This is a genomic window from Streptomyces sp. NPDC007157 (assembly GCF_040634235.1).
In the GTDB taxonomy this organism is placed as follows: Bacteria; Actinomycetota; Actinomycetes; order Streptomycetales; family Streptomycetaceae; genus Streptomyces.
Genome location: NZ_JBEYFE010000044.1, coordinates 1 through 53,281, shown reverse-complemented (window position 1 = coordinate 53,281; position 53,281 = coordinate 1). Strand labels below are relative to the sequence as shown.

Here is a 53,281-nt window from a genome sequence, read left to right as displayed (position 1 = left end):
GGGCCGCGTCCTGGAGTTGCACGGCTGAGCCAGCTGGCGTCGTCTTCGGGCCTGCTGGTGAGCCAGCCTGCCTGTTCGAGTTGACGGAGTCGGTCGCGGCAACGGCGGCAACCACACATGGCTGTGGCCCGCACCGCGAAAGCACGGGACGGGCCACAGCCGGGTGAAGCGGCACGGAGGACGCCATGGGCACACCACCTTCCGGACGTCCTCCGCACGCGGAGCGTACGCCGCTCACGGGGGCCGGCCCCGGCTGGTCACGGATCGGCGCGCCAGTGTGTGTCGTGGTCCATGCCGTTGGAATGCTCGGATTCGGGTGTGCGTGGTTGTGGGAGTCTCGCGGATGCAGACGGCGGACAACTGGAGAGTGAGGGCTGGAATGCGGGACGCGTATCACGCGGAACTGGACTCGATCGGCGAGGGCCTGGTCGGCATCGCGAACCTGGTCGGTTCTGCCATGGCACGGGCCACCAGTGCTCTGCTGGACGCGGATCTCGACCTCGCGGAGAGTGTGCTCGGTGCTCACGGCCGTGTCGAGGACCTGCAACGAAACCTGGAGGACCGGGCCATCGCCGTCCTGGCACGCCAGCAGCCGGTCGCGACCGATCTGCGGTTGGTGGTCACCTCGCTGCGCATGAGCGCGGACCTGGAACGCTGTTCGGTCCTGGCCCAGCATGTCGCCAAGGTGGCCCGGCGGCGGTATCCCGAACAGGCCGTGCCACAGGATCTGCGCCGCACCATTTTGGAGATGAGCCAGATCGCCCAGCGCCTGATGGCACAGGCCGCCGACGTCCTCGTCACCCGCGATGTGGAAGCGGCAGCACAGATGGAGCAGGACGACGACCGTATAGACGAGCTGCACCGCGGGATCTTCCAGCACCTGATGGACGACCGCTGGAGCCACGGAGTGGAGACCGCGGTCGACGTCACACTGCTCGGCCGCTACTACGAACGCTTCGCCGACCACGCCGTCTCCATCGCCCGCCGCGTGGTCTACCTCGTCACCGGCGAACACGCCGACACCGAGGCCGCCCCGCCCGCAACCCCGTGAAGGCGCCCGGCTGCCCGGGCACCGACGGGGTATGAGACGTGCCGCCCGTCAGGGGGCGCGTACATCCGTCAGGGCCTGTTCCAGCGCTTTGTGAAGGGCATCGGGCAGTGGCCCGCCGCCCGGCCAGTTCACGATCAGCCCGGCGACTTTCCGGAGCTTGGTATTGGTGCGCTGGGAGACCGTCCGCAGCACCTCGAACCCCTGCTCGGGAGAGAATTTGCCCAGCGAGATGACCACACCGATGGCCTGGTCGACGACGGCGTGCGAGACAACCGCTTCCTGCAGCTGGCCGATCTCCTGCTTCAGCTGAGCCAACTGCCGGACAAGGTCCGCCTGCCGGACCAGACCCGGCACGTCACCGGGCACGCGACGCCCGTTCCCCGAGTACTCCATCGTGATCACAACTCCGAGGGTTCTCCCCTGCCCGGCAGCCGACACCGCCAGGCAAATACATGCAGGACGACAACCAATTACCCCACAACCCCCAGGTCATCAAGCCGCGCCCGGCCGCACATAGTGACCCTCGCCACTGCACCGACGGGCCGCGTCACGCCCCGCGCAGGCCGCGCAGCAGCCAGCAAGCCGCGCGGCGGATCGCGATGCGGCAGGCGAGGCCGGGTGCGGCGTAGGCGGGACGGCCAGCACGGCCCTCGCGGCGAACGTGGCAAGGGGGTCTGGCCCTGGGTACGGCTACGCGCTGCGGCCGGGTTTGCGGGCAGCGGCCTTCCTGGCTGTCGCCTTCTTCGCGGCCGTCTTCTTCGTCGCCGTGGTCTTCTTCGCAGTCGTCTTTTTCGCCGAGGCCTTCGCGGTCTTCTTCTTCGCGGGCATCTCATAGACCTCGGCTTCGGTGCCGGTGTCCCCGCCGCGCGTGGCCTTCGCCTTGTCCACGGACTCCTGCAAAGCGGCCATCAGGTCGAGGACCTTGCCCGCCGACTTCTCCGGATCCGGCGCCTGGGGCAGCTCACGGTCCTCCCGCTTCGCCTCAATCACCTTCTCCAGCGCCTCCGTGTAGTGGTCCACGAAATCGGGGCCCTCCAGGCGGTCGGTGCTCATCCGCTCGATCAGCATGACGGCCTCCTCGATCTCCGCGTCGGAGACGTCCGCCATCGGCGGATTCACCCCGGCCGGGTCCCGGACCTCATCGGGCCACCGCATCGCGTGCAGCACGATCACGTCATCCCGCACCCGCAGCAGCCCCAGCCGCTCCCGGCCGCTCCACGCAAACTTCGTCACCGCGACCCGCGCAGACCGCTCAAGCGCCTGCCGCAGCAGCTCGTACGGCCTCACGGCCACCGGACCATCGGGCTGGAGGTAGTAGCCCTCCCCGATACGCAAAGCGTCGATGGACTCCCACGGCACGAACCCGTGGATCTCCAGCGCCTTCGCCGTCGGCAGCGGCAGGTTGCGCAGGTCCTCGTCCGTGATCGGGATGACCTGGGTCTTCGTCAGTTCGTAGCCCTTGGCGATCTCGTCGGAGCGGACCTCCCGGTCCTCAACCTCGCAGTACTTGCGCACCCGCACCCGGGCCATGTCCTCCACGTGGTACTGGTGGAAACGCACCGAGTGGTCCTCGGTCGCGCTGGCCACGTGGACCGGCACCGTGACCAGGCCGAAGCTGATCGCACCCGACCAGATACTCCGCGGCATCACAGACCTCCATCACAGGCCCCGAGCCCCCTCAGCCTACGGCCCTTCCCCACGACCCGGCATACCCGTCACAGGCCGAGCGCATCCTCCAGCGTCGGCCGGACGTCCAGGACGGTGTCCGCTCCGGTCAGCTCCAGGACCCGCGCGAGCGCCGACGCGGGCCTGGCGACCCGCAGCACGGTCATCCGGCTGAAACGCAGCAGCAGGTTCAGGACGGTCGAATCCGCGAAAGTGAGGCCGACGGCATCCACAACCACCCGGGCGTGCGTCACGGCTCCGGTCTCCAGCGCCGCCTCCAGGACGGGCGCCGAGTTCAGATCGAAGGCGCCGACGACGCTCACCACCCACGCGTCGCCCTCCTCACGCTGCATGACGTGCGGCAGCGAGCCCGCATGCGGCGTGGTCGGATCCGGCGGCCTGTCCTCGCCGCCACCCACGGAAGTCATGCCGGTGAGTATGTCGTGAAGATCGCGCCCGCGCGAGACCGACGCATGGCCGACACCGCGCACACCGGGCGGGCAGGTTGTTCCGTGTCATCGAACCTTGATCATGTGCCATCGAAGTTTGATCAACTGGACTCGACACCATGACCTTCCCGTGCCTTGATCGTTCGGCAGGGCATGATCAATTTGAAGAAGCTCGCGACACTCCTCATGGCCTGTGCCCTGCCCCTGCTCGCCGCCACACCCGCGAACGCCGGCGTGAGCTCGCACTGCGGCAAGTACATCTGTGTGATGACTGCCCACCACAACCGGTTCGTCCAGGACATCACCGTCAACACGAGGGACGGTCTTCCTGGCACGCTTCGGGCCTACTGGGGGAACTACCACTCCCCGAAGGTCAACGCCCCGAGCCATAGGTGGACGGTGGGCTACGAGCAGGCGGGCTCGAAGCTCGTGTGCGGGGGGCTGGAGCGCGACGGCCGATCAATCGAAGACGGGATCTGCGTCACGATCTGATCCACGGTCAGGGCTTCGTAGTCGCAGGCCAGACGGCATGAATGCATCAGCCACGCGAACGTGCGCTCCCCCATCCACCTGCGGGGGCAGCACCACGTCCGCGAGCTAGCCGCCTCGCTCCCAGGATCCATCCACACCGGCCTTCGCCGACCGGCTGCCTAGTTTTGGTGTGCGGCTGTGACAGCCACCGTGCCCGGTCACTTGGCGGCGGGGTCGGTTTGACGTTGGGCTGCATACCAGCCCAGGGCCCGGACGAGGGCTTTGTGCTGACTGGGCGGGAGAAGGCCGTTGAGGGGCTTCCACGCCTCGTCGACGAGTGTCCGGCCGTCGTCCAGGCAAGCGTGCAAGGCGCCGCTGCGGGTGAGGAGTTCGGCGGCGCGGGCGGCGCCGTCGGGACTTTGTTGGCAGAGGCTGTCGCGCAGACGGTGACGGTCGTCGTGATCGAGGAGGCCGGTGGCGTGTGCGACGGGGTAGGTGATGCGGCCGTTGAGGAGGTCCTCGGCGGGTGTCTTGGAAGATCGACCCTGCTTTCGGTCTTCCGCGCTGGTGACACCATCGAGGTCTGCGACGTCGTCGCTGATCTGGTAGGCGGTGCCGACGGCTTCGAAGTACCGGCCCAGCGCCGTGATCTGTTCCTCGCTGGCACCGGCCAGTACCGCGGCGGCTTCGGCCATGCATCGAACAGGGACGCCGGTCTTGAGCCGGTGGGCGGTGTGGACCTGGGAGAGGAGCTGGTGGTGGCTGCCGGTGGCCACAGCGTCTTCGAAGGCGCTGTGGGGCCCGGTCAGATCCAGGGCCTGCCCTGTGTGTCCGGTGCGCAGGGCCTGGAGGCAGAGGCGGTGAACGCGCAGCATCGTGGCCCCATCGTGCTGAGGGATGCGCTCCAGGATGGGGTCGAAGGTGAGGTAGGCGAGTGTGCCGGCATTGATGGCGGTGGGGATGCCGAAGCGGTGGTGGACGGCGGGCCGCCCGCGGCGCAGCAGGGAGGCGTCTTCGATGTCGTCGATGACGGCGGAGGCGGTGTGGAGGAGTTCGGACACGGCGGTCAGTGGTCGGTAGGGCTCTGGGTCGACGCCCAGGAGGCAGAAGACGGCGCCGGTGATGTAGGGGCGCCAGGAGCGTCCCGGGTTGTCCAGGAGATGGCGCAGCGGGGCGATGAGGGACTGGTGGATGCGGTCGAGGGTGTCATCGTCCAGCGAGGGGCTGGTGTCGGCGCCGGTGAGCGCGTGCAGAGAAGCGACGTCGGGGCTCGCCGGATAGACGGCGGCGGCCTCGGAGATGGAGATTTGGGAGATCCGGCGCATGTAGCCTTCCACGTCGCCGACCGTGCCGGAGGGCAGCGTTTCCATGAAAGCGTTTCCAGAGACGCGCGTGCCGTTCATGGTGCCGCTGACGGTGGCGGGGGACTCGCAGAAGGCGCGGCCGGTCAGAACGGTGCGGGTCTCATGACCGGCAGCAGGGCCCGCGACCACAACGTCCAGGCCGAGGCCGGGAATGCTGAGCACGGCGGTGGTGGGGTAACTCTCCAGGCTGGCCAGGGAAGTCCAGTGCTGGGTGGCCTGCCAGGTGAGGTCGTGGTGATAGCTGACCGAGCCGTCGGGGGCGACGGCGGTCGCCCTGGTGAACAACGACGTGCTTTCTGCGGTGACGGGATCGGTGTGCTGGGCTCGGATGACGGCGATGTCCCAGCCGTTGTCGAACTGCATACCACTCCACAGCCAGGCGCGGTCGGCAATACCCTGCGCCCGACTGGAGCGGCGGACCCTACCGCCCCAGTCGTTTTCCAACCAGGAGCGCCCCTCCACGCATTTCCAGGCGCTGCCTTGGGCGCGCACACGACCGCTGGTACGTAGGCGGGGGATGAAGAACGAAGTCGTCGCATCGCTCCCGTCGGGGCGAGGCCCGGGGTAGTGGCCATGGACGTCGAACTGCGGGACGGCCGACTTCTGTGGCGTCAGACGCAGTTCCAGTTCCACCTCGCCCCGGACGGTGAAGAGGAAACTGCCGTCGTCCTCGGCACGCAGCGCGGCCTGTTCGCCCAGCACAAGATCCAGCCGTTCGGCGCAGTCGGCGACCTCACCCTCGAGCAGGCGGTCGGGCAGGGGAACTCCCTCGGCCAGAACGTCCGTCAGGGCACTGCGAACCCGCGGATCCATCGCCTCGTCCCCGCGGACCGAGGCGCGGATGGTTTCCACAAGATCAGGACTCAACCAGCTGCCGCACACCGATCCCTCCGGGCCGCTGCACATGAAGAGCAGCCCATAACCAGGGCCGGTGCCCGACCCGCAGCCGTGGCCCTCCCGGAAGAGGGCGGCTGCCCAACGGTAAGCACCGCCGCTCTCACTGTGAAGATCACCGCTGAGACACCATGCCTCCATGTCGGCCTCAGGGTGCGGCGTGCCGAACGGTGCGGTGGCAGCTTCGGCGCGAGGTGCGGGCAGCGGCGCCGCAGGCGCGGGAGCGGAGCGGGTGTCGTGGGTCACGGACAAAAACTAGGGCGCTCGTGATCAGCGGCTGGCCTACAACCAGGGTTCTCACCGGTACGGATGGTTCATGGGCCGGCCTGCCGCATCACCCGTGACCCCGCCGCCGCCGCGGCGTTGAGCCCTCGGCCGGCAACAGCGAAAACTTGGGAGGGGGGCCCGGTGGAGGTCAGCGGAGTGCACCACGCCTACCGCCGTCGGCGCGAGGTCCTGCGCGGGGTGGACCTGCGGCTGCGCGGCGGGGTACTGGCCGGGATCGTCGGGGAGAACGGGGCAGGCAAGACCACGCTGCTGAAGATCCTCTCCGGTGAACTGCGCGCGGACCGCGGCACGGTCCGCCACGAGGGCAGGTTCGGCTACTGTCCGCAGGCAGCCGTCCTCAACGACGCACTCACCGTCCGTCAGCACTTGGAGTTCTTCAGGGCCGCCTACGCACTCCCCGACCTGCACCGCGCCGAAGAAGTGATGGACCGGCTGCACTTTCGCAACTACGACCAGCAGCAGGCCAAAACGCTCAGCGGCGGCACCCGCCAGAAACTCAACCTCACCCTCGCTCTGATGCACGACCCGCAAGTGCTGCTGCTGGACGAGCCCTACCAGGGCTTCGACTGGGAGACCTACCAACGCTTCTGGGACCTGGCCGCGCTGCTGCGCCAGGAAGGCCGCTCCGTCCTGGTCGTCTCCCACCTGGCCTACGACACCGCCCGCCTGGACGAGCTGTGGCGCTTGGAAGACGGCCTTCTGCAGCCTGTACAGGAGGCATTGGTCTCATGAGAGGTCACGGCCACGCTGGGCTGTTTGTCACCGCGACCCGGTACGCGCTGGCCGAACATCTACGCAACCGCTTCGCGATGGTTCTCATCGCCGGCTTCATCCCGCTGTGGACCACCCTCGCCTACCTTTCGATCCCCAGCACCCGGACCAGATTCCAGCTCAGCGCCACCAAGGACATCCTGACCCCGGCCGGCAACCAGCTCACCGAAATCACCGGTGCCCTGAACGCCGTCACCCTGATCATCGGCTTCATGATGTTCGCCTCCGCCTTCGCCGGCGGCAACTTCGACCGACGCCTCGCACTGGCCGGCTACCCCCGCGCCCATCTCCTCCTCGCCAAAATCACCTCCCTCGCCCTCGCCTCCGGTGCCGTCGCCGCCTACGCCACCGCCCTCACCTACCTGCTCTGGACCCCCGAGCAGCCCCTCTACCTCGCCGCCGCCCTGTTCAGCGCCGCCATGACCTACGGCGCCATCGGGGTCGCCCTGGGCTCGCTTCTGAGGAAGGAAGTCGAGGGCATGTTCACCATCGTCATGATCAGCGTCATCGACCTCGCCCTGCAGAACCCGATCGCCAACTCAGGCTCCGACAGTCCCGTCGTACGCCTATTGCCCTCCTACGGGGCCATGCAGGCCAGCACCGCCGCCGGCTTCTCCACCACCGCCCTACCCAGCTACCTCGGCATCCAGCTGCTCTGGTTCACCGCCGCCGCACTCATCAGCCTCGCCGCCTTCCACCGCCGCACCCGCAACACCCTCCCGGCGCGCACCCGCAACACCCTCCCGGCGCGCACCCGCATCCCCCACAGCCAACACCCCAAGTTCAGCGCAGCCGACTCCGAACGCGCCGGATCAGCCACCACCGCTTCGGGCCGGGAAGCCAGCGTCACCGAACGCCGCCCTGTCAGCCTGCCAACCAGCCGGAAGCCCGCTCTACTCCATCGTCGGCGTACGCAGAATGTGGCCGGTCGGGGTGAGGATCTGCCTTAGACGTCCCTGAGAGCTCGTAACACGATCTTGTTGAAGTGCCCTGGTCGGGCGTGACCGATCTGATGATTCGGCCGTTCGTGAGGGTGTGAGCACTCGGCCGTGGATTGTGGACGACGACCTGTGGGCGCTGATCGAGCCACTCTTGCCGCCCTGGCCGGAGCGGGCGCCGGGACCGAGGCCGGTGCCGGACCGGCTGTGTCTACAGGGCATTCTGTACGTCCTCCACAACGACATAGCCTGGCAACTGCTGCCCCTGGAGCTGGGGTTCGGCTCCGGACAGACCTGCTGGCGGCGCCTGGAGCGGTGGCAACGGGTGGGCGTCTTCGACCAGTCGCACTGCATCCTGCTCGCCGAACTGAACGCCGCTGGCGAACTCGACTGGTCGCGAGCGTGCGTGGACGGCTCCCACATCCGCGCGAAAAAGGGGGCACCGACACCGGTCCGTCGTCGGTCGACCGGCGGAAGACGGGCAGCAAACATCACTTGATCTGCGACGGACGTGGCACCCCGCTCAAGGTCCTCACCACCGCCGCCAACATCAACGACGTCACCCAGACCCTCGCTCTTGTCGACGGCATCCCGCCCGTCGCAGGCCGACCCGGCCGGCCACGTCGCCGACCCGAGGCACTACTCGGCGACAAGGGTTACGACTCCAACTCCCACCGGCGTGAGCTGCGCAAACGGCGGATCCTGCCGGTCATCTCCCGCAAAGGCGCCCCGAACATCAAGGGCCTGGGCAAGCTCCGCTACGTCGTCGAGCAGACCTTCGCCCTGCTCCACCAGTTCAAACGCCTGGCCGTCCGCTGGGAGCGACGTGTTGAACCGCACGACGCCTTCGTTTCGCTGGCCTGCAGCCTTATCTGCTGGAGGCGGCTCAAGAGACAGGTAGCGTGATCACCCGAGGGCTTCGAGTGAAGTTCCAGACCGGCTGCGAGGGCAATGTCATCCCCGATCCGGTGACACTTGCGTGCGTGCAGGCCAGGCACTGGGCCCGATCACATCGGCGGATGACGGGGAGGGATGAACCTGTGTCGCAGGGCTTGGTGAGAGCCAGCGAGCTGTTGGCCAAGCACGAGGTCGAACTGCTGACTCGTGCACTCCTGGAGTGGGGCGTGGGGCGGTCCCGCACACTGCAGCGATCAACTCGCTGTCGGCATGAGGTTCGCTGGCACGCAGGATCTGCTTGATCAGTGCCAACGGCTCCGGAACGCACTTGGCGAAAACGCCCCACTCGGTGCCGCGGACTGGGCTCGGACACTCCTGGCTACAGAGATCGTCTTCGTCAGCGACCTCGCAGGCTCGGGCGTTGAATGGTCAACGACCACGGGGCGCGACGACGTGGCGACGATCAGAATGCTGCGGGTGATCCAGCGAAAGCTGGCCCGGACCGTCAGCCCCTACTACGGAAAGCGGCCCAGCGAGTAGCACAGAGGCCCACTCCGCCGACTTCCACGATTCGGACATCTCCTGACCGGTTCCCTTTTGACTGCACCCGGGCAAACGCAGAAGATCCTGTTACGAGCTCTTAGCGAGGTGCCGCGAGTACGTCCCGGAGTACGTTCTCGAGCGTGACGCGGGCCAGCTCGTGTCTCAGGCTCTCCTCGATGCCCTCGTAGACGCCCTGCATCGCCGGCTGGATGCCGTAACCCACCACGCATCCCTGGTCCGGGGTGGTGCGGTGCATCGCGAACAGCGGGCCGGGTTCCACTGCCTCGTACACGTCGAGCAGGGTCATCGACCCCAGCTCGCGCGCCAGCGACCAGCCCGCGCCCACACCCCGCCTAGACTCCACGAGCCCGGCCCTGCGCAGCTCGCCGAGCAGCCGCCTGATCACCACGGGGTTGGTGTTCGCGCTGGTCGCGATCTGCTCGGAGGTGGCGACCTCATGGCCCTGGCGCTGGTAGAGACCGATCCAGGCCAGCGCGTGGGCGGCAAGGGTCAACCTGCTGTTGGCACTCATGAACCCCTCCTCTCGGCCGCAACACTTTATGTTACGACAGCACAGTCGTAACAGTGATAGTTGCAACCGAGCGTCGTAACAATTAACGTTACGACTGCCGCAAGGGTCAATCAACGAGGTGAGAAGAATGAGCAAGCCACTCACGGGCAAGGTCGCCCTGGTCACCGGGGGGTCGCGCGGACTGGGAGCCGCGACCGTACGATTGCTGGCCGAGCAGGGCGCCGACGTCGCCTTCACCTATGTCAGCTCCGAGAAGCAGGCGCAGGCCGTCGTCGACGACGTGCGCCTCAAGGGAGCGAAGGCCATCGCCTTCAAGTCCGACCAGGCAGACATGAGTCAGGCGCCGGCGCTCATCGACGACGTGGTCGCGCACTTCGGCGGCATGGACATCCTCGTCAACAACGCGGCGATCTCGGTGGAGCAGGGCCGCACGGTGGACGACCCGGACGCCGACACCGCCGCACTGGACCGGATGCACGCCACCAACTACCTCGGCGTGATCGCCGTCATCCGGGCCGCCTCCCGAGTTCTGCGCGGGGGCGGCCGCATCATCACAGTGAGTTCCGGACTGGGTACCAGGGTCGGCGCCCCCGGCCTTGCCGACTACTCGGCGACCAAGTCAGGGATCGAGAGGTACACCATGGGCGTCGCACGGGACCTCGGGCCCCGGAACATCACGGCCAACGTCGTGGAAGCCGGACTGATGGAGGGCGGCATGCAACCGCCGGACCCCGAGACCCTCAAGGCCCTGGTCAGCTCGTTGTCCCTGCAACGCATGGGTCACCCGGAAGAAGTCGCCGCGGCGATCGCCTTTCTCGCGAGCCCCGCCGCGTCGTACGTCACGGGCGCGGTGCTGGACGCCCACGGTGGCTACAACGCCTGAACCGGAACCCCTGCCGCGCGCCCCGAAGGAAATCCCGTCTTCGCGGCGCGACCACCAACGACCCGCGCGTGCATGGACACGCCTCAAGAAGCAATTCCGTCTTGACCAGTCACCTGAATTCTGCAGGACAGGGGCCCTCCCCGCTCCGGGCAGTCTGCGGCACGCCGCTGGAGACCTGCGGATGACGGGTCACCGCCACGACCACCGAAAAAGTCCTCGGTGGACCGGGAGCACCCGTTACCTGTCCGTGCAATCGATGAAGCCAGGCTGCGCAGCGATGCGCCCGGCGCCCCACTCGTGCGCGGTGAGGCCGGCGTGAAGCAGCTCGGGGTGCAGTGTTGGACGTCGCTGTCCGGATCCGCCGCGGCGCTCAGGTCACGCCGAGACCTTGACGCCCGCTCTCTCGCCCGAAGCCGTACTCAAGGCGGTCGAGGGCTTCACGTCCCTCATCGGTGATGTAGATCAGGTCGGCCAGTGGCACGGGAAGGAATCCCTCCTCTTCCATCCGTCGCAGCTGGAGAATCAGTCCGTCGTAGAAGCCCGCGCTGTTCAGTAGCACGACGGGCTTGTCGTGCAGTTGATGCTTCTTCAGCTCCAGGATCTCGCTCACCTCGTCCAGCGTGCCCAGTCCACCGGCCATGACCACCACGGCGTCCGCGGAGGCCAGGAGCAGGGCCTTGCGTGCGGCCAGGTCCTCCGCGAAGGTCATCTCGTCGGTGTCCTCTCTGGCGTAGCTCCTGAGGGACTCGACGGAAACTCCGACGAGGCGTCCGCCTGTGTCTCGGACGCCGTCGGCGACGACCTTCATGAGTCCGGTGTCGGAACCACCCCACACCAGGGTGTGTCCGCCTTCGCCGAGGAGTTCGGCGAGTTCTCGGGCCGGCCGGGCGTACCGGTCGTCGAGGTCTGCGGACGAGAGGAAGACGCAGATCTTCATGGGAACCCCTCACCAAGGGTGTTGTCTTCGAGGTGGTTGAATGACAGGGCGGCTCATTGGTGCGGGGAACTGCTTGAGCCCGCGCGTCCGTGACCGAAGCCGCCCTCATAGCCGGGGGAAGACCATGGAATAAGTCTCAGGGCTGCATCTCCGTGAAGCCAAGGCGCCATGAGGGATACTCCGGACGCCAGCCTCGTGCGCGCGCCAGGTGATTGGAGGCGCCTCGTGCCCAGGCGGGGGCTCCCGATGCGGAGTCGGGTGCCGTGACGTGGAGAGCGGCGGCGAGTACCGGTACCCAGTCGCGTCCCCGTGCGGGCTCGTCGTCGGTGATGTTGACCGGGCCGGAAGGCCAGTTGAGGGCGTCGACGGCGGCGCGAGCCGCGTCGGCGACGTGTACGAACGAGGTCACGGAGTCGTCCGCCGCGACACTCCCCAGGAAGGGTGCGTCGGGATCGCCGCCGAGTGCCGCGACGACTGACCCTCCCGGCGCGTACCACGTACCGGGCCCGTACAGGACTCCGTACCGGAGCGCGACGGCGCTCTCCATCTCGCCGGCCGTGTCTTCCATCGTGCGGATGCCATCGACCATGGCTGCACGGGGTTCGGCCGCTGCGGAATCCAGTGGCACCTCTTCGTCGGCCGGGCCCGTCCCGGGCGCGTACACCCAGGCGATGGACTGCACGACGATCTTCGCCACGCCTGCGTCCTTGGCGGCGTCGATCAGGTTGCGTGTCCCCTCACGGCGCAGCCGGTTCGTCGCCTGCCCGTCCGCGCCGGCCAGGTCGGTGAGTTGGTGGATCACCGCGTCCGGCATGGTTCGTGCCAGGGCCTCGTGGAGTGCGTGCCGGTCGAAGACATCGACCTGGACGGCGTCGGCTCCCTGGCTCCGTACACGGTCGGCGCCGGCGTCGGAGCGGGATGTACCGGTGACGTGGTGGCCCGCTTCCAGCAGCTGAGGCACGAGGAGACGGCCTACTGCGCCGGTTGCTCCTGCTACGAATACGCGCATGGTCTTGTCTCTTTCTCTTCTTGTTCGATGATGATTTTCGCCGGTGCAGTGGCTCGCCGGTCCCCGCTATTTGCTGATCGCGGGAAGCTGTGCGGAGGGTGGCTCCGTGGGTCGGCGTGCGGGGTCCTGCCGCGAAGAGTGAAAGCGTCGGATGAAGACGTGGCAGAGCGCGGCGCCGATGACGGCGCCGAGCACCGGGACGGTGAGGTATATCCACAGGTCCGTGGTCTGGTGAGAGAACACGGCCGGGCCGAGTTGGCGAGCAGGGTTGACCGAGCCGCCGCTGCGGGGCCCCAGCAATGCGATCACCAAGGCCACGCCGCTCCCGATCACCCAGGGCACCAGTGGCGCGCGACGAGGGTGGGCCATGGCAACGCCGACGATGAGGACCAGCGCCATCATGGCCCCGGCTTCGGCAAGGAAGACGTCGCCGGCCCGCCAGCCGCCGGCCGGGCGGATCACGGCGTCTGCGACGGCGGCGTGGGAGACCGCGGGTCCCCAGACCAGACGGGCCAGTGCCGTGCCGGCGACCGAGCCGGTCAGTTGGGCCAGTACGTAGGGCATGACGCTGCGGCCGGGAATCACGTTCATCAGCCAGAGTGCCGCGGTCACCGCGGGGTTCATGTGACCACCACTTCGCCGGCCGAGCGGGCTGAGGATCAATCCGGTCACGACGGCTCCGCTGAACGCACCGTCGACGGCAAGTGCCGTGTTCAGATCAGCGATGTAGAGAGTGGCGCCCGGGTCACGAAGCCACCGAACCCCCGTCACCGTGACGAACAGCAGAACCGTCGTCAGCACGAACTCATCGCCGGCTTGCCTGAGTGACGGGCTGCGAGTGAGAGGCGGGCTGGACCGCATTGCCTTCTCCTTGCACAGCTCTTCACAGTTCACTTGCGGTACGGGTCCGGTCGGCGAAAGCCCCCGGACTCCGTGCGAGGCCCGCATCCGACGGGAATCGGCGGGGAAGCTCTCTCACGGGCACGACACGGCACCGGCCCGCTGTCCTGGCGTAGGCGGACAGCAGGAACCGGTATCGCCTGGCATGGAGCCTCAGGTCCTCGTCGGACACGCCGCGGGCGTCGTGCAGGATCACAGGGGGAGCCCATGTCATGCCCGTGCGGGCCGCCGTCTGTTCCAGGGGCCGTAGTAGTTCTTCCATCGAGAACCTCTGAAGGCCCTCGGGCCCGTAATCGGCCTCGGTGCTTCCGGTAGAGGTGACGACCTGCAAGGTTTTCCTGGTCAGAAGTGGTCCATCGTGGTCGTAGGCGAAGCCGTACTGCAGGACCGCGTCCAGCCATTCCTTGAGGAGGCTGGGCACTGAGTACCACTGGGTCGGAAACTGAAAGATGATCACTTGGTGATCGCGGACGAGTTGTTGCTCACGTCGGATGTCGATACGGAAGTCGGGATAGAGGTCGTACAGGTTCCTGAAGGTGACGCCCCTGGCGGACTGAGCCTCATCCCACATCGGGCTGTTGATTTTGGACCGGCTCAGGTCGGGGTGAGCCAGTAGGACCAGAGCCTGGTTGGCCGGCATGGGGTATTTCCTTTCTCACCTCTCTGGTTCGGCCGGGGCGCGCGAGCGGCAAGTGGTCGCGTGCCTGGTCGCTGTTCAGTGAGGTGTCCTGCGGTTCGGACTGCGGTGCTCCTGGGAGGGCTCGGTGGTCCGTTCGGCGCTCCGCGGCGCTGACCTGGCACCGGACCTCAGGCGTTGGGCGAGTAGTGGCCGGGGATCATGCGGGTGGAGACACCGAAACGGTTGAACGCGTTGATGGTCGTGATGGCCGCGATGAGGTGGGCCAGTTCCGTCTCCTCGAACACGGCCGCGGCCTTGCTGTAGATCTCGTCGGGGACGTATCCGTCGCCCAGCACGGTGACGGCTTCGGTCAGCTCGATCGCTGCGATCTCCCTCGCCGTGTAGTAGTGCCTGGACTCTCTCCAGGCGGCCAGCTGGATGATTCTTTCCGCCGACTCACCGGCCGCCAGGGCGTCCTTGCTGTGCATGTCCAGGCAGAAGGCACAGTGGTTGATCTGCGAGGCCCTGATCTTGACCAGGTTAAGGAGAGTCTCCTCGACTCCGCGGCTGGCTGCGGTGTCCAGACGGATCATCGCCTTGTAGACGTCCGGTGCCAGCTTGATCCAGTCCAGTCGTGGCGAGTGCTCCGGAAGCCGGTCGGTCTGTGTGTGCGATTCATTCGTCGTCATGCTGGTAAACGTAGGACGAAAGTGGTCGTGGAGTATGGTCCACTTCCATGACAAAATTCCGGGCCACTTCGTCTACTGGTCCGCTCTCCGCCTTCGGCGTCGACCTGCACCTGGAATTGCGGGGCTACGGGCTGCGAGCAGGGCTCACCCAGGCGCTGCGCGACGCCGTCCGCACAGGACGGCTACCTTCCGGCACCCGCCTGCCGTCGTCCCGCTCTCTCGCCGGCGATCTCGGTGTCGCCCGCAACACGGTGACCGACGCCTATGCGGAATTGGTCGCCGAGGGATGGCTTGTCGCCCGTCATGGCTCCGGGACGCGCGTAGCCGGACGGGAGCAGGCAGCCGGGACCGCACCTCCCGCCGCCGCGGCACGACGAGCCGGACACCGACCCCGGTTTGCCATGCTGCCCGGGACGCCCGACCTCTCCGGCTTTCCCCGCAAGCAGTGGATCGCCGCAGCACGCCGGGCCCTGGACACCGCGCCGAACGATGCCCTCGGCTACGGCGACGCACTGGGCCGCGCGGAGCTGCGCACGGCGCTGGCCGGATACCTGGCTCGAGTCCGCGGTGTCCGGACCGACCCCGAACGGATCGTCATCTGTTCGGGGTTCCATCACGGCCTCACCCTGATGACCCGGGTCCTCACAGTCCGTGGTGTGCGGACGGTGGCCGTCGAGGAGTACGGGCTTGACCTGCACCGCAATCTCATCAGCGACGCGGGTCTGCGCATGGCCGCCCTTCCGGTCGACGAGCGTGGGGCATGCATCGATCAACTGTCTGCCCTGCCCGGCACCGGCGCCGTCCTGCTGACACCCGCGCACCAGTACCCCACCGGTCATGCACTCAGCCCGGACCGAAGGATGGCGGCCGTCGACTGGGCACGGAACTCTGGCGGGCTGATCATCGAGGACGACTACGACGGAGAGTTCCGCTACGACCGCCAGCCGGTAGGCGCGCTACAGGGCCTGGACCCTGAGCGGGTGGTCTACTGCGGTACCGCCAGCAAGACACTGGCTCCGGGTCTGCGGCTGGCCTGGATGGTCCTTCCCGAAGAGCTCGTTCCGGAGGTCGAGGCCGCCAAGCTGCACGCCGATCTGCTCACCAGCGCACTGGACCAGCTGATCCTCGCGGAACTCATCTCCTCCGGCTCCTATGACCGGCACGTGCGCGCCATGCGGATGCGGTACCGGCGCAGACGCGACGAACTGGTCACCGCCCTGGCACAGTACGCCCCCGACGTGCGGGTGACAGGCCTGGCAGCGGGACTGCAAGCGGTCGTCCGGCTCCCCCACGGGACAGAGCAGGCAGTGGTCGAGGCGGCCGCCACGAAGGGGCTCGCCGTCAGCGGGATCACACCATTCCGCTACACCGGAAACCTGCCTCGCCGCCCTCTCGGGGAGGACGCGCTGGTCGTCAACTACGCCGGCCCTTCCGACAGCGCCTGGTCGGGCGCGCTCGAAACACTGTGCCGTGTGATGCCGTAACCCGACCGGAAGCCCGTCCAGCCCGCCACTCCGCATGCGCGGGAGGCCGGTCCACCGCCGCCCTCGCCCTGCGACCACGGCATCCGCCGCAGCGCGGTCCGTCCCGCCGTCGCCGTGTCGCCGGCTCCGTCAGCCGCCCGAATCCGGGCACCCGCCGAACGAGCCGTGCCCGAACAGGGCGTCACCGTGCGCGCCGGACGGTGGACGGAAGTCTGGAGCCGCTACACCGCACGACGCCGCCCGCCGGCCGCCGGTGAGGGCGGTGCCGCCGCTGCAGCTACCACGGCCGGGTGAAGCCCCCCTCTGCCTGATCGCACCTGCGGACGGCGGAAGCCGCCGTGTCAGCCGACAGGCTTCGCGCGGACGCTGCCGGGGACACGGGCGACGTCGAGCTGGTCCCTTCGACCATGCCGAGGGAAACGTGTGGACTTCGAATCGTTCCCGGGCGCCCTGTCCCTGGAAGAGACGACCGACTGGTTCCACGCCTGGACGGGCAACGCGGAGTTGAACGGCGGCCGTCAAAGCTGCTGCCCGATGGAAACACCGCAGGCGGCCGACGGCCGGCTGGACTGTCGGGCACACCCGCGAGACCTGCACCGCACTGCCGGCCCTTCGGGCTCGCCTGGCTGCAGAGACCGAGACCGTCGTCCAGGCCGAACTCATGCCCGCGTACGGCCAGTTGGACCGGGCGGGCGCCGTCGCCGAGTCGCGGGCCCTGCTCGGCCAGGACACGCCCGCGCCGCTGTGCCTTGCCGCCGTGTTCGCCGCGCTGGACGCAAACGAGCCGTGGCTGACCACGCACCACGACGCCATCCTCGGCCTGTTGCCCGCCCGCGAGAAGGGCAGGTCCGGGGCGCGGACGAGTACCGGGAGCCGCTGCGCACCATCGTCGCAAACCTGCTGGGGCGGGACTCCGACACCGACCGCGAGACCGCCCTCACGTTGCTCGACGCCGCGCTGTGGGACGAGCGCCCCGAGATGCGGGCCGAGGCCCTGTGCGACCTTGCCCGCGCCCTCTCCCCCAGCGCCGCGCAGCGGCTGATCCCGCGATCGCCCTGCAGGTACGACAGCTCCTCGCGCAGTCGCCCAGACGTCGTATCCTCCGCGTCCACGTTCCAGCGCTCGCGGGCGAGTTCGGCCGCCGGCGCGACATCCGGAACGAGCGTACCGACGTCCCAGGGATCCGGGGCAACGGCCCGGTGCGCCAGGTCGAGCAGTGCCGGACCGGCACCGGCCGCGGCGAACTCGCGCGCCGACGCGGCCTGAACGGCCGCCACCCGGTCGGCAGGGAGGGCGGCCGGTGGATGGACGACCCGGGGAGCCCTGGCCGATGACCGCCGATCCAGCGGCCAGAAGCGAGCGTCGCAGCCCCCGTCAAGTGGGCAGCGCAACAGGCGCAGGACGCACCCCTACAGCCTGTTCCGTGACCTCCGTATCGACTCGACGGGAGGGGGCGGTTTACACCCTCGCCCCGCTCGCTTTGGGCCGTGTCTTCAAAAGATCTTGAGTGGTGGATCATGGTCGGGTGATACGTCGCCATGAACTGTCCGATGCCGAGTGGGAGTTCGTCGGACCGCTGCTGCCGGTGTCACGGCGTGGCCGGAAGCGGCTGGACGACCGCAAGGTGCTCAACGGGATCGTGTGGAAGTTCCGTACCGGGACGGCCTGGCGGGACGTGCCGCAGCGGTACGGCCCGTGGGCCACGCTGCCACACCCGCTTTCGGCGGTGGGCGCTGGACGGCACCTTCGAGCGCATGCTCCGGGCCGCCCAGGCGCACGCTGACGCGGCTGGGGACATCGACTGGCTGGTGTCGGTCGACTCCACCGTCGTCCGCGCCCACCAGCACGCCGCCGGGGCCCGAAAAAGGGGGGTCCGCAGTCCCGGCCTCGGACGCTCTCGAGGCGGCCTGACCAGCAAAATCCACCTCGCCTGCGACAGGGCCGGCCGCCCGCTCGCCTTCACACTCACGGGCGGCAACACCAACGACTGCACCCAGTTCACCGCCGTGATGGAAGCGATACGAGTGCCCCGCATCGGCCCGGGACGGCCCCGCACACGGCCCGCCCACGTGACTGGGCGACAAGGGCTACAGCTCCCGGGCCATCCGCACCTGGCTGCGTCGGCACGGCATCGGCCACACCATCCCCGAGCGGGCCGACCAGGTTCGGAACCGGCTCCGCCGCGGCGGCCGAGGCGGGCGCCCGCCGGCCTTCGACAAGCAGCTCTACAAGTGTCGCAACGTGGTGGAACGGTGCTTCAACCGCCTGAAGCAGTGGCGCGGCATCGCTACTCGCTACGACAAGACCGCCGAGTCGAACCAGGCGGCCGTCACCCTCGCATCGCTCCTGATGTGGGCGTGACATTTGAAGACAACTCCTAGGGGATCGTGAGGACATGATTCCGGGTCGTAGGACGCGTGAACGGCACTTCCATCGCTCTCCCGCCACCAGCCGTCCACGGTGAGCACGTCCGTGTCCGGCGGAAGCTGTCCTTCCCGCCGACGCGGGGGTGCTCCGTTGTCGTTGGGCTGCACGCCCTGCACGTTGGAGTCCTTCCCGCCGACGCGGGGGTGTTCCGTACGGGAGCGGGCACACACGAACTGGCCCGAGGTCCTTCCCGCGCCGGCACCATCGCCCAAGCGATCCCGACAGAACCGCCTTGCTCGACCTCTACAAGACGATCCAGAACACGATCGAAGCCCTTGGCGGTGATTTTCAGGTGATCGTGATGGAGCATGCAGACCTGGACGACGAGCCCTTCCGCAGCTCGGTCGAAGCCCGGTGGCGGCGCAGCAACGACCAAGCTCTCGTACTCCAGGATTGGATCACCGAAGAGATCGATGACGCCTGACCACACCCCGACGGGCCCGCGGCGGCGGCCGTGGGCACGCCCCGCCGTCGACCAAGGGGCGCGCGGCGGGTCGGACAGTCCCCGGCAGGTTAGGCGATCTCGGAGTCGATGCCGGTGATCACTGCGGGGCCGAGCGGCACGCCGTCCGCGTCGAGCCCGGCGTCCCGCAGCGCGGTGTCCGCAAGCCGCCGCGCCTCGCGCTCCGCGTCGGCATTGCTGTCCGCCTCCACGGTGAGCCGGAGTGCGAAGGTGTTGTCGTCGTTGACGGCAAGCACGTCCAGGTCCTCGGCGCTACCCATCTTGGTGCCGTGCGGATCTGCGGGCCGCAGAGCCCGCCCCAGCCGCTGGCGTGCCGCGTCGTCGACGCCTGCGGTGAAGGTGCCGGGCACAGTGATCACGTAGGTGGTCATGACGATCCTTCCGTCGGGTGCCACACCGCCTACCCCAAATCACGGCGAGGAGTGCGTCCGTACCCCCGGGCGGCCCCATCCGTGCGCCGAGCGGTCTCGTAGATGAGCTGGCAGGCCCCCCGATCGCGATGCCGCTGCACTCCCAGCAAGAGAACGTCAAGCTCCGCGAGGTCGCCCGCCGCGTCTGCGAGCAAGGCAGCCTCTGATCCACAGTTGGGGGCGGTTTCTCCGGCTCACGGGCCGAACCGGAGAAACCTGGACCCGCCAGCTGCCCCGGGGCAACGGTGATCCTGGCACCCGAGTCCCCCGCCAGGCCGCCCCCAGACCTCCCCGACCTGCAGCCCCGGACCTCCTCGGTGCAGCGACCAGACCACCCACGCGAGCGGCCCCCGCAGCAGGGCACCGCCGACCAGCCGGCGGCCTGGGGTGTGCTCCGGTTCCTGCTCGGGGGCGCGGCTCGCGCCCCGCCCGCTAGGGCGCTTCTTTGCGATCACCGGATCGTTGGTCTAGCCGTGCCGTTGACTGACGCGCAGTGGGCGCAGATAGAGCCGTTGTTGCCTGACCGGACACCGAGGCGCGATGGGCGATGGCGTGATCACCGCCAGGTGATCGACGCGATCGCCTGGAAGTTCCAGACCGGCTCGCAATGGGTGTACCTCCCCGCCAAGTACGGCTCGTGGAAGGGCGTCTATACGCGGCTGAGGAACTACCTCGGGGGCGGCCGGCGTACGAGCGAGGTAGAGGGCGCAGTCGAAGAGGACGGCGAGCGGGTAGCTGTCCTCGACCTCGGCCCAGCTGCTCGGACTGCCGGATCCACTCCAGCAGCAGGTATCCGCGCTGGTGACGGACGAGATCGGCGAACGCCCGGGCGAGGTCGGAGGCCCTGGTGATGTCCGGGCTGGCGAGCCGGACTTGAAGGAGTCGCTCGTCCTGGCCTTCGGTGAGCGCCTCCCGGGACCGCATGATCCACGAGGTGACCTGACGGTGGGGGCCACCGACCGTCAGGTCGGCAGGCCCGGTGATCAGTGACGGTCCAGTGGACGTCAGGGAGTCCGTCGCAGCGGGACAATGTCGGGCATGGCGATGCGTACGGAGGGCCGGGCCGCTTCCGGGGTCGCCAGCAGCGCGACGATGATGACCGGCTACTGGCAGTGCGGACCGGAGCCGTGCCTGCGCGTCTATCTGCCGATCCATCAACATGACGGCCGGGTTGCGGCATCGGACCTATACCGGCTCTGTCGCGCGCACCGCGAGAACGACAGAGCCCTGACCCCGAGGGCGTGGGCGTTCCGGATGCCGCGGGTCTCGGAAGGCCCGAGGGAAGGCGTGGTGGTCATGTCCACCGATGGCCGACTCCGCCCATGTTGAGCAGCTCATGGCAGTCCGGGTTTCCCGCGTCGTAGCAGCGGAGCTGGCGAGGGAGGCGCCGTCCGCCTCCTTGGCGGGCAGTCGTTTGAGCTGTCTGGATTCCGTTGGCCTTTGGTCTGGTCAGCGGGCGGCGGTGGCGTTCCCGCGGAACGTCCCGGCCACCACGGGGACCAGTTGCCGCTCGATCTGCTCGGCGGACATGGCGGCCAGTTCGGTGCCGATGGGTGACAGCGCGAGCCAGTTCAGCAGGCCAGCCGCGCAGCGCGTGCGGAAGATCAGTTCCTGCTCGTCGACTCCGGGAAGGTTCGGTGCCAGCACCCGGACGGCCCCCCGGCGACTCTGATCGAACTTGCTGTCCAGCCGCCCCCACCTCTGGGGCGGATTGATGCAGACACGTGCCATCGTCCGCATCATGGCCAGGTCCTGGCCGCAGGCCGCCAGCGCACGCATCATCGGCCGGGCGAACGCCGCCGCCAGGTCATCGAGCGCCGCAGTGGAGCCAAGCGCATTGAGTTCCAGGAGCTGCGCGTCCAGGTACCGTTCCAGCGCGTGTTCGATCGTCGTCTCACACAGCGCTTTCAGTGACCCGAAGTGGTAGCTGACCGCAGCGACGTTGACTCCGGCGCGATCGGTGATCTCCCGAAGTGTCACGCCCTCTTGGCCTCGATGCGCGAGCAGCTCCAGGGCCGCCGTCTGCAGGCCGTCCTGCGTGCGCTGCCCTGCCTTCCGGCGCAGGTCCGTCTTCTCCGCCCGTATCATAGCATGTAATCAAACATACGCTTGAATACATTGTCAACAGCCAGGCCACCTCGGGGGTTGAGGTCGAACCCGAGCGAACCCGGCCCCGCGAGGCATGAGGGCACCTTCACCGGGTCGCCACCTTGGATCACCATCGAAGATTCGCCCTGACCGGCCCCAATACAGCTGCGCGCACGCCCCCATGGCGCGCGGACAAAGAATTCAAACGATGGCTTGACAGCCCGGACCGCCCTCCATAATGTTAAGCCATCATTTGATTTTCTCACTCCGCCGCACAAGACACCGCGTTGCCACGGCACGGACCTCGGACACCGAGAACCGACCTGACCAACCTTGAAGGAACACACCATGAAGCTGCTCAGCCGGAAGTCGATCACCGCCGCGACCGCCGTCGCCATCCTGGGTGGTCTTTCCATCGCCGCCGTGCCGTCACAGGCCGCCAGCTCCACCCACACCAGCACCAGCACCGCGGCCCACAGCAGTACCAGCGTCCCGGACCTGACCCCTCGCCAGCTGGCGAAGCTGCCGCTCACCGACCGCCACCTCAGCAAGCACGAGCGGCACAACCTCGCCGTCGTCCTGAACGCGTACTACGTGGCCGAAGGCAACAGCCTGGACGCCAAGGCGTTCGTCTACGACTTCGCCAAGGACGGCGTCTTCAACGACATGGTCCCCGGCGTCTCCTACAGCGGCAAGGCACTCGGCAACGTTCCGCTCTACATGGCTGGCCTCTTCCCCGACGTCCACCGCGACCTGCGCCGCATCACCGTCAACAGCGACACCGTCAGCATCGAACTGTCCATCCAGGGCACCTTCAAGGGCCCCTTCCAGTCCCCCGCCGGCACCGTCAAGCCCAACGGCAAGAGGGTCGACGTCCCCACCGCCGACTTCTGGTACCTCAAGAACGGCAAGGTCGAGAAGTTCGACTGCTTCGTCGGCTACACCACCATGTACCAGCAGATGGGCATCACCATCGACTGGGCCTCCGCCGTCAACAAGCACTGACCCCGAGCCCCCCGGCGGGTGATACCCGGCCCCACCATCCGCACATCACCCGCCAGCCGCTGCAGATCCGCCGGAGGGTGCTCCCCCGTGCAACACGCCGCTTCAAGAGCAGCCACCGGAACGCCTGCGCCGACGGTGTTACGTCGTCGTCCGAGGGTTGTCCGTCGCGCCTACCGCTATGCCGAGGATGTGGACGTGACCGGCTGGGTCAGGTCTTTCACCGACGACGGGACCTTCCTCGACAACAACATCTCCCATACCCTCCGTGGCTGGAACGAGCTCGGGTGGCCGGTCCAGAGCATTGCGCGAGCGTTCCCCGACATGCACCGTGAGCTCGACCAGGTCCATGTCGTCGGCAACATGGTCCTCCCGTGGGAGCGGCTCGACGGCACCTTCATCAGTCCGACCGGCAAAAGGCAGACCACCCCGACCCTCGACATCTTCGAACTCGCCGACGGCAAGATCAAGCGGTTCGACAGCTACCCCGAGGGCCCTGTCATCGCCAGGCAACTCGGCCTGAGTTGAGAATCCTTCCGCTTACCGCACACGGCAGAACCTTTCTTCGGCTTCGCTACCGGGTGGGAAGCCGTCCACTCCCTTGAGAGGGTGTGAGCTGAGCCCTGTTTGTGTCGTCAATGCGGAGCGAGACTCGCCGTTCTATCAGCACCGCTCAAACCGTCAGTAAGATCCAAAAAATCACAAGGGGATTATGATGGCCGATACGCATGGCCGTGAGCTGACCACTGGGGTGAAGGTTCCCCTTGTCGGTTTCGGGACCTATCTCATTCCGGACGAAGAGGTCGCGTCCGCCGTCGAGAATTCCTTGGCCGCAGGGTATCGGCACATCGATACGGCCGAGGTATATGAGAACGAGCGCGGCGTCGGCGAAGGGCTGCGTCGCGGTATGCGGCAAGAAGGTCTCGAACGCGGCGACGTGTTCGTGACCACCAAGCTGTGGCCGCTGACCGAGGAACGCAGTAAGACGGGCGAGGAGACCCTGCGGTCCCTCGACGAGAGTCTTGACCGGCTCGGTCTGGAGCAGGTCGACCTGTACCTCGTTCACGCCGCTTTCGGCCGTGAGCAGCGTCTGGAACAGTGGCAGGCACTGGTTGAGGCTTACAAGGGCGGCAAGGCGCGTGCGATCGGCGTTTCGAACTTCAATGCCGCTCACATCGACGAGCTGATCGAGGCGGGACTTCCCGTCCCGAACGCCAACCAGATCGAACTGCACCCCTGGTCACAGAAGCCCGAACTGGTCTCCTACTTGAACCAGAAGGGCATCACGCCCATCGCCTACAGCAGCCTGGTTCCGCTGTCTACCTGGCGCACCGCACCCGGCCACCTGAGCGGAAAGACGCAGGAGATGCGCGCCGACGGAGAGCGCTCCGATTCTCCCTTCAAGAAGCTGGCGGAAAAATACGGTGTGACCGAGGCGCAGTTCCTTCTGGGCTGGGGCGTGCAGAACGGCTATCCGGTGCTTCCGAAGAGCACCAACCCGGTCCGCATGCGTGAGAACCTGGACGTTCTCTCGTTCCGCATCGACGGCGCCGACATGGACTACATTTGCGGTCTGGACCGCGGAGCGGGGATCGCCTGGGGCGAAGTGGACCCCACCACGAACGGCTGACCAACCCCGGACCAGCACGTTTCCCGGCCCTGCCTAGTATCCGGTGGGAGCCGCCGGAGCCTACGGTTGCCCGGTGCCGGGCAACTGGACCAGAAGAATGCCGTGCCCGCCACCGCGCGGAAACTCGGTGGCGATGCACACGAAGCAGATGTGCCCATCGCCGGGCTTACCCGCTTGATTCGCCGGTCACCGTGCCCCGTTTCCGTGTGCCAGGCGTGCTTACTCTTGGCTCCGGCCCGGTTCGGATTGCCGGGCCGGTGGCAGACATGCAGGTGAGGGGTACGACCTTCGCCGCAGGCGGCGTTTCGACTCTTCCCTTCCCTACCGCATAGGGGGCAGGTAGCCGTAAAGGAGACCCCGCCTTCCCCGTTCAGCCGGAGGGGCGCCGCCCTAGCTCGTGCGCATGCTCGATGGTTATTGGTGCTCCTGTGCGCTGCTGTAGCGTGCCCATCCAGCACACCGCGGACCTGCACGGCTGGACCCGGTTCGTGTCCATGCAGGACCAGTACAACCTGCTTCAGCGCGAGGAGGAGCGGGAGATGCTGCCGTACTGTCTGGACCAGGGCATCGGCGTGATGCCCTGGAGCCCGCTGGCGCGCGGCCGGCTGACCCGCGACCTGGACGAGCACACCACGCGCAAAAGTACCGACGGCGCCGAGGAGATCCTCTACGGCCAGACAGCCAGGGCCGACCGGGGAATCATCGACGCGGTCGCCGCCATCGCCACAGAGCGCGGCGTCAGCCGCTCCCAGGTGGCACGGGCCTGGGCGATGCACAAGCCGGCAGTCACCGCGCCGATCGTCGGCACCACCAAGCCGCACCACCTCACCGACGCCGTCGCCGCCACCGAACTCAAGCTCAGCGCCAACGAGTTGACCCGACTGGAGCAGCACTACACCACGCGCCCCGCGTCCGGCTTCTGACCCGCCGCCCGCTCGACCACGCCCGCTCGGAACACAGGACGGCTACCCAGCCACGGTTCCAAGCGGGTCCGCCCGGACGAGCGCGGCGATCTCGGCCGTCTGCACAGAACGCACCGGCAACGCGGCCGTTGGCGTACCAAGGCAGTGACTACGGCTGGAGAACCGAGATCTCCAGCTCAGGATCGAATCCGGAGTCCGAAGCAACCCTGCGAGCGAACTCGCGAACACCCGCCAGCTGGCGTTCGCCGAACGAGAAGTCCAGAGCCTCGGTGTAGTAGCGGCGCAACGCCTGCTCGTCGAACGCCTCCCACCGGGCGGCTTGCTCGCACACCTTGTCAACTTCGGCCATCGAGAGGTCCCGGGACTCCAGGAAGGCCCGGTGCACCTCGCGCACGATGCGAGGGTTCTGCTCCAAGTAGTCCTTGCGGACGGCCCAGGCCGCGAAAACGAACGGCAGACCAGTCCATGCCTTCCACATCTCGCCCAGGTCGTACACCAGCAGTCCCAGATCCTCAGCCTGGTGAAGGTAGGCGCGCAGCGCGGCGTCACCGATGATCACCGCGGCGTCCGCGTCCTGCATCATCACCGGCAGGTCCGGCGGGCAGGTGAAGTACTCCGGGCGGACCCCTTCCCGCTCCTCCAGCAGCAATCGAGCCAGGCGTACCGACGAGCGCGAGGTGGAACCCAAGGCGACCCGGCGCCCGTCCAGCTCGCGCAGCGGGACCTGGCTGACGATCAGGCATGAGGTCACCGCACCATCGCTGCCCACCGCGATGCCCGGGAGCAGCACCAAGTCGTCGGCATGCTTGAGGTACTCCATGCAGGCGATCGGACCGATATCCAAGGTCCCGTCGACCAGCAGACTGCTCAGCCGGTCCGGAGTGTCCCTGATCAACTCCATGTCGAGCAAGGTGCCCGTGCGGGCCAGTCCCCAATAAATCGGCAGACAGTTGAGAAACTGGATGTGCCCGACCCGGGGACGCTTCCCCGGTTCGTGCAGGACGGGAGCTACGTGCGAAATATCCACGTCCGCAGGCTAGTACTTCGGAGTCTGCCCGGTGCCAGGGGCACCCGGTCAGGGATCAGGCAGGCCAAGGGCGGTTGTGGGGCGGCGGAAACACGACTTCGTACAGCTCGGTTTCCGCGCTACCGGACCGTATGGCCGGTGCCCACAACACATCAGAGCGATCGGAGACAGGCCGGCTCCCATCACGCATCCGATCCCCTCACCAGCACCGCCGCCGGCGCCTCCACACGCGAACTCTTCGCCGCCCGCCGCGCCCTCACTCACTACGGCAACCTCCTCAACCAGGCCGTGGCGGCTCTCAACTCCGGCGCGGACGTGCCGTACCTCGACGACGCAATCGACCGGGCGCTCACCACACGCGACCGTGTCGACGAGGCCGTCCAACAGTTCATCGCCCTCATCGACCCGAGCGGTCCCCAGCCCCGGCCGGCCCGAGGCCAGTACGGCGAGGCCGCGTGATCCCGAAGATCCACAAACAGGGCGACAACACCTACGGCCTGCTCAACTACTTCTACGGCAAGGGCACCAAGGAAGAACCGTCGATCCTCACCTCGTAGCCTCCTACGACGGCTCCGCCCCCGACCCGGGCCGCGACGAGCACGCGACCCTGACCGCTCTCCAGCAGATCCTCGACCAGCCCCTCCAGCTCCTGGACCCCGATCAGCGCCCGCCTCACCACATCTGGCACTGCTCGGTACGCGCCGCCCCCAGCGACCGCACGCTGTCCGACGTCGAGTGGGCCGACATCGCCCGCCGCATGGTCGCCGCCACCGGCATCGATCCGGGCGACGGCGCCGCCTGCCGCTGGGCCGCCATCCGGCATGCTGACGACCACATCCACATCATCGCCACCCTCGTCCGCGAGGACGGACGGCTGAGGATCTCGTACATCTCGGACTCGTCGAACCCGCCGGGAGCCGGCGCGGCGTGTGCCATGGGTCCGGGCTTGCCCAAGGGCCGGGCCGCTGTCACATCCCTGCGGCGGGCAGGGCCAGGACCTCGCGCAGTTCCCGTGCCGCTCGGCCGGACCGCGCGCCCGGTGGGAGCGCCCCGATGACCTCGCGCGCCCGCTGCCGCACGATCGGCGTCCGGTGACCGGGAGCCACGCGCAGGAAGGTGACACCGGCCAGCTGACAGGCCTCGGCCGGACTTCGTTCGTGCGCCAGGCAGAGGGCCGCAGAGCCGTCGGCCGTACCCGGCCGGCTGGAGAGCCGTCATGGGATTTTCCGGAAACATGTCGAGATGAGTGCCGACCGCCCTACGATGACCGCCCGGGACGGTGATCCAACGGACGACCGGCCAGGATGGTGATCCAACGGGGGGTGGGGCCATGGACGGCGACGCGGCACGACCGTCTTCGGCATTACAGCTCCTACTCGAGGGGCAGGAGCTGTGGAGCGAGTACACCACCGGGGGCGACCGGGCCCAGGAGGACCGCGCCCTCGCGGTCATGACCCAGGCGGTCGAACAGGCCGACAGGGAAGGCGACCCCGTTCTGCGCGGAGTGACCAGGTTCTCTCTCGGCACGGTGCTCGTCGCGCGGTACGAGATGTCGGGCGCACAATCCGACGTCGACTCCGGGGCCGATCTGCTGACCGCCGCGCTGCGGTACCTGCCATCGGAGCACGGGGACGTGCCGGGTGTGCTCGCCACCCTCGCCACCGCCTCTTTCCACCGCTACCACCGGTCGGGCGTGGCCCGTCACCTCACCGAAGCCGTCGAAACGGCCCGCCGGGGCATCGAGGCGGTTCGCGATCCGCAGGACTTCAGGCTCGGGGGCTGGTACTCCAATCTGGGCGGGCTCCTGCGCCTCCGGTTCGAATTGACCGGTGACGAGCGGGACTTGGACGAGGCGATTGTCAGTGGGCGCAGAGCACTGGAGTGTGTTCCCGCGAAGGACCGCCCCTTGGCCCTCGGCGCACTGATCGGGAACTTGATCCAACGCGTGGTCCGCCGGGGGACCTTGACGGACGCGGCAGAGGCACTGGCCGCAGGACGCGAGGCGCTCGCCGCCATGCCGCCCGGCTACGTGGCGCGCTACCAGGTCACCGGCGCCGCCGTCTCCGCGCTCCGGCTCGACCACCAGCTGGCCGGACACCGGGCCTCGCTGGACGAGGCCATCGACCTCCAGCGTGACCTCACCGCCTCCCTGCCCGAGGGCAGGCCCGACGCTGGCATCCACTTCAGCAACCTCTCGGAGCTGCTGCGCCTGCGCTACGAACAACTGGGCACGCGCAGCGACCTGGACGAGGCGGTGGCCACCGCGCGCCGGGCCGAGGAGGCGAACACCGAGCAGGCGAGGGCGCCGCACCTGGCGGCGACCCGCTGCCTCGCGGCACGTGTCCTGTCGACAGAACTGGCCGAAAAGGGGGACAGGGAGGGCGCCGCCGTCGCGGCCGCCGAGAGCCTCGCGGCGGCCCGCCGCATCGTCGCCGGCTCCGCCGGTAATCCGCTGCTGCTCGCCCGCGGCCTGCTCCACCAGGCGAACGCCCTGCTGGCGCTGGCCGTCGCCACCGGCGAGCGGGCCCCGCACAGTGAGGCCCTCGACTGCCTGGAGCAGGCCGCCGGGATCGCCCCCACCGACGACCCGCAACGGGCCGTCCTACTCACCACCATGGGCCTCGTGGGCCTGAACGCGCTCTCCGACGACGCTGACGCCGACGCGCTCGACCCAATCCTCGCCCACCTCAGGCAGGCCGCGGTCCTCGGCGGGGAGAACGGCCCCAACGCCTCGCAGGCCGCGGCCAATCTGTCGGCCGCCCTCTTCCGGCGTCATATCGCCACCGGGCGGCTGGAGGATTTGGCGGAGGGTCTGCAATGGTGCGACGTCGTCCTTGAGGCCGACACCGCGCCGCCCCCGCAACGCGTACGGATCGCGAGCCTCGCCGCCGGCCTCCTCATGGACGCGGGCGACCACCGCGGGGCGGCCGAACGGTACGCGCGTGCGGTCGAACTGCTGCCGATGGCGGCCTGGCAGGGGGCGGACCCGGCCAGCGTCGAGACCCATCTCACCGAGGCGCGCGGGCTCGCCTCCGACGCGGCGGCGGCCCGGCTGGCCGCCGACGGGAACGCCGAAGCGGCCCTCGTGCTGTTGGAGACCGGTCGCGGGGTCATGTGGACACGCATGCTGCAACTCCGGGCGGAGAGCACCGCCCTGCAGCGGGAGCACCCCGAAATCGCCGCGCGCCTCGCGGAGATCGCGTCGCGGCTCACCCTGCTCGACGGGGGCGGCGAGGGGGCGGACTTTGTACCGCTGTCACCCTCGCAGCGCATCGACCACCGCGCCCGACTGGCGCGCGAGTACCGGGATCTGGCCCGTCGGGCCGTGGCCGAGGGACACGGCGACTTCCTCGCGCCGCCCTCCCGCGAGGAACTGTTGTCCGCGGCCGCGGAGGGGCCGGTCGTGGTCGTCAACATCAGCCGCTGGCGGTGCGACGCGCTCGTCGTCACGACGGCGGGTGTCACCGCCTGCCCCCTGCCCGGCCTCGACGCGGCACGGGTGGAGGAGTGGGCCGCCCGCCATCTGGCGGCGCAGCACCGGGTGGACCAGGCGCACGCCGCCCTGCACCGCGCCCGGACCACCAGGCTGAACCTGGCGGCGGTCCGCGCTCAGCACGACGGGCGCAACGAGGTCCGGCAAGCGACCCGGCACGCCGAGACGACGCTGGAACGCGTTCTCGGACTGCTGTGGGACAGGGTCGTGGAGCCCCTACTCGCCCACCTCTCGGAGACGGGCGCCGGTCCCCCGGTGGGGCGGGCCGCGCACGGCGCCTCCCCGGCGGGCGCTGGCCGTCCCACGACGCCCGAGGAGTCCGGCGCGGACGTCGCTCCCCGGCTGTGGTGGTGCCCGACCGGCGCGCTGGCGCTGCTTCCACTGCACGCCGCAGGCCACTATGAGCCGTCCCCGGACGCCGCGGCGGTCGTCGCCGGCCCGCGGACGCTGCTCGACCGTTTCACCTGCTCGTCCGTTCCGACGGTGCGGGCGCTCGCCCGCGCCCGTACCGCGCCGCGGCACCACGCCGGGGAACCCGGGATCGCCGGAGCCGGCGGGATGCTGATGGTGGCCATGCCGGAGACTCCCGGGCAGCCGCCCTTGCCCGAGGTGGCCGAGGAGCAGGCCCTGCTCCGCACGCTGTTCCCCGCCGCCTTCCTCACGGTCCGTATGCCGCCCGAAGCCACCCGCGCGGTCGTGCGTGAGGACCTGCGCCGGCACGCCTGGGTCCACGTCAGCTGCCACGGAACCCAGGACCTGGACGCTCCGTCCTCCGGCGGGTTGCTGCTGGTGGACGGCATGCTGACCGTCGCGGACATCGGCGAGGGGCAGCACCGGGGCGAGTTCATCCTGCTGTCGGCCTGCCGGACGGTGACGGGCGGACGCGGCCTGCCCGACGAGGCGATCAGCCTCGGCGCGGCGCTGCACTACAGCGGCTACCGCCACGTCGTCGGCACCCAGTGGTCGGTCGGCGCCCGGGCGGCGGAGAGGTTCGGCGCTAGCGTCCACACCGCGCTCGCCTCGGGCGAGGGCTATGCGCCCGAGCGGGCCGCGGCGGCGGTCCGTGCCGCCGCGCTCCTGCTGCGTGCCGACACCGGCCTGCCGCGCTTCAGCTGGACCCCATTCACCCATACCGGCCCCTGACCGGCCGACGCTCCCAGAAAGGCGGCATGTGCACGATGGCGACGGTCGAACCGACTCCGGCCCTCATACCGTTCAAGGAGATCACGGAGCCCGGCTACGCGAGCAGGTTCGTCGACCGAGGCCTCACCCAGGAAGAGCTGCCCGGCGACGGCGTCCTCGTCCATGGCCTCTGTCCGCGGTGCAACGCCCCCGTCCAGGCGTTCCTGCCCGCCAGCACGGTCAGATCGGCCGTGCCACCTCCGGCCCCTCCGATCGACGGCAGCGTGCCCCCGGCGCCCGGCAGCGTCGCCGTGACCGCGGACGGCAGGGCCGGGAGTCCGGAAGTTCTCGCCGCCGACACGGCACCCCTCGTCTGCAACTGCACGGCCTGCGACCACCCGGGCCGCCCCGCCGAGTACCCCGACGGCTGCGGTGCCTACTGGCTCATCACCGTCGAGCAGGAGCAGACATGACGCTGCGGGTGCGCCCAGCGGACCGGCAGGCCACCCCGGCCGACCTGGCACTCGCCAGGGCACGCGAGTCACTCGTGCGCAGTGAGCTCCCGCGCGTACGCACCGCCGCGGTGGCCTGGCGCAACGGACTCGCCGGCCTCCTGGTGGGACTGCTCGGCTTCGGTCTCGTCAAGGGGCGCTCCGACGTCTCCCAGCTGGCCTCCGGGTGGGCCCTGGCGGTCGGGACGCTGCTGGCGCTCGCGCTCGTCTGCGGCGGGTCCGGCGCCCTCCGGCTGATGCGGGCCGGGCACGGTCTGCCCACGGTGACACCTGTCTCCCAACTGCGTTCCCAACTGGCCGCGGACCACGAAGAGGCGCTGCGTGCGGCAGCCGACCTGCGCTGGGGCATCCGCGCCACCCTGTGTTGCGCTGGCCTCCTGGTGATCGCCGTGGGCACGACCTGGTACGGGCCGGCCGCCGCCGGCCCCGCCCTGCAGATCACGACCCCCGCCAGCACGGAGTGCGCGACACGGCTGACCCTGGGCCCCTCGGGGGGCGTCCTCACCACGAAGGAAGGCCCAGTGCCACTGCCCTCCGGCGACCCCGTCACCGTACGCCCCGGCGGCACGGCCTGCGAACAGGCCGGTTGAACACTGTTCGCGAGGAACCGACCGGGGTCGGGGGGTTGGGGAACATCCATGTCATATCGTGCGCTAACTGGCCCTAACAAAGCCTCTGGACGTTGCGGTGGGTGATCAGGCAGACGGCGAGTCCGAGGAACGCTTCGTAAATGTCCTCGCGTCGTTCCCAGCGGATGCGCAGTCGGCGGAAGCCGTGCAGCGAGGAGATCGTCCGCTCGACGACCCATCGAAAAGTGCCCAGGCCGGTGCCGTGAGGCTGGCCTCGTTCGGCGATCGCTGGCCGGATGCCGCGCTGCCGCAGGAGCCGGCGGTGCTTGTCGTGGTCGTAGCCGCGATCAGCGAAGAGCTGTCAACGCTCTCGCAAAGTTGAACCCCTGCGAGTCCCGGAAAATTGACCCCGGGTTGTGCGGTTGGTCGGGGCAGTGCAGCCGACCGGGCACCATTGGCGCATGGAAGACGATCTCCCGACCGTGACGGTGCGCCTGTGGCGTGCGGATGCCATCGTGTTGTTCGACTGGCTGATGAGCACGGACCTCGATTCCGTGCCGGTCACCCACCCGGCTCAGAAGCAGGCCCTGGCTGACTTGCTGTCGCGTCTGGAGTGTGCCGCTGAGGGTGATGTGACCGGGGCGACTGCCGAGGAGATAGCCGCAGCTCAGCAGGAGGTCGCCCGGGACATGGGATGGTAGTTCAGCCGTGGTGGGCGCGGTTCTCCTTGGCCAGGAGTTCGCGTCGTTGCCGGGTCCGGTAGAAGTCTCCGGTGAGAGTGAGGACCTCGGCGTGGTGAACCAGGCGGTCGATCATCGCGACCGCGACGACGTCGTCGGAGAAGGTCTCTCCCCAGCGCCCGAAGGGCAGGCTCGAGGTCACCATCACCGAGCCCCGCTCATAGCGCGAAGCTATGAGCTGGAAGAACAGGTTCGCGGCGTCCTGGTCGAAGGGGATGTAGCCGACCTCATCAGTGATGATCAACTTGTAGCGGCGGATCTTCTTCAGCTCTGCTTCCAGCCGGCCAGAGTGGTGGGCCTCACCCAGCCGGGAGATCCAATTGCTGGCCGTGTCGAACAGGACCGAGTGACCGGCATGGGCGGCCTTGACCCCGAGTCCGATAGCCAGGTGAGTCTTCCCGATCCCGGGCGGCCCGAGGAGGATCACGTTCTCCGTCTTCGCGACGAACGTGCCGGTTGCCAGATGTGCGAGAACGTCACGCCGAAGTGACGGCAGGTGGTCCAGGTTGAAATCCTCCAGGGTCTTGACCTGCGGAAAGTGGGCCGTACGGACCCGCATCATGGTGCCCTTGGACTCCCGGTCGGCGACCTGCCGCTGCAGCAGCGCGGCCAGGTACTCCTCGTGGGACCAGTTCTGATCGCGGGCCTGGTCGGCCAGTTCCTCCCAGAAGGCGCCGATGGTGGGCATCTTCAGGACCCTGGTGAGGTACGCGAGCATGGACGGCATGCCGTCCTTCGGCGTGCTCGCCATGGTGGCCAGCTTGGGCTTGGTGGCTGTGCTCACGTATCACTTCGCTTTCGTGGAGGGCGAGTTGAAGTCGACGCCGAACAGGGCGTCGTAGTCGGGCAGGGCCCGCAGGACGACGGCATGGCCGTCGGCGTGCTGGCGGATCGCTGCCTGACGTCGTTGGCGGTCCAGTGCGAGGGCTTCGCGCATCTTCGCGGCGGTGGCCGCGTGGGCCGGATCGGTGATGACTCCCTGCCTGGCCCAGGACCGGGGGTGATGGGCGACGACGCGGCCGTCGCAGTAGACGGTCACGGTGTCCAGGGAAGCGGCGACGTCGACGAAACGGCCGATGACCTGCGGGTCGACCGAGTAGTCGACGGTGTCGACGCGGACGTAGTAGTCCCGGCCGAGCCGGATCCGGTGGTTCAGGCCGATCGGTGGGGTGACCGGCGACAGCGGGATCATTGTCAGGTAGTCGGTCTCCAGCAGGTCGACCGGGCGGCCCTGGATCGACCGTACTGTCCGCGAGTTCGCGCGGACGAGCCAGTCGTCCAACTGCTGGCTGAAGTCCGCGGGCGAGGCAAACTGGCGGCCAGGCAGGAACGAGGTCTCCAGGTACTGCTTGTTCCGCTCGACCAAACCCTTGAACTCCGGATACCGCGGCGGGGCGAGCTTGATCCTGGTGGCCAGGGTGCCGGCGAAGGCCGCTGCCGGGGCGGCTGACAAGGCCTACGGGTCCCGCGCGAACCGCGCCTACTTGCGCAGACGCGGGATCCGCTGCACCACCCCGGAGAAGACCGACCAAGTCCGCAACCGCAGGAAACTCAGTTCCCGCGGAGGGCGTCCACCGAAGTTCGACAAGGACGACTACAAGGAGCGTCACGCGGTGGAGTGCGGGATCAACCGGCTGAAACCTCAAAGGTCTGTAGCCACGAGGTACGACAAGCCGGCGGTCCGCTACGAAGCGACCGTGCTGGTCGCAGCGATCAACGAGTGGCTATGACGCGCGGTCACAGCAACCCTATCCGCCCTGCACGATCCGCCCCTCTGGAGTTCCGTAGTACCAAGAGCGCTCAGCTGAAGCTGGGGAGAGCGTGCCGGCAGCCAGATCGACCAGAGCCTGCGCCAGCTCAACAAGCGGAGCAGCTGCAATGTGTTCTGCACCGCGCAGGAAACTGGTCGCACTCTCCTCCAACTCGGGCCAGGCCGAGACTTCGTCGCGGCTCACGCCGCCGCGGGCCTCGATCCGGCGAGCCGCCTCCACAATGCAGCTCAGGAGTACCTCTCGCTGCTCGTCGGCGAAGGTGTCGAGCAGGACAGCGGAACTGCTACCCATCAACGCCTGGGTGCGGAGACCCTGCTCCAACTCCTGCCAACCCGAGGGCCGCAATCCCGCCGGCATCTCCGCACCAACTCGCGCCGCCTCGATAAAGAGAACCCCGAGCGCCACGTCATAGGCCCAGAACCTAGCTTCACCGGAGATCACCGGCACAGTCCTGCTCAACCCACTCCTCCCCCCAGCCGATCGCTTCCAGCCCCATCATGGCTCATCGGCTCAGCTCCTGCCGCTGGAGCTGGGGTTCGGCTCGGGACAGACCTGCTGGCGCCGCCTGGACCGCTGGCAGCAGGCTGGAGCCTTCGATCAGCTGCACCGCATCCTGCTCGCAAAGCTGCATGCGGCTGGCGACCTCGACTGATCCCGTGCGTGCGTGGACGGCTCCCACGTCCGCGCAAAAAAAGGGGGTGTTGCGACCGGTCCGTCACCGGTCGACCGGCGGAAATCGGGCAGCAAACACCACCTGATCTGCGATGGGAAGGGCACCCCGCTCCACGTCATCACCACCGCCGCGAACGTCAACGGCATCACACAGACCGTTGCCCTGGTCGACGGCAACCCTCCCGTGGCCGGCCGCCCGGGCCGTCCCCGCCGACGTACCGAGACCGTGCTCGGCGACAAGGCATACGACTCCCGGGCCGTGCGCAGCGAACTGAGGCGGCGCCGGATCCTGCGGGTGATCTCCCGCAAGGGCTCCCAGAACATCAAGGGCCTGGGCAAGCTCCGTTACGTCGTCGAGCAGACCTTCGCCCTCCTCCAGTTCAAGCGCCTCGCCGTCCGGTGGGAGCGACGCGTCGGACTCCACGACGACTTGCTCTCGTTGGCCTGCAGCCTCATCTGCTGGCGCCGCCTGAAGAAGGCCCGCTCATGACCCTGTTACGAGCTCAAAGCCCCGGTCGAACAGTCCTAGGCCAGCTGACCAGGCACCACGCAGGAGGGGCCACTGGGTGGCCGATCGGTAAATGAGTAGCGTGTTGTTACGGGTGTCGGAACACTGCCTCGGTGACCAGTACTGCACCGTCTCAACTGCTGCGCCCTCGCGCCCTCATACCCGGGGACCTTGTCGTCGTCGCGGCGCTGTCCGGGCCGCTCCATACCCAATACGCACCCGATCTCGAACAGGCGGTGGCCGAGATCGAACGGATGGGATTCCGGGTGCGCCTCGCGCCGCTCCTCGAAGCCGGACGGCGCCGCTGGTGGAGCGCGGCGCGGCCGGACGAGATCGCCAAGGAGTTCAACGGTCTGCTGCGTGATCCCGAGGTGCGCGCGATCGTCGCGCACGACGGTGGCCAGACGGTGTTCGGATACCTCGACCTGATCGACTTCGACGCGATCAGGGCCGATCCCAAGCCGATCCTCGGCTACAGCGACATCTCACTGCTGCACCTGGTGGTCTACGCGCGCACGGGTCTGGTCGGGTTCCATGCCGACCTGGCCACGCCCGGTCTCGGCGGGCACTGGCAGAGAGTGTCCGCGGCTCGCCGGGAGGAGCTGGGGAATCTCTACTCGACGCTGCTGACCGGCACGGAGGCGATCGGTGCGCTGCCCGCCAGCCCGTCGTGGGAATGCTGGCGTGCCGGACATGCCGAAGGCCCGCTGATCGGCGGGGTCATCAATCGCATCGTGCTGGCGCAGGCGACGCCTTTCGCGCTGCCGCTCGAATGCTTCGACGGCGCGGTGCTGTTCTGGGAGGAGCTGGGCGGCCAGGCATCGTACGTGTGGAGCTGTCTGCAGATTCTGCGGCACAGCGGGATTCTCGATCGGATCTCCGGCATGGTCGTGGGCATTCCGGAGGCGATCGAGGGACTCGACTCGCCCGATGGCTCTCCGAGCCTGGCCGAGATCGTCCTCGACGTCCTCGGTGACCGCGACATCCCGGTCCTGGGCAACGTCGAAGTCGGACACGCAGGCCCGAATCTGCCGATGCCGGTCGGCATCCGCGCCGCCCTCGATGCAGAGGAGCGGACGTTGTCGCTGCTCGAACCGGCGGTACGGCCGCACGCGATGTCGGGACCGGTCGGCTGAGCGACGCGCATGAGTGAGCAGACGGCCTCGGCAGCAGCCCCGGGGCTGATTCATGCGTCGGTGCTCGTTGCCTTGGGTCGTCAGTTCGGCCTGCAGGAAGGGCCGTTCATGAACACCTGGTGGCTCATGTTGACCAGCCTGTCCAGGAGTGATTCGACGACGACCGGGTGTGGGAACAGCGAATACCAGCCCTGGGGCGCCCGGTTGGATGTGATCACGATCGAGCGGCTTGTGGTGATGCTCCGGGAGATCACCTCGTAGAGGTCGTCGGCTTGAGTAATTCCTATGCCAACGCCCGACCAGGATCGTTAGGCAAGATCCTGTTACGAGCTCAAAGCGTTGTCCAGTAAACGATCTCCGTGTCTTCCGTGACCATTAGCCCTGTCACGGCGCCCTCACCGGTGGTGGCGTAAGGCCGCGCGATCCGCCCGAGGTTGTCGCGCGGGGAACCTCCAGGACCCGTGCGAGCCGGACATGCGACGCGGGCACTCACCGCAGGTTCCGCCTGCGGGCACCATTGCGGGACGGTGGCATACAAGCGGCCTCGTCCGAAGGGCCAGGTGCAACCGCGACTGCTCTGGTAGGTGCCGGAAGAGCGTGGCCTGGTACACGACCCCGTACAGCGCATCGGCCCGTTCCCGGATCGCTCGCATGCAGTCGACATGTTGTTTCCTCTGTATCCAGGGCCGCCGACGCACTGGCCGCACGACCGCCCACGGGCGCCGCCTGACGGACCCGGGACCTGCTCGTACCGATCTGGCCCGCTGTCCTGACCAGGAGAAATGGGCAGATCAGGTGATGCTGCGCAGACTCGGGGAAGAAGGTGGGGCAACCGACAGGAGGTTGCTGTGAAGGGTGGAGATCTGGAACTGGGCGAATTGCTGGCCGCTGCGGAAGCGGCCCCGCCCGGTGAGTCCGTCGACGTCGTGGCACACGACCTGCAAAAGCGTTTCGGTGCCGAGAACGCGTCCTTCCTGTTCGTCGACCTCATCGGCCAGCGGCTGGTACGCCTCGCCGCGGCCGGCGATGAGGCCACCGACCCTGGCGAGCCGATCGCCTTGCAGGGCAGCGTCTACGACAGCGTTCTGCAGAGCCAGCGCCAGCATGTGGAACCGGACGGACAGGGCGGGCGGCGCGTCATCACGCCGGTCACCAACCGCGGCGACTGCATCGGCGTCCTGGAGGTGACCCTGCAGTCCGCCGACGACACCGTGCTCCGACAGGTCCGCGACGCGGCCCACGCACTGGCCTACGTCATCGTCACGGACCGCCGCTTCACCGATCTGTACCACCTGGGCCGGCGCACCACCAGGACCAGCCTGGCCGCGGAGATCCAGCACCAGCTGCTTCCCTCGGCCCCCTGCTGCGAGGCGGCCCAGTTCACCCTCGCCGCCGGGCTGGTCCCGGCCGACGATATCGGCGGCGACACCTACGACTACACCCTCGATCGCGACAGCCTGCACCTGTCCATCACCGATGCCATGGGCCACGACACCAACTCCGCTCTGCTGGCCACCTTGCTGGTCGGCGCGCTGCGGCGGGCACGTCGCAGCGGCTGTGATGCCCTCAAGCAGGCGCGCCACGCCCACGAGACCCTGCTGAGTCACAGCCGCGGCCTGGCCACCGGGCAGCTGCTGTGCGTCGACCTCGAAACGGGTTTGTGCGAACTGGTCAACGCCGGTCACCCCCGGCCGCTGCTGCTGCGTGACAACGCCGTCGAAGAGGTGAAACTCGCCGTCAACCTGCCCTTCGGTGTGGCGGCACCCACCACCTACCTCCTACAGGAACTGCACCTGCGTCCCGGGGACCGCCTGGTCCTGCTCACCGACGGAATGCAGGAGCGCGGTGCCGCGGCCGTCGATCTGGCCTCGGTCGTTCACGACACCCGCGCGCTGCACCCGCGAGAAGCCGTCCGGACCCTGACCGCCGCGGTGCTCGACGCCTGCCACGGCAGCCTCAAGGACGACGCTACGGTCCTGATACTGGACTGGCACGGCAATCGCAGCCGGCCAGCCGAGACCAGATCCGACCCGAAGCGATGAGCCGCAACGGCCTGCTCCTGAGTCCCTACTGAGAGCGGCGCCACGTGACGTACCCCGGAGAGCGTCTTGAACGCGGCCGTGGGCCGTACGAAGCGAGTGTGAGCTTGGACGGGAGGGCGAAGTCGGCGGCAGGGGGTTGGGGAAACAGCCACTCGGGCTCTTCGCTGTCCCACAGCCGGCGAAGAGCCATCCGACCTGTGTGATCTTCACGCCACAGCGAGCGCGTCTTGCTGCTGCGGTCGTGGGCAGGTGTACCGGAGACCTCGCCCCGTATGGAGACCAGTCATGACGACCTCCCGCGCGCAGCGGCCCTCGCCCGACGCAAGACGTGACGATGCCACCATCGCCGGCCTGGAGCAGGAGAAAGCACAGTTGCAGCATGCTGTCGGCGCCCACGCGACAGTGGACCAGGCCATAGGCATCCTCGTCGCAACCCACCGGATTCCGCCGACGGCCGGGTTCGAGGTGCTGCGCGAGGTCTCCCAGCGCACCAACGTCGAGCTGCACACGATCGCGGAAGCCCCGATCGGCTGGGCATTGGGGCAGCCACTACCGGAACCAGTGGTCCAGGAGCTGGACTCGGCGCCTTGATGCCCATCGGCCCTTGTTCTACCAGGCCAACAACCCCTTGGCCCTCGGATTTTTCCGCCTTTGTGTGATCGGCCGGACAGCTCCTAGGAGGGCATGCGTCTGGCCCGTCACCACGACGGAATCGGGTGACGGGCCAGAAGGAAAGAGCGGTACGCGACGGCAGCCGGCGCCGCGCCCGGGACATAGGCGCAGCGCCAGCAAGAGGAGAGGGAGTGCCGGGGCCGGGCCCGGGGTCACCGGCCCTGGGCATCAACGGGCAGGTCAGCGGTGGCCGTCACCACGGTGGTCACGGTTGTCACCGCGGTGGTCGCGGTCGTCGCGGCGGTGGTGGCCCCAGGAGACCTCGTCGATGAAGCGGCCGTGGTCGTTGCGCAGGGTCGCGGTGTCGGAGTCGTTGTTCCACACGTAGTTGCGGCGGTCCTGGTAGACGTCGGCGAACCGGTCGCGGCCCTCCCCGGTGTGGACCCGGACCGTGGACCTGCCGTCCAGGCGGAAGCGGTCGAAGGTGTAGGTGTGCCCCGCCTCGTCGGACAGCGTCCAGCCGTCCAGGTTCACCGCCCTGCGGCTGTTGTTGGTGACGTCCACCCATTCCTTGTTGAGCGACCAGTTGGAGCGGTCGTCGCGGCCCGGGGAGTCGTACTGCACGTCGCTGATCACGACCGCCCGGTCGTGCGGGCGGGCGGCGGGCTGGCCGGCGGCCGCGGCGGGCAGCGCGAGTGCACCCACGGCAGCGGCGGCAACAGCGGCGGCGGCGGTCAGACGACGGGCGGTCACAGATACGGACACGAGGTCCCCCTATCTCAGGGCCGAACACCTCCGACCAACGGCATCAAGCCGCAGGTCAGCGTGGTGTGTTGTGCGGGTCGGCGGCCGGGTCGGCCGCACACCCACACCTTGCCCGGCCCCGAACACGATGTGCGCGGAACATGAAGCATGTGACGAATCACGGATATTTCAGTGACTCTCACCTGCAAGACGCATGTATGCGATGAACATGACGAATTGACGGCCGGCCAGTCATCGCTTCCGCGCAAGCAACAGACACGGCAATCCACCCCCGCCGAGCAGCGCTGCCCACGGCCGGCGGACCGGTCCAAATGTGTGTAACAGCCCCCGTCATCCGAACGGGTGAGGCAACCGCACGGCAGGCAGGGCCGCCACTGTTGTCGCTAAGACCGCCCCTTCACCGGGCGGCCCTTCGTCGTCAGACGGCCCACCCCGGATGCCGGGGAACCGACGAAAGGCGGCACGCGCAGCGACACCCGAGGTGGGGTCAGTCCGCCCGTCGACAGCTGCAGGGTCGCCGGCGGTGCAGAGGCCCGGTGGCTCTGTTCACGAGAACGGGATCGAGCACGACTACCGCGAGCTCAAACACGGCCTGGGCTGGATCACTTCGAGGGCCGCACCTGGCGCGGCTGGCACCACCACGTCACCCTCGTCACTGCCGCCCAGGCGTTCCTCACCCTGCGGCGGCTCGACCCAAAAGCACACATGCCGGCCTGAGCTTCTACCAAGTCCTCGATGTCCTTCAGGACCACCTGCGGTGCTGGACCGGCACCTGCACCACCTGCGGCCGCCCTCTCAGTGCAAGCAGAACCAGGGCCAGAACCTAATGAAGCACTACTAGTAGTGCTTCGTTAGGTTCTGGTTCTGCTGGTCGGTAGGGGTCGGCCGCAGGTGGTGCAGGTGCCGGCCCAGCACCTCAGCAGGTCCTGAAGGGCGTCGAGGACCTGGTAGAGGGTCAGGCCGGCATCTGGGCTTTTGGGTCGAGCCGCCGCAGGGTGAGGAAGGCCTGGGCGGCGGTGACGAGGGTGACGTGGTGGTGCCAGCCGCGCCAGGTGCGGCCCTCGAAGTGGTCCAGGCCCAGGCCGTGTTTGAGTTCGCGGTAGTCGTGCTCGATCCGCCAGCGCATCTTCGCCCACCGCACCAGGTCAGAGGCCGGTGTGGTGGCGGGCAGGTTCGATATCCAGTAGTCCGTCGGATTGTCCTGGCCGTCCGGCCATTCGACGAGAAGTGTCTGGACGGGCAGGACGCCGTCCCACCGGTTGCGGCCGCCGCCCGCCTCCTGGGCCGCGGCCAGGGACTGCTTGCCCGCGGGCCGCACTGTGAGCACCGCGAACCGCGAGGTCATCGCACCTTTGCTGCCCTGCCTCCAGGTCACCTCGGTGAACCGCTCGGCACCCGCCTGGGCTGCGAGGACGCAGACGGCTCGAGGTGGCGTGCGGTAACGGGGAAGGACAGGCGGTCCGAGGCCGCCATACGCAGGCTGGTGCGGTTCGGCATCCTCCGGGTGGGCGACTTCCTTCCCGTTCAGGGCCAGGACATAGGACAGCCCTCGCTCCTGGAGGCCGAGCCGGAACGGGGTGCTGACGCCGTAGCCGGCGTCAGCGACCACGACCGGCGCCTTCAACTGCCACTGGGCGAGCGTGTCCAGGAGGCCGAGCGCAAGACGCCACTTTTCCCGGTGCACCACGGCATCGGGGACTCCTGCGCCGCGGCACCGGTCCGGCTCGTCCGTCCACTCGCGCGGCAGATACAACTGCCACTCCAACGGGCACGAGGCGGTGTCGGTGGCGGCATGGACACTGACCGCGACCTGGCAGTTCGCCCGTTTGCCGACCGCTCCGCAGTACTGGGGGGCCACCCCGACCGACGCCTTGCCGCACTTGGGGAACGACACGTCATCGATCACCCACACCTCGGGCCTGACAACTCCGGACATCAGCTCGGCGATCCGCCGCCTGACCGGTAGCGGATCCCACGGCGACTGGTTCACGAACTGCTGCAGAGCCTGCATGTTCCCGTCCGGCAGACGCTCAGCCATCGGCTGGATCGACTTGCGCCGGCCATCCACCATCAGGCCCCGCAGATAACACTCGCCCCACCGCCGCTGATCCCGCCGCGGGAACGACCCGAACACATCGGCAACGAACTCCGCCAACTCACCTTGGAGCCGTTTCACTTCCCCCAACCTCACCCCGGGAAGCTGCCCACGATCAACCGAGATCACTCAACGTAACGAAGCACTACTAGGAGCTGTCCGGTCGATCATGCTCACCGGGTCATGCGCGGCGGGCGCGATGGCCACTAGCCAGTGCGGTGATGGAGTGGTGGTGCAGGCCCAACTGCACGCCTGCCTCCACGAGCCCCACTCCGTCGAGCACCTCGCGCAGACCGCGGCCATGCACCCGCGCACCTTCCAGCGACGGTTCAAGAGGCTACGGGCCTGACGGCGAGTGAATACATCCAGGCGGCGCGCATCGCGAAGGCACGCGAGTTGCTTGAGCTGACCAACGAGCCGGTCGCCCAGATTCCCCGCAGCGTCGGCTACCTGGACGTGTCGAACTTCCGTCGGCTCTTCCAGCGCGCCACGGGCGTCACGCCGTCGGAGTACCGGATCCGGTTCGGCATTGCGGCACGAGTCAGCCATCAGGAGGATTTGTCGACGGGTCAGCCGGCGAGGATCCGCTCCACTCCCTCCCGATAGCTCGTGACCTGGAATTCGGGAAAGCGGGCCGCGAACTTCGAGCTGTCGAAGATGTTGTCGTCCCGGTAGCGGACGAGCAGTTCGTACATCTCGTCGAGCGGTTTGACGAAGCGGCGCCCGAGGCGGAAGGCGAGCATCGGCAGCACCGTGTAGCCGATCTTGCGGCCGGTGACCTCGCCGACGAAGTCGATGAGCTGGGCGTAGGACTGCCGGTCCGGGTCGACCGGCAAGTGCCACGTCTGGCCGTAGGCATCTGGCGTGTTGCCGAGCAGGGCGAGAGCGCGGCTCGCGTCGGGGGTCCAGATCAGGGACCGCTTGGCATGGGCGTCGACCGGGACGAACGGCCGCTTGCCCGCCTTGATCCGGTCGAACACCAACGAGTTCGTGTAGCTCTTCGTCCGGCCGGGACCGTAGAACTCGGGCGCTCGGCCGATCAGCGCTTCGACGCGGCCGGCCCGCATGGCCTCCAGCAGCATGGTGGCGATCTGTGCGCGGACCCGTCCCTTGCGTCCGCCCGGCGCGAATGCTGTCGACTCGGTCTGGGGCGTCGACGTTCCGGGATACATGTAGGTGTTGTCGAAGAAGACGAGCTTCGTGCCGTGTTCGGCGCAAGCGTCGATGACGTTGCGCATCATGACGGGGAACTGTCGCTCCCACAGCTCCGAGTCCAGGGGCAGGCCGACGGTGAGGTAGGCGATTTCGCTGCCCGCGACAACACGGCTGGTGGCGTCGGCGTCGGTGAGGTCTGCGGCCAGGAGCTCGTCGGTGTCGTTCACCCTTGACGGCTTGCGGCTGACGAGGCGGATGTCCTTGGTGTGGTTGCGGTGGAGCTCGTTCACGAGCTCGTCGGCGATCGGCCCGCCGGCGCCGAGAACGGTCTGCATTGGGTCTCCTTGAGGTGGATGGTGCGGGTGCCGACGACAGCCCAGCTGCGGGCGGCGTCGTGCCACCACGGATGCGGTCGACCACTGCGGCCGGGGTGCGGACCCAGCCGATGTGGTCGTTGGCCGAGCCTTCGGGCACCTGGTCGCTGGTGTGGTGCCAACGTGCCCACGGGCCACCGAGGTGGACGAGAAGAGGCAATGAGCGAGGTCGTCGACTGCCCCCCCGACCGGCGACAGCGTGTCGCCGCCCAGGCTGATGATGAGGGCCGGTGTGGTGATCGGCTGGTCGACCGCGTACGTCAGTCGGCCGGTGAGCGCCATGCGGGCCCATTCCCGCGGGGCTCGGTGCCGTCGGACGTACACTATGTTTACAGTGCTAACAAAGCATAGGAGGACGAAGTAAGCAATGTCAACATCAGAGAAGAGCGGCTACCACCACGGCGACCTCCGGGCGACCCTGCTGTCGACCGCGATGGAGATGCTGGAGCGCGGCGAGCCCTTCTCGCTGCGCGCCGTCGCGCGCCAGGCCGGCGTGTCGCCAACCGCGCCGTATCGCCACTTCACGGACCGCGACGCCCTGGAGTCCGCGCTGGCCGTCGAGGGTTTCCGGGACCTGTTGGCCGACCTGGGCGACGGGCGCGACCTGCCCGCCCCGCTCCCGGACCTGGCCGAGTTCGCCGTCTCCTACGTCGCCTTCGCGCTGCTGCGCCCGGCTCTGTTCCGCGTGATGTTCGGCAAGCCGTGCGACGACGCCGACGACGAGCGGATCAAGGCCGCCGACGCCCTGCATCAGCTGCTGGCCGACGCTCTCCATCGCCTCTCCCCCGACGCGGACGCCTCGGCCCTGGCGTCGGCCGGCTGGGGGCTCACCCACGGGCTGGCCTGCCTGCACCTCGACGGCAAACTGCAGGCCGCGTCGGGCGAAGAGGTCGCCGACCGGGTGCGCAACGCCTTCCTCGCCATCACATCGGTCGGCTCCTGACGCGTGCCGTCCGGCCGTCGCGCGCCTCACATCATCCATTGTTGACGGTGCTCACATGCCGTGCGATCCTCAGTGTTAACACCGCTTACATCGGAGGAGAGTCCATGGCTTCGACCACCAAGCCGACCGACCGCGACCGGACCGTAGAGGTCGATCTCGGAGGGCGTCTCGTCACCGTCCCTGAAGGCGGCCTTTATGACCGGTTCCACATGGACACCGACCTCGACGAGGTCGAGCGGGACCCGCGGGTCAGCAGCGTCGACTTCTTCCGCCGGATGCCGAAAAGCCACGTGGACTCCCGCATCGGGCCCACGCTGACGCCGAACTTCTACTACCGCATCTCCACGACCCGGCTCACGATGCTCGCACCGACCAAGGCCATCCGGGCCCGCCTGCCCCAGGAGCTCATCCCGCTCGAGATCGCCCCGGGGCTAGGGATCGTCTCCGTGATGTCCTTCCGGTACGACGTGTGCGACATCGACTTCTATACCGAGGCCGCGGTCGGCATCGCCGTGAAGCCGGCGCGGCACGGTGGGCTGGGCCTGCTCGACCTGGTCACCGGGCTCAAGAACGACTCCCTGCACTCCTACGTCCTCTCGCTCCCGGTGAACACCGAGATCGCGCAGGTGCGCGGCCACGACGGCTATGGGTTCCCCAAGTGGGTCACCGAGCTCGACGTCGACATCGACACCGCGCGCACCTCCACCAGGGTCGCCAACGATCAGGGCGGCCTTGACCTCGCCCTGTCGGCACCCACCCCGAAGCAGACCGCCCGGCCCACCGGCGAACACGTCTCGACTCTGACCTCCTACACCACGATCGACGGTGCCTGGCACTCCACGACCAGCCAGATCAACATGCTCTCCTCGGGAACCACGCGGTTCCCCCGCGGCCTGGACCTGCGCCTCGGCGAGGGCCGGATGAGCGACGATCTGCGCTCACTGAAGCCGGTCCGCACGATCCAGCTCGACGTCACCACCGAGGGCCAGCTGGCGCTGCACATGCCCGTGCCCACCTCCATCCAGGACCGGAGCTGAGACCGCGATGACCACCACGGACACCGCCCCCGCCGAGGCCGCCCTCCCGGCATGGCTGACACCGTCCCGGGTCTCCCGCCTGGCCACCCTGGTGGCCGCCGGCGCTCGCGCCCAGCGGGTCGCCACTACCTCGCCGTACACCGGCGCACCGCTCGCGGACCTGCCGGTCTCCACCCCCGACGACGTCGAGGATGCCTTCGCCCGGGCACGCGCTGCCCAGGCCCGCTGGGCGGCCACCCCGGTGGCCGACCGCAAGCGCATCATGCTGCGCTTCCACGACCTCGTCCTCCAGCGGCAGGACGAAGCCCTCGACCTGATGCAGGCCGAGAGCGGCAAGACCCGTCGCGACGCGTTCCTCGAGGTCAGCGACATCGCCATCACCGCCCGCTACTACGCTCGCAGCGCACAGCGGCTGCTCTCACCCAAGCGCCGCAAGGGCGCGATCCCGGTGCTGACCCACACCACCGAACTGCACCACCCCAAGGGCGTCGTCACCGTCATCTCGCCCTGGAACTACCCGCTCAGCATGGCCGCCGGCGACGCCATCCCGGCCCTGATGGCCGGCAACGCCGTCGTACAGAAGCCCGACACCCAGACCGCCCTGACCGCGCTGTGGGCTCTGGCCCTGATGCGCGAGGCCGGCCTGCCGACCGACGTCTGGCAGATGGTGGTCGGCCGTGGCAGCTCCATCGGAGACGCGCTCATGGAAGGCGGGGACTACATGATGTTCACCGGTTCCACCGCCAGCGGGCGCCAGATCGCGCGCGACGCGGGCGAGCGGCTGATCGGCGCATCCCTGGAACTCGGCGGCAAGAACGCCATGGTCGTCCTCGCCGATGTCGACATCGAGAAGGCCGCCACCGGTGCGGTCGCCGCCTGTTTCCCCTCGGCCGGGCAGCTGTGCGTGTCCATCGAGCGGCTCTACGTCGCCGATGAGATCCACGACGCGTTCGTCACCGCGTTCGTCGAACGCGCCCGGGCCATGCGCCTGGGTGCGACCTACGACTTCTCGGTGGACATGGGCTCGCTGACCACCCCCTCGCAGCTCGAGACCGTCAGCTCGCACGTCGACGACGCGGTATCGAAAGGCGCGACCGTACTGGCCGGAGGCAAGGGCCGGCCCGACCTCGGGCCACTGTTCTACGAGCCGACGATTCTGACAGATGTGACCCCTGAGATGACGCTGTTCGACCACGAGACATTCGGCCCCGTGGTATCGATCTACCGCTACCGGTCGGTCGACGAGGCAGCGGCGATGGCCAACGCCACGCCGTACGGCCTCAACGCGAGCGTCTGGGGCCGCAACGGCACCGAGGCCCGCAAGTTCGCAGGACGGCTGCACGCCGGCACCGTCAATGTCAACGAGGCGTTCGCCGCCGCCTGGGGCAGCGTCGACGCCCCCATGGGCGGCATGGGCGACTCGGGCCTCGGCCGCCGACACGGCGCCGACGGGCTGCTCAAGTACACCGAAGCCCAGACCGTCGCCCACCAGCGCCTCCAGGGCTTCACCCCGCCCCGCAGAGTCGAGCACGAGCAGTGGGCGCGGGTCCTGACCCGGGCATTCAAGACGCTCCGTGCCCTGGGCATCCGCTGACCGACCACCAGCTACAACGGCCAGCCACCTCGCCATCCCGGGCCGCATGAAGGAGGATCAGCCATGACCAAGCGCGTCCTCAACGTCGTCACCAACGTCGGCCACTACGACGACCCTTCCCACACCACTGGCCTGTGGCTCTCCGAGCTCACGCACGCCTGGCACGTCTTCGAGGAGCACGGCTACGAGCAAAACCTCGTCAGCCCGGCCGGCGGCGCGGTGCCCCTCGAGCCGCGTGCGCTGAAGTTCCCGAACCACGACAAGACCGCCAAGGAACGGCGCGCCGACCCCGGGAAGATGGCCATGCTCCAGAACGCGGCGAGCCCGGACCAGATCGACCCATCAGAGTACGACGCGATCTACTTCACCGGCGGGCACGCGGTGATGTACGACTTCCCCGACAACGAGGGCCTGCAGCGCATCACCCGCGAGATCTACGAGCGCGGCGGCGTCGTCTCCTCGGTCTGCCATGGCTAGGTCGTGTCTCCCAACTCCGTTGAGGAATCGGGGCTTCGACGATGCTCGTAGAATCATGACGTGGCATTCATGAGCACCCCGCACTGCTGCTTCCTGTGATCGGAAGGCGCTGAGGGCGATGCCGGACGGCGTCGCCCTCCTTGGTGTGCCTGCTGCGTGAACCACGCTCCCGACGCTGCCCGTTCCTTTCTGAGGCAGTGAGCGCGCGTACAGGCACGGTCTCTTTCCTTCACCCTTGCCAGGAGTGCCTCGTGCCTGTGTCGCTTCCCCCTGCCCTCGAACTGTCCCTCGACCTGCTGTGCTGCCCAACGTGCCGCACGCGCCGCCTGCAGCCCGACCGCGGTGCACTGCGCTGCCTGGTAGGCCATACCTTCGACATCGCCCGCCACGGGTACGCCAGCCTGCTGACGGGCACCCGCGCCACCAGCGGCGACGATTCAGCCATGGTCCAGGCCCGGGACCGATTCCTGTCCACCGGCGCCTACGCGCCCATCCGTAAAGTCGGGGCCCGCCTGACGGCCGGCGCCGTGTCTGAGCCGGCCACGGTTGTGGACGTGGGATGCGGCACGGGTTACTACCTGGCCGGCGTACTCGACCAGCTGCCCGGCGCCCGTGGTCTGGGTCTGGACACGTCGGTGCGCGCGCTGCGCTCGGCAGCCCGTGCCCACGACCGAGCCGCCGCGCTGGCCTGGGACGTCTTCCGTCCCTTCCCGCTGGCCGACGGTGTGGCCGATGTCGTGCTGAACGTGTTCGCCCCGCGCAACCCGGCCGAGTTCCACCGCGTGCTGCGCCCGACCGGGCGGCTGATCGTGGTCCGTCCCACCGTGCGGCACCTGGCCGAACTGCGCGGCCGGTTGCCTGCGATGGTCGCGATCGACCCGGCCAAGGAACAGCGCCTGCACCGGGCGCTGGACCCATTCTTCGAGCCCGCTGTCACCGAACGGGTGGAGTACCCCGCGACCCTGACCGGGTTGGATGCCCTGGACCTGGTAGCGATGACGCCGAGCGCACGCCATCTGAGCCGTGCCGACCTGACCGATGACGGCTTCCTGCCTGATCAGGTCACCGTCTCTGTGCTGGCCACCGCCTACCGCCCTCGGTGACCACGAGCGGGCGCATGCGTCTGCTGACCGACGAGCAGTGGGCACGCCTGGCGCCTTGCCTTCCCCGCAATGAAGGGAAGGCAGGACGTCCGTTCGCCGACCACCGTCGCATCATCGAAGGGATCATCTACCGGTACCGCACCGGAATCCCCTGGAGAGATCTGCCCCGCAAAGCATTCGGGTGCGGATCCTCTGAAGTGGCGGTCGGGATCAAGCGGTGAGGCGGTAGTCCTGCTGGTCAGGGCTGGGATAGAGGCGTTGATGTTCGCGGGCCGTGTGGAAGATCCAGTAGTCCTCGAAGTCACCGTTCGTGATCAGTGCGCGGAGTTGGAGGACGGCTTCGGCGCCGTCGAGTCCCCAGCGGGCGCCGGTGATGTCGAGGCGGTCGGCGATCAGGTGGCGGCAGGCGCCTTCGACGGCACCGGTGGCAATCGGCCAGCCGGCCGCGAGGGCGGTGTCGTAGTGAAGCTGATCGAGGTGGCCGGTGAGGTAGCGGGCGCAGGTGGTGACGGCGTCGCGGCGGGTGGCGGAAAGTTGTTCGGCCGCGGCCTGGGCGGTCATCTCGGTGGCGGCGCGGCCGGCTTGTCCGGCAAGGATCGCGGTGAGCTTGTCCGCGGCCCAGGTTTCGGCCTCGCGGCTGCCGACCGGGTGGAAGGCGTGCGCGGCCGTCCATGTGTACTCGGCGACGTGCACGAAGTCGAGCAGGATGTTCAGGTGAATGCCGCGGCGAGCGGCTTCGTCCTGGATCAGGTCCAGTTGGTGGCGGGCACCATCGACGAGCACGATCCAGTCCCGCAGACATTGCGGATCGCGGGATGCGGCCTGAGCGAAGGCGTCGGCGACGACCTGTTCCGGGGGACGGATCACTGAGGCGGTGCACCATTTTCGCTTCGCTTTCGGCCCCTGTCGCGGCGGCCGAGTTTTGCTGCGGCCGCCGGGCGGGTGCACGATGTCGTGCGGCCGACGTGGGGCCGGAACAGCATCGAAGACGCAGGCCACCGTCGCCATGCGCTTGCGGTCGGGTTTCTCGCCCGGGGCCAGGCGTCCGCGTCGCCCGGCCGCCGCACTCTTGGCCGCGGCTCGGCGGGTGGCCTCGCGCAGGGCCTCGGGGCGCATCACCACGCCCTTGCCGTCGATCTGAATGACCAGCGGCATCTCACGAGTGCACGGGGTGGGGATCTTCGCCGTGTAGTAGGCGGCAATGTCGACCGCGGAGGCAACCACCAGCTCTTTGAGACGGCGCTTGCCCAGCACCTTCCCGCACCGTCGCTCGATCGCCGCCTGGGCATGGTCGAACGAGCCGCGGACGGCTTCCAGGACCACGAGCCGGGCAAGTCCGCGGGAGTGGCGGCCGGCGGGCAGCGACAACGCTTCGTCCGCCGGGTGCACGTTGGGCACGCCCCGGTCGCGATAGGCGATCCGGGTCACTCGGACCGACCCGAACACGCAGGTCAGCCAGCGGCGGTGGCCCCTCTCCCGCCAGGTCCGAGGCCGTCCTTCCGGACCGATGACCAACGGCTGCCCTCCGTCCGCACGCATGGTGTCCTCCTCCTTCCTGGCTCGCTGATCGAGGTGGTTCTGCATCAGCTGCCGCAGCAGGTCGCGTCCCAGTTGTTCGAGCTGCACTTCCAGTTCGTCGTGAGACATGTTTGCCGCCGGGCCGTCGGCCAGCGTCGAGATGAGGCGTTCGAAGGCATCACGGGAGGCAGAGTACGGATCAGGCTCGGGTAAGGCGTCGTACGGTTCCATTGAGGGCTCTTCTTCGGGAGTGATTCGTTCTGGTTGGTACCTACGAATCTATGGAGAAGAGCCCCTTGGTCACTGGGAGTTGGCGCGGTCTCGTCCCGGGCCTCGGCGGGCGAGGGTGAACTGTCCCGGCGCCTCCTCGTCCAGCCAGCCGCGCTCCACCAGCCGCTTCAGCTTTCCCCGCGTCCCCTCGATCTTCGCCGTTGTTGCCTCCAGCCCGATTCGCGGCACGACCTGCTTGGCCTGCAGCGGGCCTGGAGCATCAGCAACGATCTCTACGATGTCCCGGTACATGTCCGGCAATACCTGAGCGACCAGGCCCTCCCGCCACGGCGGCACCGCCATCACCCCGACGCCGTGGGGCGCCGACGCCTCCTCGGGCCCCAGCGCATCTTTCACCCGCGCTTCCGGCGCTGCCTCCGCGGCCGACAACTCCGCCAGCACCTGCGCGACGGTCTCCCGCGTGATCTCCAACCGCGAAAGGTCCTCCCTCGCTCTTTCCAGCCGAACGGCCAACTCCGCAGCCTCGGCCTGAAGTTCCTCCACTCGCTGGCGAGCCGCGGTCTCCCGCGCCTGAAGCTCTTCCGGCAACGACACCATGGCGCCCCACCTCCACCCCGCCACGGTAGAAGGACGGCGGCACCGACCACACGCCAATCAGCGTCTTCCCAGGTCAGCCACCCCAAGTGGAACCACACCGGAACTCGTTGGCACTGATGCGCCGGAGATGCGAGGCTGCCGTCTCCCGATACCGATCGAGAAGGCCCAGATGACGCACGACGAGGCGCTCAAGCAGTTCAGCCATCTTGCGCGTGAGAGGGCGTTCGGAAGGCACGTCGGATCTGACCGCCTCATTCAGGCCGGGGTGGACGCCCTGATCGCCGGAGTCGAGACTCCCTCCCTCGCCATGCTGGCACGGCTTCTGCGCAGCGAGGAACCCGAAGCACCTGCTCTCTTCGATCAAGTGCTGGAGGAGCTGGGGCTGGCCTTTCACCCACCAGCCGACCCCCGGGCCGCGAAGTGGGCGATGGCCTACTGGATCGCCGGCGAGATCGCGGACGGGTCCCTCGATCCCGCCACCGGCACCCACCTCATCTGGGCAGACATCGCCTACGACCTCGGCTATCCAGAGGACCTGGAGCCGCTTGTCCACTGCGCTCACAACCTGGACGGCTGGGAGGAGAGCTGGGGCGTCTCGCGTGAACAGCTCAACCGAGAAGCAGTCGAGGCTGCCCACCAGTTGCTGAGTAAACGGCCACAGCGCGACAGCAGGCACTAACCCGCGCCGGGGATCACTCCAGAGGATCCGCACCCAAAGCATTCAGTCCCTGGCAGACGGTGTGGAAGCGCCATCGCAGGTGGGCGGCTGACGGAACCTGGGACACGGTTCTGGCGCAACTGACCGCCCAGGCGGACTCGATCAACGGAATCGGCTGGACGGTCTCCGTCGACTCGACAATCAACCGTGCCCACCAGCACGCCACGAACACAGCCCGGCCGGAGAAGGACACCGGCGCTGCCACCTGCCGCAGCACGAGCGAAGCTCCTGCCACCAGAGGCGAGCCAGCCGGCCACGCAATAGGCCGATCTCGCGGCGGCCTGACAACCAAAATCCATCACGCCGTAGATGGCGATGGCCGCCCGCTGGCCGTCGTAGCCACTCCGGGCCAGGTCCACGACGCGCAGGTCCTCCCCGTCTTACTGAGCGACATCCGGGTGCCGCGACTCGGCCGCGGCAGGCCGCGCACCGCACCGGACGCTCTACTCGCAGATAAGGCGTACTCCTCCAAGCAGGTGCGCGCAGACCTCGCGGCCCGTGGCATCCGCACCGTGATTCCCGAGCGCGCCGATCAGCAGGCCAACCGAAAGAGAAAGGGCCGCAGCGGCGGACGACCCCGCGTTCTGGACACCGAGACCTACAAGCGCAGGAATGTCGTGGAACGATCTTTCAGCCTGCTCAAGCAGTGGCGGGGCCTGGCAACCCGCTACGACAAACTCGCGATCGTCTATCGCTCTGCAGCCGTGCTGGCGGCGGTCATCGCCTGGCTACGAGGTTGAGAGACACGGCCTAGTGCGGCCCGCTCAACACCCTGCTCTCCGACGACTCCTATCTCATCGCCGGCCGCAAGATGACGGGATTCGCCTGGACCGAGGAGGTCCTCGCCCGCGTCGACAAGCTGGTCCCCTACAACGCCGAGGAGACGGCCAAGCAGCGCGGCGCGCTCTACGAGAAGGCGACACTGCCGTTCGTCTCCTACGTCGTGACCGACGGCAACCTCGTCACCGGCCAGAACCCGGGCTCAGCCAAGGCCACAGCGAAGAAGGTCGTCGAAGCCATCGGGGGCAACGCGTCGAGGGAGCGAGGCTAACTGATCGTTTCAGAATGATCGAGAGAGCCGCCGCAGGCAGATGATCGAGCAGGCGAGTTCAAGGAGCCCCTGGTGAAGGTCTGCCCGGTAC

At 68.3% G+C, this 53,281-nt stretch carries 51 protein-coding genes and 9 pseudogenes; 36 read left to right on the top strand and 24 right to left on the bottom strand.

The window, feature by feature from the left end:
* Positions 1-379: 379 nt before the first annotated feature.
* Entirely contained in the window at positions 380-1,051 is a 672-nt protein-coding gene (gene phoU, locus ABZ642_RS43975) for a phosphate signaling complex protein PhoU (protein ID WP_360496560.1), read from the top strand.
* A gap of 48 nt (positions 1,052-1,099) precedes the next feature.
* Here phoU and ABZ642_RS43970 read toward each other — a convergent pair whose 3' ends face one another.
* The 3 genes from ABZ642_RS43970 to ABZ642_RS43960 form a co-directional block, all read right to left on the bottom strand.
* Complete coding sequence (locus tag ABZ642_RS43970; protein WP_360496575.1) at positions 1,100-1,444, bottom strand: ANTAR domain-containing protein; 345 nt, start codon at positions 1,442-1,444, stop codon at positions 1,100-1,102.
* Between the two features lie 297 nt (positions 1,445-1,741).
* Complete coding sequence (locus ABZ642_RS43965) at positions 1,742-2,698, bottom strand: Ku protein (protein ID WP_360496557.1); 957 nt, start codon at positions 2,696-2,698, stop codon at positions 1,742-1,744.
* A gap of 68 nt (positions 2,699-2,766) precedes the next feature.
* Complete coding sequence (locus ABZ642_RS43960; protein WP_360496554.1) at positions 2,767-3,144, bottom strand: STAS domain-containing protein; 378 nt, start codon at positions 3,142-3,144, stop codon at positions 2,767-2,769.
* A 174-nt stretch (positions 3,145-3,318) separates the two neighbouring features.
* On the opposite strand from ABZ642_RS43960, the gene ABZ642_RS43955 reads away from it, so the two are divergent.
* On the top strand, positions 3,319-3,657 hold the full coding sequence (locus tag ABZ642_RS43955; protein ID WP_360496551.1) for a hypothetical protein: 339 nt from the start codon (positions 3,319-3,321) through the stop codon (positions 3,655-3,657).
* 197 nt (positions 3,658-3,854) lie between these two features.
* On the opposite strand, the gene ABZ642_RS43950 is transcribed toward ABZ642_RS43955, so the two are convergent.
* A complete protein-coding gene (locus ABZ642_RS43950) occupies positions 3,855-5,813 on the bottom strand; it encodes a polyprenyl synthetase family protein (RefSeq protein ID WP_360496548.1) in 1,959 nt (652 codons plus the stop codon).
* Positions 5,814-6,302: 489 nt separating this feature from the next.
* On the opposite strand from ABZ642_RS43950, the gene ABZ642_RS43945 reads away from it, so the two are divergent.
* The 3 genes from ABZ642_RS43945 to ABZ642_RS43935 all read left to right on the top strand — a co-directional run bounded on the left by ABZ642_RS43945 (position 6,303) and on the right by ABZ642_RS43935 (position 8,797).
* Entirely contained in the window at positions 6,303-6,914 is a 612-nt protein-coding gene (locus tag ABZ642_RS43945) for an ABC transporter ATP-binding protein (RefSeq protein ID WP_360496545.1), read from the top strand.
* A complete protein-coding gene (locus tag ABZ642_RS43940; RefSeq protein WP_360496542.1) occupies positions 6,911-7,903 on the top strand; it encodes an ABC transporter permease in 993 nt (330 codons plus the stop codon). Before ABZ642_RS43945 ends, ABZ642_RS43940 begins: the two co-directional genes overlap by 4 nt.
* A gap of 85 nt (positions 7,904-7,988) precedes the next feature.
* Positions 7,989-8,797 (top strand): IS5 family transposase gene (locus ABZ642_RS43935; RefSeq protein ID WP_360496539.1). Its coding sequence is split into 2 segments (ribosomal slippage): positions 7,989-8,306 and positions 8,309-8,797, totalling 807 coding nucleotides; the frame shifts between segments, so codons are not numbered across the junction.
* A 631-nt stretch (positions 8,798-9,428) separates the two neighbouring features.
* Here ABZ642_RS43935 and ABZ642_RS43930 read toward each other — a convergent pair.
* Positions 9,429-9,863: an Rrf2 family transcriptional regulator gene (locus ABZ642_RS43930; RefSeq protein ID WP_360496536.1), complete on the bottom strand. Its 435-nt coding sequence runs from the start codon at positions 9,861-9,863 to the stop codon at positions 9,429-9,431.
* Between the two features lie 127 nt (positions 9,864-9,990).
* On the opposite strand from ABZ642_RS43930, the gene ABZ642_RS43925 reads away from it, so the two are divergent.
* Positions 9,991-10,746 carry an SDR family oxidoreductase gene (locus ABZ642_RS43925; protein ID WP_360496533.1) on the top strand — a complete coding sequence of 252 codons (756 nt, stop codon included), beginning with the start codon at positions 9,991-9,993 and terminating at the stop codon, positions 10,744-10,746.
* A gap of 370 nt (positions 10,747-11,116) precedes the next feature.
* On the opposite strand, the gene ABZ642_RS43920 is transcribed toward ABZ642_RS43925, so the two are convergent.
* From ABZ642_RS43920 to ABZ642_RS43900, 5 genes are all read right to left on the bottom strand, one after another.
* The gene (locus ABZ642_RS43920; protein WP_360496530.1) at positions 11,117-11,683 is read right to left on the bottom strand and encodes a TIGR00730 family Rossman fold protein; all 567 of its coding nucleotides are present in this window, start codon (positions 11,681-11,683) and stop codon (positions 11,117-11,119) included.
* A 136-nt stretch (positions 11,684-11,819) separates the two neighbouring features.
* The gene (locus ABZ642_RS43915) at positions 11,820-12,692 is read right to left on the bottom strand and encodes an NAD(P)-dependent oxidoreductase (protein WP_360496527.1); all 873 of its coding nucleotides are present in this window, start codon (positions 12,690-12,692) and stop codon (positions 11,820-11,822) included.
* Positions 12,693-12,758: 66 nt separating this feature from the next.
* Positions 12,759-13,553: an aquaporin gene (locus ABZ642_RS43910; RefSeq protein WP_360496524.1), complete on the bottom strand. Its 795-nt coding sequence runs from the start codon at positions 13,551-13,553 to the stop codon at positions 12,759-12,761.
* Positions 13,554-13,575: 22 nt separating this feature from the next.
* Positions 13,576-14,232 carry an NAD(P)H-dependent oxidoreductase gene (locus ABZ642_RS43905; protein WP_360496521.1) on the bottom strand — a complete coding sequence of 219 codons (657 nt, stop codon included), beginning with the start codon at positions 14,230-14,232 and terminating at the stop codon, positions 13,576-13,578.
* 167 nt (positions 14,233-14,399) lie between these two features.
* Positions 14,400-14,900 (bottom strand): carboxymuconolactone decarboxylase family protein, encoded by a 501-nt coding sequence (locus tag ABZ642_RS43900; protein WP_360496518.1) that lies wholly within the window; start codon positions 14,898-14,900, stop codon positions 14,400-14,402.
* Between the two features lie 47 nt (positions 14,901-14,947).
* On the opposite strand from ABZ642_RS43900, the gene ABZ642_RS43895 reads away from it, so the two are divergent.
* The 3 genes and pseudogenes from ABZ642_RS43895 to ABZ642_RS43885 all read left to right on the top strand — a co-directional run bounded on the left by ABZ642_RS43895 (position 14,948) and on the right by ABZ642_RS43885 (position 19,235).
* Positions 14,948-16,384 carry a PLP-dependent aminotransferase family protein gene (locus tag ABZ642_RS43895; RefSeq protein WP_360496515.1) on the top strand — a complete coding sequence of 479 codons (1,437 nt, stop codon included), beginning with the start codon at positions 14,948-14,950 and terminating at the stop codon, positions 16,382-16,384.
* A gap of 1,528 nt (positions 16,385-17,912) precedes the next feature.
* Positions 17,913-18,745, top strand: a pseudogene (locus tag ABZ642_RS43890) (IS5 family transposase).
* Positions 18,746-18,893: 148 nt separating this feature from the next.
* Entirely contained in the window at positions 18,894-19,235 is a 342-nt protein-coding gene (locus tag ABZ642_RS43885; protein ID WP_360496512.1) for a DUF3732 domain-containing protein, read from the top strand.
* An 89-nt stretch (positions 19,236-19,324) separates the two neighbouring features.
* Here ABZ642_RS43885 and ABZ642_RS43880 read toward each other — a convergent pair whose 3' ends face one another.
* On the bottom strand, positions 19,325-19,645 hold the full coding sequence (locus ABZ642_RS43880; RefSeq protein ID WP_360496509.1) for a hypothetical protein: 321 nt from the start codon (positions 19,643-19,645) through the stop codon (positions 19,325-19,327).
* A 284-nt stretch (positions 19,646-19,929) separates the two neighbouring features.
* On the opposite strand from ABZ642_RS43880, the gene ABZ642_RS43875 reads away from it, so the two are divergent.
* Complete coding sequence (locus ABZ642_RS43875) at positions 19,930-20,535, top strand: transposase (protein ID WP_360496506.1); 606 nt, start codon at positions 19,930-19,932, stop codon at positions 20,533-20,535.
* Positions 20,536-21,133: 598 nt separating this feature from the next.
* Here ABZ642_RS43875 and ABZ642_RS43870 read toward each other — a convergent pair.
* Positions 21,134-21,772: a TetR family transcriptional regulator gene (locus tag ABZ642_RS43870; protein WP_360496503.1), complete on the bottom strand. Its 639-nt coding sequence runs from the start codon at positions 21,770-21,772 to the stop codon at positions 21,134-21,136.
* 348 nt (positions 21,773-22,120) lie between these two features.
* Between ABZ642_RS43870 and ABZ642_RS43865 the strand changes: the two genes are divergently transcribed.
* The 4 genes and pseudogenes from ABZ642_RS43865 to ABZ642_RS43850 form a co-directional block, all read left to right on the top strand.
* The gene (locus ABZ642_RS43865) at positions 22,121-22,777 is read left to right on the top strand and encodes an ester cyclase (protein ID WP_360496500.1); all 657 of its coding nucleotides are present in this window, start codon (positions 22,121-22,123) and stop codon (positions 22,775-22,777) included.
* A gap of 135 nt (positions 22,778-22,912) precedes the next feature.
* Positions 22,913-23,302 carry a nuclear transport factor 2 family protein gene (locus ABZ642_RS43860; protein WP_360496572.1) on the top strand — a complete coding sequence of 130 codons (390 nt, stop codon included), beginning with the start codon at positions 22,913-22,915 and terminating at the stop codon, positions 23,300-23,302.
* 187 nt (positions 23,303-23,489) lie between these two features.
* Complete coding sequence (locus ABZ642_RS43855; RefSeq protein WP_360496497.1) at positions 23,490-24,404, top strand: aldo/keto reductase; 915 nt, start codon at positions 23,490-23,492, stop codon at positions 24,402-24,404.
* A gap of 449 nt (positions 24,405-24,853) precedes the next feature.
* Positions 24,854-25,327: pseudogene (locus tag ABZ642_RS43850) on the top strand (aldo/keto reductase); the annotation flags it as partial.
* Positions 25,328-25,475: 148 nt separating this feature from the next.
* On the opposite strand, the gene ABZ642_RS43845 reads toward ABZ642_RS43850, so the two are convergent.
* Positions 25,476-26,327 (bottom strand): menaquinone biosynthesis protein, encoded by an 852-nt coding sequence (locus ABZ642_RS43845; protein ID WP_360496569.1) that lies wholly within the window; start codon positions 26,325-26,327, stop codon positions 25,476-25,478.
* A gap of 165 nt (positions 26,328-26,492) precedes the next feature.
* Between ABZ642_RS43845 and ABZ642_RS43840 the strand changes: the two genes are divergently transcribed.
* Both ABZ642_RS43840 and ABZ642_RS43835 read left to right on the top strand, forming a co-directional pair.
* Positions 26,493-26,813, top strand: a complete 321-nt coding sequence (locus ABZ642_RS43840) for a hypothetical protein (protein ID WP_360496494.1) — start codon at positions 26,493-26,495, stop codon at positions 26,811-26,813.
* Positions 26,810-27,228: pseudogene (locus ABZ642_RS43835) on the top strand (mobilization protein); the annotation flags it as partial. The gene ABZ642_RS43840 and the pseudogene ABZ642_RS43835, both read left to right, overlap by 4 nt.
* A 94-nt stretch (positions 27,229-27,322) precedes the next feature.
* On the opposite strand, the gene ABZ642_RS43830 reads toward ABZ642_RS43835, so the two are convergent.
* Positions 27,323-27,460 (bottom strand): hypothetical protein, encoded by a 138-nt coding sequence (locus ABZ642_RS43830; RefSeq protein WP_360496578.1) that lies wholly within the window; start codon positions 27,458-27,460, stop codon positions 27,323-27,325.
* 224 nt (positions 27,461-27,684) lie between these two features.
* On the opposite strand from ABZ642_RS43830, the gene ABZ642_RS43825 reads away from it, so the two are divergent.
* From ABZ642_RS43825 to ABZ642_RS43815, 3 genes are read left to right on the top strand one after another with little or no spacing between them, the layout of a single operon-like run.
* Entirely contained in the window at positions 27,685-30,990 is a 3,306-nt protein-coding gene (locus ABZ642_RS43825; RefSeq protein WP_360496491.1) for a CHAT domain-containing protein, read from the top strand.
* 35 nt (positions 30,991-31,025) lie between these two features.
* The gene (locus ABZ642_RS43820) at positions 31,026-31,442 is read left to right on the top strand and encodes a hypothetical protein (RefSeq protein ID WP_360496488.1); all 417 of its coding nucleotides are present in this window, start codon (positions 31,026-31,028) and stop codon (positions 31,440-31,442) included.
* Positions 31,439-32,071 carry a hypothetical protein gene (locus ABZ642_RS43815; protein WP_360496485.1) on the top strand — a complete coding sequence of 211 codons (633 nt, stop codon included), beginning with the start codon at positions 31,439-31,441 and terminating at the stop codon, positions 32,069-32,071. Before ABZ642_RS43820 ends, ABZ642_RS43815 begins: the two co-directional genes overlap by 4 nt.
* Before the next feature lie 73 nt (positions 32,072-32,144).
* Here the strand turns inward: ABZ642_RS43815 and ABZ642_RS43810 are convergent.
* Positions 32,145-32,408, bottom strand: a pseudogene (locus ABZ642_RS43810) (transposase); the annotation flags it as partial.
* Positions 32,409-32,511: 103 nt separating this feature from the next.
* On the opposite strand from ABZ642_RS43810, the gene ABZ642_RS43805 reads away from it, so the two are divergent.
* Positions 32,512-32,751, top strand: coding sequence for a hypothetical protein (locus ABZ642_RS43805; RefSeq protein ID WP_360496482.1), 240 nt, complete (start codon positions 32,512-32,514; stop codon positions 32,749-32,751).
* 1 nt (position 32,752) lies between these two features.
* Here ABZ642_RS43805 and istB read toward each other — a convergent pair whose 3' ends face one another.
* On the bottom strand, positions 32,753-33,574 hold the full coding sequence (istB, locus tag ABZ642_RS43800; RefSeq protein WP_360496479.1) for an IS21-like element helper ATPase IstB: 822 nt from the start codon (positions 33,572-33,574) through the stop codon (positions 32,753-32,755).
* 3 nt (positions 33,575-33,577) lie between these two features.
* Positions 33,578-34,237: pseudogene (locus ABZ642_RS43795) on the bottom strand (IS21 family transposase); the annotation flags it as partial.
* Here ABZ642_RS43795 and ABZ642_RS43790 point away from each other — a divergent pair.
* Positions 34,233-34,520, top strand: a pseudogene (locus ABZ642_RS43790) (transposase); the annotation flags it as partial. The pseudogenes ABZ642_RS43795 and ABZ642_RS43790 overlap by 5 nt on opposite strands.
* An 18-nt stretch (positions 34,521-34,538) precedes the next feature.
* On the opposite strand, the gene ABZ642_RS43785 reads toward ABZ642_RS43790, so the two are convergent.
* Positions 34,539-35,021 carry a hypothetical protein gene (locus ABZ642_RS43785; RefSeq protein WP_360496476.1) on the bottom strand — a complete coding sequence of 161 codons (483 nt, stop codon included), beginning with the start codon at positions 35,019-35,021 and terminating at the stop codon, positions 34,539-34,541.
* 205 nt (positions 35,022-35,226) lie between these two features.
* Between ABZ642_RS43785 and ABZ642_RS43780 the strand changes: the two genes are divergently transcribed.
* Entirely contained in the window at positions 35,227-35,724 is a 498-nt protein-coding gene (locus ABZ642_RS43780; protein WP_360496473.1) for a transposase, read from the top strand.
* A gap of 131 nt (positions 35,725-35,855) precedes the next feature.
* A complete protein-coding gene (locus ABZ642_RS43775; RefSeq protein ID WP_360496470.1) occupies positions 35,856-36,878 on the top strand; it encodes a S66 peptidase family protein in 1,023 nt (340 codons plus the stop codon).
* An 80-nt stretch (positions 36,879-36,958) separates the two neighbouring features.
* Here the strand turns inward: ABZ642_RS43775 and ABZ642_RS43770 are convergent, their stop codons facing one another.
* Positions 36,959-37,096, bottom strand: coding sequence for a hypothetical protein (locus tag ABZ642_RS43770; RefSeq protein ID WP_360496467.1), 138 nt, complete (start codon positions 37,094-37,096; stop codon positions 36,959-36,961).
* A 630-nt stretch (positions 37,097-37,726) separates the two neighbouring features.
* On the opposite strand from ABZ642_RS43770, the gene ABZ642_RS43765 reads away from it, so the two are divergent.
* A complete protein-coding gene (locus tag ABZ642_RS43765) occupies positions 37,727-38,920 on the top strand; it encodes a PP2C family protein-serine/threonine phosphatase (protein ID WP_360496464.1) in 1,194 nt (397 codons plus the stop codon).
* Between the two features lie 285 nt (positions 38,921-39,205).
* The gene (locus ABZ642_RS43760) at positions 39,206-39,511 is read left to right on the top strand and encodes an ANTAR domain-containing protein (protein ID WP_360496461.1); all 306 of its coding nucleotides are present in this window, start codon (positions 39,206-39,208) and stop codon (positions 39,509-39,511) included.
* 261 nt (positions 39,512-39,772) lie between these two features.
* On the opposite strand, the gene ABZ642_RS43755 is transcribed toward ABZ642_RS43760, so the two are convergent.
* Positions 39,773-40,297: a lamin tail domain-containing protein gene (locus ABZ642_RS43755; protein ID WP_360496458.1), complete on the bottom strand. Its 525-nt coding sequence runs from the start codon at positions 40,295-40,297 to the stop codon at positions 39,773-39,775.
* Between the two features lie 559 nt (positions 40,298-40,856).
* On the opposite strand from ABZ642_RS43755, the pseudogene ABZ642_RS43750 reads away from it, so the two are divergent.
* A pseudogene (locus ABZ642_RS43750) lies at positions 40,857-41,014 on the top strand (IS701 family transposase); the annotation flags it as partial.
* A 238-nt stretch (positions 41,015-41,252) separates the two neighbouring features.
* Here ABZ642_RS43750 and ABZ642_RS43745 read toward each other — a convergent pair.
* Positions 41,253-42,488 (bottom strand): IS701 family transposase, encoded by a 1,236-nt coding sequence (locus ABZ642_RS43745; protein WP_360496455.1) that lies wholly within the window; start codon positions 42,486-42,488, stop codon positions 41,253-41,255.
* A 249-nt stretch (positions 42,489-42,737) separates the two neighbouring features.
* On the opposite strand from ABZ642_RS43745, the gene ABZ642_RS43740 reads away from it, so the two are divergent.
* Complete coding sequence (locus ABZ642_RS43740; RefSeq protein ID WP_360496566.1) at positions 42,738-42,998, top strand: helix-turn-helix transcriptional regulator; 261 nt, start codon at positions 42,738-42,740, stop codon at positions 42,996-42,998.
* Here ABZ642_RS43740 and ABZ642_RS43735 read toward each other — a convergent pair.
* The gene (locus ABZ642_RS43735) at positions 42,962-43,882 is read right to left on the bottom strand and encodes an NAD-dependent epimerase/dehydratase family protein (protein WP_360496452.1); all 921 of its coding nucleotides are present in this window, start codon (positions 43,880-43,882) and stop codon (positions 42,962-42,964) included. The two genes, ABZ642_RS43740 and ABZ642_RS43735, sit on opposite strands and share 37 nt — an antisense overlap.
* 406 nt (positions 43,883-44,288) lie before the next feature.
* Between ABZ642_RS43735 and ABZ642_RS43730 the strand changes: the two genes are divergently transcribed.
* The 6 genes and pseudogenes from ABZ642_RS43730 to ABZ642_RS43705 form a co-directional block, all read left to right on the top strand.
* Complete coding sequence (locus ABZ642_RS43730; protein ID WP_360496449.1) at positions 44,289-44,864, top strand: TetR/AcrR family transcriptional regulator; 576 nt, start codon at positions 44,289-44,291, stop codon at positions 44,862-44,864.
* A 104-nt stretch (positions 44,865-44,968) separates the two neighbouring features.
* Positions 44,969-45,901, top strand: a complete 933-nt coding sequence (locus tag ABZ642_RS43725) for an acetoacetate decarboxylase family protein (RefSeq protein WP_360496446.1) — start codon at positions 44,969-44,971, stop codon at positions 45,899-45,901.
* Between the two features lie 7 nt (positions 45,902-45,908).
* Complete coding sequence (locus ABZ642_RS43720; RefSeq protein WP_360496443.1) at positions 45,909-47,495, top strand: succinic semialdehyde dehydrogenase; 1,587 nt, start codon at positions 45,909-45,911, stop codon at positions 47,493-47,495.
* 63 nt (positions 47,496-47,558) lie between these two features.
* Positions 47,559-47,972: a type 1 glutamine amidotransferase domain-containing protein gene (locus tag ABZ642_RS43715; protein ID WP_360496440.1), complete on the top strand. Its 414-nt coding sequence runs from the start codon at positions 47,559-47,561 to the stop codon at positions 47,970-47,972.
* Between the two features lie 251 nt (positions 47,973-48,223).
* Positions 48,224-49,075, top strand: a complete 852-nt coding sequence (locus ABZ642_RS43710; protein ID WP_360496563.1) for a methyltransferase domain-containing protein — start codon at positions 48,224-48,226, stop codon at positions 49,073-49,075.
* Positions 49,072-49,257 (top strand): annotated as a pseudogene (locus tag ABZ642_RS43705) (transposase); the annotation flags it as partial. The gene ABZ642_RS43710 and the pseudogene ABZ642_RS43705, both read left to right, overlap by 4 nt.
* Before the next feature lie 28 nt (positions 49,258-49,285).
* On the opposite strand, the gene ABZ642_RS43700 reads toward ABZ642_RS43705, so the two are convergent.
* Together ABZ642_RS43700 and ABZ642_RS43695 are read right to left on the bottom strand one after the other, a co-directional pair.
* Complete coding sequence (locus tag ABZ642_RS43700) at positions 49,286-50,824, bottom strand: ISKra4 family transposase (protein ID WP_360496437.1); 1,539 nt, start codon at positions 50,822-50,824, stop codon at positions 49,286-49,288.
* A 69-nt stretch (positions 50,825-50,893) separates the two neighbouring features.
* The gene (locus ABZ642_RS43695) at positions 50,894-51,421 is read right to left on the bottom strand and encodes a hypothetical protein (protein WP_360496434.1); all 528 of its coding nucleotides are present in this window, start codon (positions 51,419-51,421) and stop codon (positions 50,894-50,896) included.
* Between the two features lie 169 nt (positions 51,422-51,590).
* On the opposite strand from ABZ642_RS43695, the gene ABZ642_RS43690 reads away from it, so the two are divergent.
* From ABZ642_RS43690 to ABZ642_RS43680, 3 genes and pseudogenes are all read left to right on the top strand, one after another.
* Positions 51,591-52,100, top strand: coding sequence for a hypothetical protein (locus tag ABZ642_RS43690; protein WP_360496431.1), 510 nt, complete (start codon positions 51,591-51,593; stop codon positions 52,098-52,100).
* A gap of 35 nt (positions 52,101-52,135) precedes the next feature.
* Positions 52,136-52,879: pseudogene (locus ABZ642_RS43685) on the top strand (IS5 family transposase); the annotation flags it as partial.
* 71 nt (positions 52,880-52,950) lie between these two features.
* Positions 52,951-53,190 (top strand): hypothetical protein, encoded by a 240-nt coding sequence (locus ABZ642_RS43680; protein WP_360496428.1) that lies wholly within the window; start codon positions 52,951-52,953, stop codon positions 53,188-53,190.
* Positions 53,191-53,281 lie beyond the last annotated feature (91 nt).

What these genes read in the sequence shown, in the direction of transcription:
- ABZ642_RS43940 (WP_360496542.1), top strand. Translation starts at nt 6,911, where the DNA reads ATGAGAGGTCACGGCCACGCTGGGCTGTTTGTCACCGCGACCCGGTAC.
- ABZ642_RS43700 (WP_360496437.1), bottom strand. Translation starts at nt 50,824, where the DNA reads ATGGAACCGTACGACGCCTTACCCGAGCCTGATCCGTACTCTGCCTCC.
- ABZ642_RS43915 (WP_360496527.1), bottom strand. Translation starts at nt 12,692, where the DNA reads ATGCGCGTATTCGTAGCAGGAGCAACCGGCGCAGTAGGCCGTCTCCTC.
- ABZ642_RS43895 (WP_360496515.1), top strand. Translation starts at nt 14,948, where the DNA reads ATGACAAAATTCCGGGCCACTTCGTCTACTGGTCCGCTCTCCGCCTTC.
- ABZ642_RS43960 (WP_360496554.1), bottom strand. Translation starts at nt 3,144, where the DNA reads ATGACTTCCGTGGGTGGCGGCGAGGACAGGCCGCCGGATCCGACCACG.
- ABZ642_RS43825 (WP_360496491.1), top strand. Translation starts at nt 27,685, where the DNA reads ATGGACGGCGACGCGGCACGACCGTCTTCGGCATTACAGCTCCTACTC.
- ABZ642_RS43730 (WP_360496449.1), top strand. Translation starts at nt 44,289, where the DNA reads ATGTCAACATCAGAGAAGAGCGGCTACCACCACGGCGACCTCCGGGCG.
- ABZ642_RS43970 (WP_360496575.1), bottom strand. Translation starts at nt 1,444, where the DNA reads ATGGAGTACTCGGGGAACGGGCGTCGCGTGCCCGGTGACGTGCCGGGT.
- ABZ642_RS43880 (WP_360496509.1), bottom strand. Translation starts at nt 19,645, where the DNA reads ATGACCACCTACGTGATCACTGTGCCCGGCACCTTCACCGCAGGCGTC.
- ABZ642_RS43720 (WP_360496443.1), top strand. Translation starts at nt 45,909, where the DNA reads ATGACCACCACGGACACCGCCCCCGCCGAGGCCGCCCTCCCGGCATGG.
- ABZ642_RS43865 (WP_360496500.1), top strand. Translation starts at nt 22,121, where the DNA reads ATGAAGCTGCTCAGCCGGAAGTCGATCACCGCCGCGACCGCCGTCGCC.
- ABZ642_RS43910 (WP_360496524.1), bottom strand. Translation starts at nt 13,553, where the DNA reads ATGCGGTCCAGCCCGCCTCTCACTCGCAGCCCGTCACTCAGGCAAGCC.
- ABZ642_RS43680 (WP_360496428.1), top strand. Translation starts at nt 52,951, where the DNA reads ATGACGGGATTCGCCTGGACCGAGGAGGTCCTCGCCCGCGTCGACAAG.
- phoU (WP_360496560.1), top strand. Translation starts at nt 380, where the DNA reads ATGCGGGACGCGTATCACGCGGAACTGGACTCGATCGGCGAGGGCCTG.
- ABZ642_RS43905 (WP_360496521.1), bottom strand. Translation starts at nt 14,232, where the DNA reads ATGCCGGCCAACCAGGCTCTGGTCCTACTGGCTCACCCCGACCTGAGC.
- ABZ642_RS43760 (WP_360496461.1), top strand. Translation starts at nt 39,206, where the DNA reads ATGACGACCTCCCGCGCGCAGCGGCCCTCGCCCGACGCAAGACGTGAC.
- ABZ642_RS43965 (WP_360496557.1), bottom strand. Translation starts at nt 2,698, where the DNA reads ATGCCGCGGAGTATCTGGTCGGGTGCGATCAGCTTCGGCCTGGTCACG.
- ABZ642_RS43900 (WP_360496518.1), bottom strand. Translation starts at nt 14,900, where the DNA reads ATGACGACGAATGAATCGCACACACAGACCGACCGGCTTCCGGAGCAC.
- ABZ642_RS43735 (WP_360496452.1), bottom strand. Translation starts at nt 43,882, where the DNA reads ATGCAGACCGTTCTCGGCGCCGGCGGGCCGATCGCCGACGAGCTCGTG.
- ABZ642_RS43725 (WP_360496446.1), top strand. Translation starts at nt 44,969, where the DNA reads ATGGCTTCGACCACCAAGCCGACCGACCGCGACCGGACCGTAGAGGTC.
- ABZ642_RS43930 (WP_360496536.1), bottom strand. Translation starts at nt 9,863, where the DNA reads ATGAGTGCCAACAGCAGGTTGACCCTTGCCGCCCACGCGCTGGCCTGG.
- ABZ642_RS43925 (WP_360496533.1), top strand. Translation starts at nt 9,991, where the DNA reads ATGAGCAAGCCACTCACGGGCAAGGTCGCCCTGGTCACCGGGGGGTCG.
- ABZ642_RS43920 (WP_360496530.1), bottom strand. Translation starts at nt 11,683, where the DNA reads ATGAAGATCTGCGTCTTCCTCTCGTCCGCAGACCTCGACGACCGGTAC.
- ABZ642_RS43805 (WP_360496482.1), top strand. Translation starts at nt 32,512, where the DNA reads ATGGAAGACGATCTCCCGACCGTGACGGTGCGCCTGTGGCGTGCGGAT.
- ABZ642_RS43820 (WP_360496488.1), top strand. Translation starts at nt 31,026, where the DNA reads ATGGCGACGGTCGAACCGACTCCGGCCCTCATACCGTTCAAGGAGATC.
- ABZ642_RS43855 (WP_360496497.1), top strand. Translation starts at nt 23,490, where the DNA reads ATGGCCGATACGCATGGCCGTGAGCTGACCACTGGGGTGAAGGTTCCC.
- ABZ642_RS43870 (WP_360496503.1), bottom strand. Translation starts at nt 21,772, where the DNA reads ATGATACGGGCGGAGAAGACGGACCTGCGCCGGAAGGCAGGGCAGCGC.
- ABZ642_RS43715 (WP_360496440.1), top strand. Translation starts at nt 47,559, where the DNA reads ATGACCAAGCGCGTCCTCAACGTCGTCACCAACGTCGGCCACTACGAC.
- ABZ642_RS43955 (WP_360496551.1), top strand. Translation starts at nt 3,319, where the DNA reads ATGATCAATTTGAAGAAGCTCGCGACACTCCTCATGGCCTGTGCCCTG.
- ABZ642_RS43950 (WP_360496548.1), bottom strand. Translation starts at nt 5,813, where the DNA reads ATGGATCCGCGGGTTCGCAGTGCCCTGACGGACGTTCTGGCCGAGGGA.
- ABZ642_RS43815 (WP_360496485.1), top strand. Translation starts at nt 31,439, where the DNA reads ATGACGCTGCGGGTGCGCCCAGCGGACCGGCAGGCCACCCCGGCCGAC.
- ABZ642_RS43695 (WP_360496434.1), bottom strand. Translation starts at nt 51,421, where the DNA reads ATGGTGTCGTTGCCGGAAGAGCTTCAGGCGCGGGAGACCGCGGCTCGC.
- ABZ642_RS43690 (WP_360496431.1), top strand. Translation starts at nt 51,591, where the DNA reads ATGACGCACGACGAGGCGCTCAAGCAGTTCAGCCATCTTGCGCGTGAG.